Source organism: Hydrogenophaga sp. YM1 (assembly GCF_016903055.1).
In the GTDB taxonomy this organism is placed as follows: domain Bacteria; phylum Pseudomonadota; class Gammaproteobacteria; order Burkholderiales; family Burkholderiaceae_C; genus Hydrogenophaga; species Hydrogenophaga borbori.
On record NZ_CP070223.1, the window covers coordinates 4293037 to 4349336 of the forward strand.

Annotated in this window: 50 protein-coding genes (2 of these 50 only partly in view); 15 read left to right on the top strand and 35 right to left on the bottom strand. The window is 69.4% G+C overall.

Annotated elements, in window-relative coordinates; translation table 11 throughout:
- The 8 genes from JNX00_RS20190 to JNX00_RS20225 form a co-directional block, all read right to left on the bottom strand.
- A protein-coding gene (locus JNX00_RS20190) for a PDR/VanB family oxidoreductase (RefSeq protein WP_083293173.1) crosses the window boundary here: on the bottom strand, positions 1-752 show its 5' portion. 211 nt of this gene lie to the left of the window's left edge; the window shows 752 of its 963 coding nt (coding positions 1-752); it begins with the start codon at positions 750-752; its stop codon lies beyond the left edge, outside the window.
- A 20-nt stretch (positions 753-772) separates the two neighbouring features.
- The gene (locus JNX00_RS20195) at positions 773-2194 is read right to left on the bottom strand and encodes a Rieske 2Fe-2S domain-containing protein (protein WP_204743478.1); all 1422 of its coding nucleotides are present in this window, start codon (positions 2192-2194) and stop codon (positions 773-775) included.
- 27 nt (positions 2195-2221) lie between these two features.
- A complete protein-coding gene (locus JNX00_RS20200) occupies positions 2222-3676 on the bottom strand; it encodes an NAD-dependent succinate-semialdehyde dehydrogenase (protein ID WP_204743480.1) in 1455 nt (484 codons plus the stop codon).
- A gap of 33 nt (positions 3677-3709) precedes the next feature.
- Entirely contained in the window at positions 3710-4996 is a 1287-nt protein-coding gene (locus JNX00_RS20205) for a TRAP transporter large permease (RefSeq protein ID WP_070399314.1), read from the bottom strand.
- A 66-nt stretch (positions 4997-5062) separates the two neighbouring features.
- Positions 5063-5548, bottom strand: a complete 486-nt coding sequence (locus tag JNX00_RS20210) for a TRAP transporter small permease (RefSeq protein WP_070399313.1) — start codon at positions 5546-5548, stop codon at positions 5063-5065.
- 52 nt (positions 5549-5600) lie between these two features.
- Positions 5601-6647 carry a TRAP transporter substrate-binding protein gene (locus JNX00_RS20215; protein ID WP_204743482.1) on the bottom strand — a complete coding sequence of 349 codons (1047 nt, stop codon included), beginning with the start codon at positions 6645-6647 and terminating at the stop codon, positions 5601-5603.
- Positions 6648-6854: 207 nt separating this feature from the next.
- Positions 6855-7412 carry a MarR family transcriptional regulator gene (locus tag JNX00_RS20220; RefSeq protein WP_204743484.1) on the bottom strand — a complete coding sequence of 186 codons (558 nt, stop codon included), beginning with the start codon at positions 7410-7412 and terminating at the stop codon, positions 6855-6857.
- Positions 7413-7480: 68 nt separating this feature from the next.
- Positions 7481-8614, bottom strand: coding sequence for an epoxide hydrolase family protein (locus JNX00_RS20225; protein WP_204743486.1), 1134 nt, complete (start codon positions 8612-8614; stop codon positions 7481-7483).
- 147 nt (positions 8615-8761) lie between these two features.
- On the opposite strand from JNX00_RS20225, the gene gloA reads away from it, so the two are divergent.
- A complete protein-coding gene (gloA, locus tag JNX00_RS20230) occupies positions 8762-9199 on the top strand; it encodes a lactoylglutathione lyase (protein WP_204743487.1) in 438 nt (145 codons plus the stop codon).
- 9 nt (positions 9200-9208) lie between these two features.
- The gene (locus JNX00_RS20235; protein ID WP_204743488.1) at positions 9209-9820 is read left to right on the top strand and encodes a glutathione S-transferase N-terminal domain-containing protein; all 612 of its coding nucleotides are present in this window, start codon (positions 9209-9211) and stop codon (positions 9818-9820) included.
- Between the two features lie 29 nt (positions 9821-9849).
- Here the strand turns inward: JNX00_RS20235 and JNX00_RS20240 are convergent, their stop codons facing one another.
- From JNX00_RS20240 to JNX00_RS20260, 5 genes are all read right to left on the bottom strand, one after another.
- The gene (locus tag JNX00_RS20240) at positions 9850-10575 is read right to left on the bottom strand and encodes a dienelactone hydrolase family protein (protein ID WP_204743489.1); all 726 of its coding nucleotides are present in this window, start codon (positions 10573-10575) and stop codon (positions 9850-9852) included.
- Between the two features lie 10 nt (positions 10576-10585).
- Positions 10586-11542 carry a PDR/VanB family oxidoreductase gene (locus tag JNX00_RS20245; RefSeq protein WP_204745107.1) on the bottom strand — a complete coding sequence of 319 codons (957 nt, stop codon included), beginning with the start codon at positions 11540-11542 and terminating at the stop codon, positions 10586-10588.
- Positions 11543-11564: 22 nt separating this feature from the next.
- Positions 11565-12650: an aromatic ring-hydroxylating dioxygenase subunit alpha gene (locus JNX00_RS20250; protein ID WP_204743490.1), complete on the bottom strand. Its 1086-nt coding sequence runs from the start codon at positions 12648-12650 to the stop codon at positions 11565-11567.
- 41 nt (positions 12651-12691) lie between these two features.
- Positions 12692-13732 (bottom strand): TRAP transporter substrate-binding protein, encoded by a 1041-nt coding sequence (locus JNX00_RS20255; protein WP_204743491.1) that lies wholly within the window; start codon positions 13730-13732, stop codon positions 12692-12694.
- Positions 13733-13893: 161 nt separating this feature from the next.
- Positions 13894-15117 (bottom strand): FAD-dependent monooxygenase, encoded by a 1224-nt coding sequence (locus JNX00_RS20260; RefSeq protein ID WP_204743492.1) that lies wholly within the window; start codon positions 15115-15117, stop codon positions 13894-13896.
- Positions 15118-15217: 100 nt separating this feature from the next.
- On the opposite strand from JNX00_RS20260, the gene JNX00_RS20265 reads away from it, so the two are divergent.
- The gene (locus JNX00_RS20265) at positions 15218-16120 is read left to right on the top strand and encodes a LysR substrate-binding domain-containing protein (RefSeq protein ID WP_204743493.1); all 903 of its coding nucleotides are present in this window, start codon (positions 15218-15220) and stop codon (positions 16118-16120) included.
- A gap of 21 nt (positions 16121-16141) precedes the next feature.
- On the opposite strand, the gene JNX00_RS20270 is transcribed toward JNX00_RS20265, so the two are convergent.
- On the bottom strand, positions 16142-16756 hold the full coding sequence (locus JNX00_RS20270; RefSeq protein ID WP_070399533.1) for an NAD(P)H-dependent oxidoreductase: 615 nt from the start codon (positions 16754-16756) through the stop codon (positions 16142-16144).
- A gap of 101 nt (positions 16757-16857) precedes the next feature.
- Between JNX00_RS20270 and JNX00_RS20275 the strand changes: the two genes are divergently transcribed.
- Positions 16858-17748 carry a LysR family transcriptional regulator gene (locus JNX00_RS20275; protein WP_070399310.1) on the top strand — a complete coding sequence of 297 codons (891 nt, stop codon included), beginning with the start codon at positions 16858-16860 and terminating at the stop codon, positions 17746-17748.
- 15 nt (positions 17749-17763) lie between these two features.
- Here the strand turns inward: JNX00_RS20275 and JNX00_RS20280 are convergent, their stop codons facing one another.
- Positions 17764-18222: a carboxymuconolactone decarboxylase family protein gene (locus JNX00_RS20280; protein ID WP_070399532.1), complete on the bottom strand. Its 459-nt coding sequence runs from the start codon at positions 18220-18222 to the stop codon at positions 17764-17766.
- 48 nt (positions 18223-18270) lie between these two features.
- Complete coding sequence (locus JNX00_RS20285; protein WP_070399309.1) at positions 18271-19215, bottom strand: RNA polymerase sigma-70 factor; 945 nt, start codon at positions 19213-19215, stop codon at positions 18271-18273.
- 186 nt (positions 19216-19401) lie between these two features.
- Between JNX00_RS20285 and JNX00_RS20290 the strand changes: the two genes are divergently transcribed.
- Positions 19402-20325, top strand: coding sequence for an AraC family transcriptional regulator (locus tag JNX00_RS20290; protein WP_070399308.1), 924 nt, complete (start codon positions 19402-19404; stop codon positions 20323-20325).
- Between the two features lie 90 nt (positions 20326-20415).
- Here the strand turns inward: JNX00_RS20290 and JNX00_RS20295 are convergent, their stop codons facing one another.
- Both JNX00_RS20295 and JNX00_RS20300 read right to left on the bottom strand, forming a co-directional pair.
- A complete protein-coding gene (locus tag JNX00_RS20295) occupies positions 20416-22662 on the bottom strand; it encodes a xanthine dehydrogenase family protein molybdopterin-binding subunit (protein WP_204743494.1) in 2247 nt (748 codons plus the stop codon).
- Positions 22663-22675: 13 nt separating this feature from the next.
- A complete protein-coding gene (locus tag JNX00_RS20300) occupies positions 22676-23149 on the bottom strand; it encodes a (2Fe-2S)-binding protein (protein ID WP_070399306.1) in 474 nt (157 codons plus the stop codon).
- 271 nt (positions 23150-23420) lie between these two features.
- Here JNX00_RS20300 and dctP point away from each other — a divergent pair, with 271 nt between their 5' ends.
- From dctP to JNX00_RS20315, 3 genes are all read left to right on the top strand, one after another.
- Complete coding sequence (gene dctP, locus JNX00_RS20305; RefSeq protein WP_070399305.1) at positions 23421-24503, top strand: TRAP transporter substrate-binding protein DctP; 1083 nt, start codon at positions 23421-23423, stop codon at positions 24501-24503.
- Between the two features lie 83 nt (positions 24504-24586).
- Positions 24587-25510: a delta(1)-pyrroline-2-carboxylate reductase family protein gene (locus tag JNX00_RS20310; RefSeq protein ID WP_204743495.1), complete on the top strand. Its 924-nt coding sequence runs from the start codon at positions 24587-24589 to the stop codon at positions 25508-25510.
- Entirely contained in the window at positions 25507-26229 is a 723-nt protein-coding gene (locus tag JNX00_RS20315; protein WP_204743496.1) for an aldolase, read from the top strand. The genes JNX00_RS20310 and JNX00_RS20315 overlap by 4 nt, the downstream gene beginning before the upstream one ends.
- Positions 26230-26239: 10 nt before the next feature.
- On the opposite strand, the gene JNX00_RS20320 is transcribed toward JNX00_RS20315, so the two are convergent.
- The 6 genes from JNX00_RS20320 to JNX00_RS20345 are packed head-to-tail and all read right to left on the bottom strand — an operon-like array spanning position 26240 to position 32186.
- Complete coding sequence (locus JNX00_RS20320) at positions 26240-27034, bottom strand: enoyl-CoA hydratase/isomerase family protein (protein ID WP_204743497.1); 795 nt, start codon at positions 27032-27034, stop codon at positions 26240-26242.
- Positions 27035-27048: 14 nt separating this feature from the next.
- Positions 27049-28278, bottom strand: a complete 1230-nt coding sequence (locus JNX00_RS20325; protein WP_204743498.1) for a CaiB/BaiF CoA-transferase family protein — start codon at positions 28276-28278, stop codon at positions 27049-27051.
- Positions 28279-28302: 24 nt separating this feature from the next.
- On the bottom strand, positions 28303-29202 hold the full coding sequence (locus JNX00_RS20330; protein ID WP_204743499.1) for an acyl-CoA dehydrogenase family protein: 900 nt from the start codon (positions 29200-29202) through the stop codon (positions 28303-28305).
- Positions 29199-30350 (bottom strand): acyl-CoA dehydrogenase family protein, encoded by a 1152-nt coding sequence (locus tag JNX00_RS20335; RefSeq protein ID WP_204743500.1) that lies wholly within the window; start codon positions 30348-30350, stop codon positions 29199-29201. The genes JNX00_RS20330 and JNX00_RS20335 overlap by 4 nt, the downstream gene beginning before the upstream one ends.
- Positions 30351-30369: 19 nt before the next feature.
- Positions 30370-31191, bottom strand: coding sequence for an SDR family NAD(P)-dependent oxidoreductase (locus tag JNX00_RS20340; RefSeq protein WP_204743501.1), 822 nt, complete (start codon positions 31189-31191; stop codon positions 30370-30372).
- A complete protein-coding gene (locus JNX00_RS20345; protein WP_204743502.1) occupies positions 31188-32186 on the bottom strand; it encodes a tripartite tricarboxylate transporter substrate binding protein in 999 nt (332 codons plus the stop codon). Before JNX00_RS20345 ends, JNX00_RS20340 begins: the two co-directional genes overlap by 4 nt.
- Positions 32187-32374: 188 nt before the next feature.
- Between JNX00_RS20345 and JNX00_RS20350 the strand changes: the two genes are divergently transcribed.
- Positions 32375-33163: a helix-turn-helix domain-containing protein gene (locus tag JNX00_RS20350; RefSeq protein ID WP_204743503.1), complete on the top strand. Its 789-nt coding sequence runs from the start codon at positions 32375-32377 to the stop codon at positions 33161-33163.
- A gap of 31 nt (positions 33164-33194) precedes the next feature.
- Here JNX00_RS20350 and JNX00_RS20355 read toward each other — a convergent pair whose 3' ends face one another.
- Positions 33195-35648, bottom strand: coding sequence for an autotransporter domain-containing protein (locus tag JNX00_RS20355; protein ID WP_204743504.1), 2454 nt, complete (start codon positions 35646-35648; stop codon positions 33195-33197).
- A 221-nt stretch (positions 35649-35869) separates the two neighbouring features.
- On the opposite strand from JNX00_RS20355, the gene JNX00_RS20360 reads away from it, so the two are divergent.
- Positions 35870-36286 (top strand): hypothetical protein, encoded by a 417-nt coding sequence (locus JNX00_RS20360; RefSeq protein ID WP_204743505.1) that lies wholly within the window; start codon positions 35870-35872, stop codon positions 36284-36286.
- Positions 36287-36310: 24 nt separating this feature from the next.
- On the opposite strand, the gene JNX00_RS20365 is transcribed toward JNX00_RS20360, so the two are convergent.
- The 3 genes from JNX00_RS20365 to JNX00_RS20375 form a co-directional block, all read right to left on the bottom strand.
- Positions 36311-36730, bottom strand: coding sequence for a zinc ribbon domain-containing protein (locus tag JNX00_RS20365; protein ID WP_204743506.1), 420 nt, complete (start codon positions 36728-36730; stop codon positions 36311-36313).
- A 1-nt stretch (position 36731) separates the two neighbouring features.
- Positions 36732-38003, bottom strand: coding sequence for a thiolase family protein (locus JNX00_RS20370; protein ID WP_239478194.1), 1272 nt, complete (start codon positions 38001-38003; stop codon positions 36732-36734).
- A gap of 155 nt (positions 38004-38158) precedes the next feature.
- Positions 38159-38587 carry a helix-turn-helix domain-containing protein gene (locus tag JNX00_RS20375; protein WP_204743507.1) on the bottom strand — a complete coding sequence of 143 codons (429 nt, stop codon included), beginning with the start codon at positions 38585-38587 and terminating at the stop codon, positions 38159-38161.
- A gap of 84 nt (positions 38588-38671) precedes the next feature.
- On the opposite strand from JNX00_RS20375, the gene JNX00_RS20380 reads away from it, so the two are divergent.
- The 3 genes from JNX00_RS20380 to JNX00_RS20390 all read left to right on the top strand — a co-directional run bounded on the left by JNX00_RS20380 (position 38672) and on the right by JNX00_RS20390 (position 40069).
- The gene (locus tag JNX00_RS20380) at positions 38672-39163 is read left to right on the top strand and encodes a DUF2938 family protein (protein ID WP_204743508.1); all 492 of its coding nucleotides are present in this window, start codon (positions 38672-38674) and stop codon (positions 39161-39163) included.
- A gap of 79 nt (positions 39164-39242) precedes the next feature.
- Positions 39243-39812, top strand: a complete 570-nt coding sequence (locus JNX00_RS20385; protein WP_204743509.1) for a flavodoxin family protein — start codon at positions 39243-39245, stop codon at positions 39810-39812.
- 26 nt (positions 39813-39838) lie between these two features.
- The gene (locus tag JNX00_RS20390; RefSeq protein ID WP_204743510.1) at positions 39839-40069 is read left to right on the top strand and encodes a DUF2798 domain-containing protein; all 231 of its coding nucleotides are present in this window, start codon (positions 39839-39841) and stop codon (positions 40067-40069) included.
- A 51-nt stretch (positions 40070-40120) separates the two neighbouring features.
- Here the strand turns inward: JNX00_RS20390 and tcuB are convergent, their stop codons facing one another.
- From tcuB to JNX00_RS20415, 5 genes are all read right to left on the bottom strand, one after another.
- Positions 40121-41296, bottom strand: coding sequence for a tricarballylate utilization 4Fe-4S protein TcuB (tcuB, locus tag JNX00_RS20395; protein ID WP_204743511.1), 1176 nt, complete (start codon positions 41294-41296; stop codon positions 40121-40123).
- The gene (tcuA, locus tag JNX00_RS20400; RefSeq protein WP_204743512.1) at positions 41283-42698 is read right to left on the bottom strand and encodes an FAD-dependent tricarballylate dehydrogenase TcuA; all 1416 of its coding nucleotides are present in this window, start codon (positions 42696-42698) and stop codon (positions 41283-41285) included. Before tcuA ends, tcuB begins: the two co-directional genes overlap by 14 nt.
- A gap of 100 nt (positions 42699-42798) precedes the next feature.
- Positions 42799-43764, bottom strand: coding sequence for a LysR substrate-binding domain-containing protein (locus JNX00_RS20405; protein ID WP_204743513.1), 966 nt, complete (start codon positions 43762-43764; stop codon positions 42799-42801).
- A gap of 85 nt (positions 43765-43849) precedes the next feature.
- A complete protein-coding gene (locus JNX00_RS20410) occupies positions 43850-44590 on the bottom strand; it encodes an SDR family oxidoreductase (RefSeq protein ID WP_204743514.1) in 741 nt (246 codons plus the stop codon).
- Between the two features lie 53 nt (positions 44591-44643).
- Positions 44644-45945, bottom strand: a complete 1302-nt coding sequence (locus JNX00_RS20415; protein WP_204743515.1) for an FAD-binding oxidoreductase — start codon at positions 45943-45945, stop codon at positions 44644-44646.
- A gap of 303 nt (positions 45946-46248) precedes the next feature.
- On the opposite strand from JNX00_RS20415, the gene JNX00_RS20420 reads away from it, so the two are divergent.
- Positions 46249-48135: a hypothetical protein gene (locus JNX00_RS20420; RefSeq protein WP_204743516.1), complete on the top strand. Its 1887-nt coding sequence runs from the start codon at positions 46249-46251 to the stop codon at positions 48133-48135.
- A 39-nt stretch (positions 48136-48174) separates the two neighbouring features.
- Here JNX00_RS20420 and JNX00_RS20425 read toward each other — a convergent pair whose 3' ends face one another.
- Together JNX00_RS20425 and JNX00_RS20430 are read right to left on the bottom strand one after the other, a co-directional pair.
- Positions 48175-49611 (bottom strand): efflux transporter outer membrane subunit, encoded by a 1437-nt coding sequence (locus JNX00_RS20425; RefSeq protein WP_204743517.1) that lies wholly within the window; start codon positions 49609-49611, stop codon positions 48175-48177.
- A 4-nt stretch (positions 49612-49615) separates the two neighbouring features.
- Positions 49616-51772, bottom strand: a complete 2157-nt coding sequence (locus JNX00_RS20430) for an efflux RND transporter permease subunit (RefSeq protein ID WP_345774092.1) — start codon at positions 51770-51772, stop codon at positions 49616-49618.
- A 556-nt stretch (positions 51773-52328) separates the two neighbouring features.
- On the opposite strand from JNX00_RS20430, the gene JNX00_RS20435 reads away from it, so the two are divergent.
- Positions 52329-56300: the 5' portion of a DEAD/DEAH box helicase gene (locus tag JNX00_RS20435; RefSeq protein WP_204743518.1), read on the top strand. It continues 663 nt past the right edge of the window; only the first 3972 of its 4635 coding nucleotides appear in the window; the start codon lies at positions 52329-52331; its stop codon lies beyond the right edge, outside the window.

Here is a 56300-nt window from a genome sequence, read left to right on the forward strand (position 1 = left end):
ACCTGCAGGGTCCGACCGGAGCGCAACAGCCGCACCGGCACACCGTCGCCATCCCCTTCGCCGGGCGCCGCCGAGGGCGCGGGCGCCGCCGGCTCGGCGCCGAAGTACTCGCAGTGCACGCTGCCCTCGGGCCAGTGGGCGCTGGCCCGCTGCACCGCCTGCATGAAGCCGCCCGGCCCGCAGTAGTAGAGGTGCGTGCCATCGGGTACCGGCCGCAGCAGGGCCTCGATGTCGAGCCCGGTCCGCGGGTCGCCGTTGTCGTGGTGGAAGTGGACCAGGCCTTCGTCCACCAGCGGCTCAAGCAGTTCGCGAAACGCCGTACGCTCGGGGCTCTGCGAGCAGTAGTGCAGCACCACCGGCCGGCCCTGCGCGCGCAGGCGGTGCAGCATGGCCAGCAGCGGCGTGACACCGATGCCGCCGGCCAGCAGCAGGCTGCGCTCGGCCTGCTCCCACAGCGGAAAGAAGTTGTGCGGCCCGGACACCTCCAGCAGATCGCCGGGGCGTACGCGCTCGTGCATGGCGCGCGAGCCGCCGCGGCTGTGGGTCACCCGCAGCACGGCGATGCGCCAGTGCCGCGTGTCCCCGGTGGGGCCGCACAGCGAATAGCGCCGCGACATGCTGGCGCCAGGCACCCGCACGTCCAGGTGCGCGCCGGCCTCGAAGGCTGGCAGCGGCGCGCCGGCCGGGTCGACCAGTTCGAAGGACAGGATGCCCTCGGCCTCGTGCGTGATGGATCGGACTCGCAGCTTCACGGAACGGCTCCTGCTTGAGGTCAGCCCGCCTGGGTCTCGGCCTGGCCCAGCGCCTGCAGGCCGCCGTCGATGCGGTCGAGCTGCTCGCGCACGAAGGCGTCGCGCTGGGCAGGCGTCGGCAGATCGTCGGCCGATCGCATGATGTCGAGCACGCGCTTGCCGAGCGAGAGCACGAGCTTGCGGTCCTCGGCGCGCGGCAGCTCCGCGGCGTGCAGCACGCTGTCCTGCGCGTACAGCGGCAGGCTGCGGCCCTCGGCGGTCAGGCGCTCGTACAAGGGGTCGGGCGAGGCCTTGCCGCGCACAGCTTCGCGCAGCAGCTTGCGGCACAGGTACACGCCCACGTCGGAGCTGCCGGGGTGCTCCAGGGCGTGGATCGCGATGGGGCGCTGGCTCACCAGGGCCTCCCAGTCGCCCGGGGCGCGCTGGCCTTCTTCGTAGCTGCGGTTGCCGGTCTGGCCTTCCAGGAAGTCGATCTTGTCGACGCCGCAGTCGGCTTCCACCCCGAGCCCGTCCGGGTCCACGGTGCTGTTGAAGTGGCGGTAGCCGAAGATGATCATGTGCTCGTCGTCCACCGGCACGTTCCAGCGGGTACAGCCCGAGGTGCCGTGGCGCTCGCGCGCGGCGGTCGGCAGCAGGGAGCCGATCTGCAGGTAGTTCGGGAAGACCATCTCGGTGATGCGCACCCAGACCTTGTCGTCGGGCAAGCGCCGGCCAGCCACGAAGACGCAGCCATTGCCCGTTCGGGTGGGCTCCCACTGCATGACGGGCATGTCGCCGAAGCCTTCGAGCGAGACGCCGTCGGCCACCGCCGCGTCCACACCGTCCACCACCATCTTGTTGTGCAGCACGGCGGTGTGCATGTGGTCCATGATGTTCTCGTACACCTGCAGCCAGTTGCAGGGGTAGATGTTGGAGAACGGCACCAGCTTGGTATCGGCGGGAAAGCCGTAGCTGTCGAACTCGGGGAACGGCGGCTGCGACTCCGGCGGGCCCATGTAGGCGAAGACCAGGCCGTAGCGCTCGAAGGCGGGATAGGCCCCCTGGCAAACGGTCTCCTTCAGGCGCGTGGGATCGGCCTCGCACGGCGCGTCGAGCAGTCGGCCGTCGATGCCGTAGTGCCAGCCGTGGTAGCAGCAGCGGATGCCGTGCTCGGCGATGATCCCGTACTCGAGCGAAGCGCCGCGGTGCGAGCAGTGGCGGTGCATCACGCCGATGTCACCACTCTTGTCGCGGAACACCACCAGGTCCTCGCTCATGATGCGGATGGCCTTGGGCACGTCCTTCAGTTCCTCGGACAGGCACACCGGCTGCCAGTAGCGGCGCATGTACTCGCCCATGGGCGTGCCGGGTTCGGTGCTGGTGAGCTCCAGGTCAGGGCCAGGCTTGTTGCGTTGCTGGTAGCCCGTGAATCGCAGGGGTTGGGCCTTGGCGGTGTTGGTCATGTGTGTTCTCCTGATGAAGTCGATCGATCAGGCCAGCGCGTTGGCCTGGCTGATGAAACGGATGTGCAGGTAGGCGTCCAGGCCCTCAGGGCCGCCCTCGTAGCCGAGGCCGCTGTCCTTCATGCCGCCGATGGGCGCGTCCGACAGCGAGGGCGTGAAGCTGTTGACCCCGATCCAGCCTGCCTCGATGCGCTCGGTGAACTCGGCGGCGCGGTCCAGGCGCTGGGTGAAGGCGTAGGCCGCCAGCCCGAATTCGGTGGCGTTGGCTTGGGCGATGGCCTCGTCGAAGGTATCGAAGCCCACGATGGGCGCGACCGGGCAAAACGGCTCCTCGGCCAAGATGCGCGCGCTGGCGGGCACCTGGCTCAGCACGGTGGGCGCGAAGAAGAAGCCTTGGCGGCCCAGACGGCCGCCGCCGGTTTCGACGCGCGCGCCTTCGCCGTGCGCCTGTTCGACGAGGCGGCTGGCGGCCTCCAGGCGGCGCGCGTTCTGCAGCGGCCCCATCTGCGTGTCGGGCAGCAGGCCGTCGCCCACGCGAATGGCCTTGGCCAGTTCGGTGAAGCGGCGCGTGAAGGCCTCCTGCACGCCCGACTGCACATAGAAGCGGCTGGGCGACAGGCAGACCTGGCCGGCGTTGCGGAACTTGAAGGCCACGCAGGCGCGCGCGGCCTTGTCCACGTCCACGTCGTCGAACACGATCACCGGCGCGTGCCCACCCAGCTCCATGGTGCAGGGCTTGAGGTGCTGCGCGGCCTGCGTGGCCAGCAGCCGGCCCACCGGCACCGAGCCGGTGAAGGAGATTTTTCGGATCACGGGCGAGGCGATCAGCCGCTGCGAAATCTGCGCCGGCACCCCATAGAGCAGGTTCAGCGCGCCCGTGGGCACGCCGGCGTCGACGAAGGCGCGCACGAGCTCGACGCAAGCGGCGGGGGTCTCTTCCGCGGGCTTGAGCACCACCGTGCAGCCCGCGGCCAGCGCCGCCGCCACTTTGCGCGCCGCCAGGAAGACCGGGAAGTTCCACGGCACCAGCGCGGCCACCGGCCCGATGGCGCGCTTGACCGTGGACTGCACCAGCAGCGGCGCGCGCGGCGGCAGGATGCGGCCGTAGGCGCGCTTGGCCTCTTCGGCGCAGTACTGCAGCGCCTCCAGCACGCGGTCGATCTCGCCCTGCGCGTCGGCCAGCGGCTTGCCGTTCTCCAGCGTCAGCAGGGTGGCGATGCGATCGCGCCGCGCATCGATGAGCCGGGCGGCCTGTTGCAGCACGGCGGCGCGCTGCCAGGCGCTGGTGCGCGACCAGGATTCGAAGGCCGATTGCGCGGCAGCCAGTGCGTCGTCGATGTCCGCATCGGTGGCAACGGGCAGGCGGCCGATTTCCTGCTGTGTGGCGGGGTTGACCACCGGCAGGCTGTCGCGGCCCGCCAGGCCGCGCCATTGACCAGCCACCAGCAGCTCGAGGCTTGAGGGATAGGCGTTGTCGTTCATGTTGAATCGGGCAAGGGCGTGAAGGAAGGCCGCTCAGGCGTAGCCCATCAGCCGGGGCAGCCACAGGTAGCTCTGCGGCAGGTAAGTGACAATGGCCAGCACCGCCAGCAGCCAGAACAGGAACGGCAGGCTCTCCCTTACCACGCGCTCGATCGGCGTCTTGGCGATGCCTGACACCACGAACAGGCAGATGCCCACCGGAGGCGTGACCATTCCGATGATCAGGTTGATGCAGACGATCACCCCGAAGTGCAGCGGGTCGATGCCGAAGGCTTCGGCCATGGGGATCAGGATGGGGCCGAACATCACCATCGCGGCCACGGTGTCGAACAGGCAGCCAACGATCAGCAGGATGAGGTTGACCAGCAGCAGGAAGACCAGCGGGTCGTCGGTGAACGCGCGGATCGCCTCGGCCGCGGCCTGCGGCACCTGCTCGGTGGTCATGATCCAGGCGGCGACGTTGGCCACGCCCATCATCAGGAACACCACCGAGGAGATCACCCCGGTTTTGCGCAGCGCGGCGTAGAGGCCTTTCAGGTCCAGGGTTCGCGTGACGAAGAAGCCCACCAGCATCGCGTAGAGCACGGCGATGGCGCCCGACTCCACCGGTGTGAAGGCCCCGGAGACGATGCCACCCACCATGATCAGCGGCAGCAGCAGGGCCACCAGGAACTGGCGCGAGATCACGAAGCGCTGGCCCAGTGTGTAGCGGCCACCGTCGGCCGGGTAGTTGCGGCGGCGCGCGATGAAGTACACGATGGCCATCATCCCCAGGCCGATCAGCAGGCCCGGTACCACGCCCGCGGCGAACAGCGCGCCCACCGAGACGTTCTGCGCCACCAGGGCGTAGATGATCATCGGCACGGACGGCGGAATGATGGGCCCCACCGTCGAGGCGCAGGCGGTGACAGCGCAGGCGAAGCCCGCGTTGCCGTACTGCTTGGTCGCCGTGGGGATCATCATCGAGCCCACGGCGCTGGCGCCCGCCACGCCCGAGCCATTGATCCAGCCGAAGATCATGCTCACCAGGATGGTGACCTGCGCCACGCTGCCGCGGATGCCGCCGGCCACCATGCGCGAGAAGGCCATGATGCGGTCGAGGATGCCCGAGCCACCCATGAGCTCGCCGGCGAGGATGAAGAAGGGCACGGCCACCAGCGCGAACAGGTCCATGCCGGTGAAGATGCGCTGCGGCACCAGGGCCAGAAGCGAAGGGTTGATCACCGTGAAGATGACCATGGCGGCGATGCCCAGGGCGAAGGCGACGGGCACGCCGATGGCGAGCACGCCCAGGAACGTCAGCATCAGGGTGGCACCCATGAGCAACCTCGTGTCAGACAGGAATGAAGGGAAGTAGGGGCACCGGGCCGAGGGGGCGCGCCGGGCTCATGTCATGCTGGCGGTAGACGACATCTTCTGGCCGCCGTCGCCCTTGAAGAACACGAAGGCCAACTGCACCAGCATGAGCAGGCAGCCGGCCGGAATGGCGGCATAGGCCCAGGCCATGCTCATCTCCCACACCAGCGGATCCGAGTGCGGCCGCACCTTGTTCGTGAACAGCACACCCTGGTACAGCGCCACCGACAGGAAGGCCGCGGTGAGCGCGTACCCCAGGTAGGAGCAGATGCGCTGCAGCGAAGGCGGCAACACGTCGACCAGCACCGTCACCGCGATGTGCGCGCCCTCCTTGATGCCGATGCTGGCGCCCAGGAAGGCGGCCCAGATCATCAGGTACTTGGCCACCTGCTCGGCCCAGCTCAGCGGGTCGTTGAGCACGTAGCGCGTGAAGACCGAGGCGAGGATGACGGCGACCATCGTCGCAACGAGCAGGGCCACCAGCGCGGCGGTGGCGCGATCGAGCAGCTTTTCCATGGGGCGTATCCCTAGGGTGACACCCCGCCCGAACACCAGGCGGGGCGCGACTTCACTTGGCGGCGGTGGTGGCGCTGGCGGCCGGCGCGGTGGCGGTGGCCTCGGCGCGGACCAGGTCGATGAGCGACTTGTCGATGCCGGACGACCCCCACATGCCTTGGCCCGCCTTCACCCAGAGGGCCCGCTGGGCCGGCGTGGGCACGGTGATCTGGCCGCCCGCCTTGAGGTAGGCCGCCTTCGCCTTCTCGTCTTCCTCGGCCCAGATGCGGCGGTGGTATTGCTCCGCTTCGGTCGCGGCCTCTTCGATGACCTTGCGCGCCCACTGCGGATAGGCATTCCACTGCTTGGTGCTGATCATTCCCACGAAGCCGTAGTACTGCCAGTCGAGCTCGAGGTGCTCCTTGATGATCTCGTGGTGCTTGGCGCTGACCATGGTGCCGAAGGGCTGGGCTTCGCCATCGACCACCTTGAAGCGCAGCGCGTTGTAGACCTCGGGCCAGTCGACGGTGACCGGCGTGCCGCCGAAGGCCTTCACGCCACCCACCTCCGTGGGCGAGCGTGAGACGCGGATCTTCAGGCCGCCCAGGTCGCCGGGCTCCAGTACCTTCTTGCTGGTGGTGTTGATGTCGCGGAAGCCGAATTCGAAGGTCATCAACCAGCGCAGGCCGACCTGGTCGAGTTCCTTGTTGATGGCCTCACGCACCTTGGCCGAGTCGAGCGCGCGGTGCGCCTCGCTACGGCTGTCGAAGATGTAGGGCAGGTGCAGCACCTCGAAGGCGCGGGTGATGGTGACGAGGTTGGCGTACGAACCGCCGGCGATCTGCAGCAGGCCCTGCTGCGCAGCCTCGTAGGTTTCCTTGTCGCTGCCCAGCTGGCCGCCCGGAAAGTGCTGCACCTTGATCCGGCCGTTGGACTTCTTCGCCACCAGTTCGGCGAACTTGTCCACGCCCTTGCTGGTGTCGTGCGCCGGCGCCATGACGTTGGCGTACTTGATGGTGATTTCCTGGGCCGAGGCCGCGGTGGCGAACAGGCCGCCGACCAGCGCCCCGGCGGTGGCGAGGGCGGCCAAGGCCGCCCTTCGAGCGAATGTGCTGGACATCTTGTCTCCTGGATCTGGTGGTGGATGGGTGCGTTGGTCTGCGCCAACTGCAATGAACTATATAGGACCATAGCTCTGAAGAAGATCGGGAAAACCCTAGCACCAGGTCATGCCAGGAAGCTGGCACTTACATCGATAAGAGGCCTAAAAAAAGGCCGATCGCCAAGGGGGCGACCGGCCTGGACCGAGCCAGCGGCGGGGGCTGGCTCAGCGCATCATGGTGTTCTTGCGGTGCCGCGGCTTGGTGGTGGCCGCCGCCGTTGAGCCCGGGTCGAACTCGTTGACGTGGGGGATCTTGGCGGTGGTGCGCTGCAGCAGGTCCACCAGGGTTTCCACCTCATCGGGGCTCAAGTCCGACAACAGTCGGCGTTCGCGCTCCAGCGCCACCTGAATGATGCGGTCGTGCAGTTCGTAGCCCAGGGGCGTGAGGCTCAACAGCTTGCGGCGCTGGTTGCTCGGGTCTTCGGCCACGGCCAGGTAACCCTTCTCTTCCAGCCGGCGCGATTCCCGGCTCACCGAGGCCTTGTCCAGGCCGATGATCTGCGTGATGCGGGCCGGCGCGATGTCGGGCTCGATCGCGACCATGGCCATCACCCGCCACTCGATGATCCCGATGCCGAAGCGCTTGAGGTAAAGCCGCGAGGCGCCGCTCGACAGCTTGTTCGCGAGGACCGTGAAGAAGTAGGTGACGTAGTAGGCAAGATTGAGCACCTCGCGCTTCTTCTTGCTCTGGTCCGTGGCGGCCTTTTTCACCGACGTTGCCATTCAGTAGTCCCTAGCGTGGATTCAACAGGGACGTACTGTACAAGCTGACCCAGCGGCGCCCGGAGCCCTCACAGGCCGAGGGCGAATGCGCGGATGTCTTCGCTGAGCGCGTCGGGGACTTCATAGCCCGGAAAGTGCCCGCCACCGGCCAGCTCGGTCCAGCGCGTGACGCGATAGGCCTTTTCCACCAGGCTGCGCGGCGGCAACTGGAACATGGGATCGCGCGTGGCGGCGATCGCCACCGGCACCTCCACGCGCTGACCGCCGGGGTAGCCGGGCGGGCCTTCGCTGGCCAGGCCACGGTAGATCCAGGTGGACGTGGCCGCGCTGCCGGTGACCAGATAGAGCATCACGTTGCGCAGCAAGCGGTCGGCGCGCTCGGGTGTCTGGAAAGCCACCGGCTGGCCCGCCTCGGCCGGGTCGCCCCAGGCGGCGAATTTTTCCAGCATCCAGGCCAGCAGACCGACCGGGTTGTCGTTGAGCAGATAGCCCGCGGTGAGCGGGCGCGAGGTCTGCAGGCGGAAGTAGGCGCCGTCGTCCTCGAAGCGCTCGCGAAAGGCCGCCAGCCATTGCTGTTCCTGAGGCGCGGTTGCCGCGCCGGCAACGAAGCGCGGGCTCACCATGGTCATGTGCGCGCCCGCGCACGCCTGCGGATGCTCGAAGCCCAGCCAGCCCGCGATGAGGGAGCCCCAGTCGGCGCCATGCGCGAGGTAGCGCGGGTAGCCCAGCACCTCGGTCATCAGGCGGTGCATCAGGCCCGCCATGGCGCGCGGGCCCATGGCTTGCTCGGGCGCGTCCGAATGCCCCGCGCCGGGCAACGACACCACCACCGCGTCGTGGCCGGCGGCCACGAGCCGGTCCGCGACATCGAGGTACTCGAGGTAGCAGCCCGGCCACCCGTGCATCAGCAGCACCGGCAGGCGCCCCGCCTGCGCCGCGGCCTGCTGGTGCACGAAATGCAAGCGCAGATCGGCCACGCTCGCCTGGAATTGCGGCCGATCGTTGAGTCTGGCCTCTTGCGCGCGCCAATCGAAGCCTTCGAGCCAGCGCTGAACGATGTACCGCATGGTCGCCGGATCGGCGCCTTGAGGCCAGCTGGCGCCCGCGGGCGTGCGCGGCCAGCGGTAGTCGGCCACCTGCCGCGCGATGCGATCCAGCGTGGCTTCCTCGGTGACGTGCTTGAACGGGACGGCCATGGCCATGCGTGTCTCCTCGAAAAGGTGGTTGGCGATCGTTGGAATTCTTCGCATAATGTTGCCACCTCAACGTTGCAATTGCAACATCAAGAGGTGATTACCACCCACGGGAAGGCTGTCCATCCGGCCTTCCTCCATTGAATGGAGACAGACATGAGCCAGACGGGAACGACGCCGGGCCACCAGCCCCGGCACCGCGTGATGCACACCATGATCCGCGTGAAGGACATGGAGCGGTCGCTGGACTTCTACACGCGCCTGCTGGGCATGAAGCTGCTGCGTCGCAAGGACTACCCCGAAGGCCGCTTCTCCCTGGCCTTCGTGGGCTATGGCGCCGAGATCGACCACGCGGTCATCGAGCTGACCCACAACTGGGACCAGGACAAGCCCTACGAGCTCGGCAGCGGCTATGGCCACATCGCCATCGCGGTAGACGACATCTACGCCACCTGCGCGGACCTCAAGGCCAAGGGCGCTCACATCGTTCGCGAGGCCGGGCCGATGAAGAACGACACGCTGCACCTGGCGTTTGTTCAAGACCCAGACGGCTACAAGATCGAGCTGATCGATTCCAAAACCGTGGCCGGCTGAGGAGTGGGCGTGATCACCTTCTACACCTACCCCGGCCCGAACAGCCGCAAGGCGCAGATCATGCTGGAGGAGTCCGGCGAGCACTACGACACGCGCAAGATCGACATCACCAAGGGCGAGCAGTTCGACCCCGCCTTCCTCGCGATCTCGCCGAACAACAAGATCCCCGCCATCGTGGACCACACGCCGCATGGCGAGGTGCCTGTGTTCGAGACGGCGGCCATCCTCACTTACCTGGCGGAAAAAAGCGGAAGGCTGCTGCCTGCGGCGGGTGCGAAACGCTACGACGTTCTGGCCTGGCTGGTCTGGGGCACGGGCTCGGTGGGCGGCACGCTGCCGCAGCTGCACCACTACGCGGACCTGCCCGACAAAGTGCCTGGAACGGTGGAGCGCTTCACCACCGAGGCGGTGCGCCTGTTCAAGGTGCTGGAGCGGCGTCTGCAGGCGAACGAGTACATCTGTGGCGAGTACTCGATCGCGGACATCCCTACCTTCTGTTCGGCGGCGGGCTGGCTGCAGCGCGTGAAGCAGCTCTCGGACGGCCAACTCGGCGACACGCCGGCCATCGATCGCTGGCTTCAGGCCGTGGCGGGGCGGCCTGCGCTGCGACGCGTGGGCTGAAGGACTGGGGCGCGGCGCGCCCCAGCCGTTCAGAGCCGGCGCCCGAAGAGATCGAACAGGCGCTGCCAATGGCGTTCGGCGCTCTCGCGCTCATAGGCGCCGCTGCGCGAAGGGAACACGAAGCCGTGCTGCGCGCCCGGGTACCACTCCAGCCGGTACGGCGCGCCACTGGCCCGCAGCTGACTGTCCAGCACCGCCATGTCGGCGGCCGATGCCCATCTGTCGACTTCGGCACAGGCCACATAGGCTTCGCAACGCAAGCGCTCGGCCATGCGGTGCGGCGAGTCGGTACGCTCGGTCACCATGTTCGCGCCGTGGATGGACGCAATGGCGGCGATCCGGTCCGGGTACTCGGTGGCCGCCGCGAACACGAAGGGCCCACTCATGCAGTAACCCACCGCGCCCACGCGGTGCGCATCGGCAGCGGGCAGGGTCTCGAGGGCGTTCAGCAAGGCCTGGGTGTCGCGGTTGACGGCACCGATGTCCAGCCGCCCCATCATGGCGCGCATCTCGCTCATGCCCTCTTCGCCGGGCTTCATGACGAAGCGGCGCGTCTCGCGGTAATAGAGGTTGGGCAAGAGCACCAAGTAGCCCTCGGCGGTGAGGCGGCGCGCCATCTCGTGCAGCTCCTCGCGCACGCCAAAGGCGTCCATATAGAACAGCACCACCGGATGCGGACCGGCGCCGGCGGGCGACACCACGCGGGTGTTCATCGCGCCGTCGGCGGTGGGAATGTCGATGTCGGCTTCGGTCATGGAACGTAGATCAAAGATCGAGCAGCAGCTCCGGCGATTTCGCGCGTGAGCAGCACACGGTCATGCAGTCGTTGCGCACCCGCTCGCTGGCGTCCAGGAAGCTGTCGCGATGGTCCGGCACGCCGGACAGCACCCGCGTCAGGCAGGTGCCGCAGACCCCTTGCTCACAGGACAGCGGCACGTCCACGCCTTCGCTGAGCAACACCTCGTGAATGGCCTGACCCGGCGCGATGGTGAAGCGCCGCCCGCTGCGCGCCAGCACGACGTCAAAGGCCGGATCGCCCTCGCTGCTGGCGGTGGCGGCGCCAAACCGCTCGACGCACACCTGGTCCGCGCGCCAGCCGTGCGCGGCGGCAAAGTCGGTGATGTCTCCGATGTAGCCAGGGGGGCCGCAAACATAGAGCCGCGCCTGCGGATCGGGCGTGGCCAGCAGCGGTGGCAGTTCGAGCCGGTTGGCACCAGGGCCCGCGCTGAAGTGAAAGCGCACGCGATCGGCGTAGGCTGCGGTGGCCAGCCGCTCGCGAAACGCCGCCTGCTCGGGCGAGCGCGCGCTGTAGTGCAGTTCGAAGGTCTGCCCGCTCGCGTGCAGGACTTCGGCCATGGACAGCAAGGGGGTGATGCCAATGCCCGCGCCAAACAGCAGCGATCGCTTCGCCGGCGCCATCGCAAACAGGTTGCGCGGCAGGCCGATGCCCACGATGGCCCCCTCATGCACCTCGTCGTGCATGGCGACGGAGCCGCCGCGCGAGTCGGCCTTTCGCTGTACGCCCAGCACATAGCGATCGCGCTCCCAGGGCGCATTGCACAGCGAGTACTGGCGAACCAGGCCGTCGCGCAACAGCACATCCACGTGCGCGCCAGCCGTGAACGGCGGCAGCGCCGAACCATCGATCGAGCGCAATTCGAAGGCGGCCACGCCGACCGCCTCCCGGGACTTGCGCGCCACGCGCAACCGCAAAGCCTGCATCTCCACGAACGCCTTCTTTCGCTCAGGCCTGCGGCACGGCCGCGCGAGGCGCTGCCTCCTGCGCGTGCGCGGCGTTCTGACGCGCCTCGGCCTCGGCCATGCGCTGGATGATGCGGCGAAGCTGCACGCGCGTGGCGTCGGAGACGATGTCCACCAGACCACCATCACCCAGCTCGTCGAGCCGCGCCTGCTGGCCTTCACAGATCAGCTTGTCTTCCATGAAGGCTTCCGAGATGTGGTCCATCAGGGCGGCCGTCGCGGCCTCATCTTCAGGCCGGTAGCCATTGGCGGGCGCGTAGAAGTAGAAGCAGGTGTTGTCGGTCTCGGGCGTGAGGCCGTGGAAGATACGCAGCGAGAAACCGCCTGACCGGTTGCCGTTCTCACGCGCGCCGGTGCCGGCGTCCACCGCGCCGCTCCACTGCAGCACGTTGCTCGGCGGCGAGAACTCGAACTCCTGCCAGCGGTCCACCCGACCCTTGAAGGGCACGGCGGCCAGGTAGGTCGGCGGCGGCACCGAGTTGAGCATCCAGCGCACGTACTTCAGGCTGTCCTCGGTCTTGGTCACATCCATCAAGGCCTCCACGTGGGTCTGCGGATTGCCGCCGATGGTGGAGCCGTGCACGTACCCCAGATGGGTCAGGTCCATCAGGTTGTCCACCATGAGCATGTAGCCGGCCTTGATGTGATAGAAGCCGCGGTGGTGGGGCCAGTTCCGGTGGTCGTCGTTGAAGGGGTAGTCGACGATCGCCGAAGCGTCAGCCAGTTCGGGGTCGCCCATCCAGATCCAGATGAACTCGTTCTTCTCCAACACGGGGTAGGCCCGCACCTTGGCGCGTGCGGGAATCTTGTCCTGCCCCGGAATGTGCACGCAACGCCCGGCGCAGTCGTGCACAACGCCGTGGTAGCCGCATTGCAGGCCGCTCTCCACCACCACACCCATGGACAGCGGTGCCGCGCGGTGGCAGCACTTGTCCTCCAGCGCCGCGACCTGCTTTGTCTTCAGGTCACGGAACAGCACGACGGGTTGATCGCAGATGCGTCGCGCGAGCGGTTTGTCGGCGATCTCGTGGCCCCAAGCCGCGATGTACCAGGTGTTCAGGATGAACATGGGAAGGTCCTTTCTCTCATTCCTCCGCCTCGAGGGCGGTGTCAGGTCTTGGCGTACTTGGCGATCAGCGACTTGGCCGAGGCCAGCAGCTTCTGCCCGTCGTAACCACGCTTGTTCATGTCGGCCACCCACTCATCCTTCAGCGGCCCGGCGAGGCGGATGAACTCGGCCGCCTCGGCCTTGGAGATCGTGTAGATCGGATTGCCCCGGTCCATCACCGCCTTGCGACCGATCGCGTCGCTCGACTGCGTGATGGTCCCGAACTGCGCCGAGGTGTCGATGCCCGAGTTGGCATCGATCACCTGCTTCAGGTCTGGCGGCAGCGACTCGTACTTGGCGCGGTTCATGGCCATGACGAAGGTGCCGGTGTAGAAGGCCGGCACCTCATCGGCAAATTCGGTCGAGAACTTGGTGAGTTCGTGCACCTTCACCGACGGCACCACGTCCCAGGCCGTCGCCACGCCCTGGATGGTTCCCTTGGACAGCGCGTCCGGAATGCCCGGCAGCGGCATGCCCACGGGCACCGCGCCGTACATGGCCAGCAGGCGCGTGATGAGGCGCGTGGGCGCGCGCAGCTTCATGCCCTTGAGGTCGGCGACGGTCTTGATCTGCTGCGTCGAATGAAAGGACCCGCGGCCATGCACATGCAGGGCGAGTACCTTTGTGTCCTTGAACTCGTCGGGCGCCTGCGTCTGGATGAACTCCCAGTAGGCACGCGAGGTGGCGCCGGCCTCGTTCATCATGAACGGTAGCTCGAACACCTCGCCGCGCACGAAGCGCCCCGGCGTGTAACCCGGCAGCGTCCACACGATGTCGGCCACCCCGTCGCGCGCCTGGTCGTAGAGCTGGGGCGGCGTGCCACCCAGCTGCATGGCGGGGTAGCCCTCGAACCGGATGCGCCCTCCCGATTCCTTCTCCACCTTGTCCATCCAGGGCTTGAGCATGATCGTCCAGACGTTGGACGTGGGCGCCATGAACGTGTGCATGCGCAGGCTCACCGCCTGCTGGGAAAAGCTTTGGAAGATGGGCCCGGCCACCGCGGCGGCGGCACCGGTCTTGAGAAGGCTGCGTCTGCGGATCATGTCTGTCTCCTGGGGTTTGAACAGGCTTTGGTGGTTGCGGCGAATGCCGCGCCTTCCCTGCCGGATCTTGTTGTTGTGGAAATTATGTTGCTACCTCAACGTTGACGTCGCAACATGTAGATTACCCTCTTGACAGATCAAGCCGGTAGGCGCACACGCGATCAGGTGCGAACTGCCGCGTCCACCCCTTCTGCGGCGCGCGCGGCGTCGTAGGCGAAGAGCCAGTCGTAGCGGCGACTCACCTGTTCGGGCGACCATTCCCGGTCGACGTAAGCGGCAGCCCCTTCGGCATGGGCGAGCTCGGGGTTGTGGAAGCGCCGCGCGTTGTCGGCGGAGCCGCGCACGATGCGCGCCGTTCGCTCGTGGCGCAGTGACTCGTAGCGTCGCCAGGCGGACGCCGGATCCCGCGGCGACGCCGCCAGACATCTCGCGAGCACCACGCCGTCTTCGATGGCCATCATCGCGCCCTGCGCCAGGAAGGGCAGCGTCGGGTGGCAGGCGTCGCCCAGAAGGGTCGCGCGGCCCTTGCTCCAGCGGAGCATGGGGTCGCGGCCCAGCAGCGCCCACTGATAAGGCGTGTCGATGGCGCGGAACAAGCGCTGCACGTCCTCGTGCCAGCCCCGGAAGTCTCTCAAGCAGTCCTCCACGCGACCGGGGCTGTTCCAGGATTCGTGCGTCCAGTCGCTTCGCTCGACCACGCCAACGACGTTGATCAGTTCGCCGCGCCGCACCGGGTAGGTGATGACGTGCGCCCCCGGGCCGACCCAGTTGGTGCCCACCGGCGCCGACAGGTGGTCCGGCAGTTCTTTCGCCGACGCCAGGCCGCGCCAGGCCATGCACCCGGTGAACCAGGGCGTGGCGGCGCCGAACAGGCGCGCGCGGCAATGGGAGTGAATGCCGTCGGCGCCGATCAACGCATCGAAACCGGCGATCGGTGCGCCCGCGGCCTTCACCCAGACCCGGTCCTCGCGCTCGTGATGCTCCTGAACCTGGGCGCCCAGGCGGATGGCCTCGGGCTTGAGCGCACGCACCGCCTGCACCAACACCGCGTGCAGGTCGGCGCGGTGCAGCATCAGGTAAGGAAAGCCGTAGCGCTCCACCGAGCGCTCCCCCAGGTCGAACAGGGTCCAGCGCTGCCCCGTGCTCCAGAGGCGGATCTGCTTGCCCGCCGGTACGCTCGCCACGGCGCGCAACGGCTCTTCCAGACCCAGGCCGAACAGGCAGCGCGTGCCGTTGGCGCTCATCTGGATGCCTGCGCCCACGTCGCCGAAGCGCGTGGCTTGTTCAAACACCTCGACGTCGATGCCCGCTCGCAGCAGCGCCAGCGCCGCCGTCAGCCCCCCAATGCCCGCGCCGACCACCGCGACGCTGATGTCCTTCGCCATGCGCACCTCTCGTTGAAGAGGCGCCATTGGAACCAGGCGAATTCAACATGGGAAGTTTTGTTATCTGATCAATTAATATTCCTTGCTTATGAATTTGAGCTTGCGCCAGCTTGAGGCTTTCGCCGCCATCGCGCGCTGCCGCAACCTCACGCGCGCGGCGGAACAGATCCACATCACCCAGGCTGGACTGAGCCTGATGCTGCGCGACATGGAGGCCCAGCTCGACTGCCGCCTGTTCGAACGCACCACGCGTTCGGTGTCGCTCACCCAGGGAGGCGAGCGCCTCCTGCCGCTGGCCGAGCGCACGCTGCGCGACTTCCGCGAGGTCGCCAGCCAACTGGGCCAGCTGTCGGCCGACGCCGCGCGCACCGTGCACCTGGCGGCCACCCCCCTGGTGGCAGCCGACGTTCTTCCGCAGGCCTGTCGCGAGCTCGCGCGCACGCACCCCGACATCCGCGTGGTGGTGAAGGACGTTGACCGCCGACAGATCCAGTCAATGGTGGAACGTGGCGAAGTGGATGTGGGCGTGGGTGTGCTGCTGCGCGAGTCGCCGGCCACCACGCGCGAGCTGCTGCTGCGCTTGCCGCTGGTGGCCGTGGGCGCGCGCGGCACGCTGACCGCCGCCCTCAATGGCCGCGGCACATTGAGCTGGGCCGCTTTGCGGGCGCGGCCGCTGTTGGCGCTGCCTGCGGACAACGCGATCCAGCAGCTCGTGGACGCCCGCCTCGCGCCCGCGCTGCCGCGCGAGGACCGGCCGGTGTTCGCTCACCTGCACACGCTGATCGCGATGGCCGAAGCCGGCCAGGGCGTGGCGGTGCTTCCCGCCTTCGCGGCCAGCACCTGCCGGCGCTATGCGGTCGACGTGCACCGCATGGGCCAGCCCATGGTGACCATGGAGTTTTTCTCGATCGCACGCCGCGGCGTGCCGCCAACGCCCGCGGCGGCGCCGCTGCTGCGCGCGCTGGCGCAGCACCTGGGCCGTTCGGCCACGGGAGCCGCCTAAGGGGCTGCGGCGCCACCGCGCTCAGGCGGCCACGGGCTCCAGCAGGGCGTCGATGTCCGCCTCGGCGGCGCGCAGGCCTTCGCGGCGCGGTTCCTCGCCCATGGCCAGGCCCTCGGCGAAGACGAAGCGCACGTCGGTCATGCCCAGGAAGCCCAGGAAGTTGCGCACATAGGGCGTCTGCGTGTCGTGCGGCTGACCTTGGTAGAGGCCGCCGCGCGCGGCGAACACCAGCACCTGCTTGCCCTTGACCAGGCCCTCGGCGCCGGCCGCGGTGTAGCGGAAGGTGACGCCGGCGCGGGCAATGTGGTCGAAGTAGGCCTTGAGCGTGGACGGGATGCCGAAGTTGTAGAGCGGCAGGCCCAGCGCCACCACGTCGGCGCTTTGCAGCTCGGCGATGAGCGCGTCGGACTCGGCCACCAGGGCCTGCTGTTCGGGCGTGCGCTGCTCGGCCGGCGTGGAGAAGGCGCCCACGCGCGCCAGGTCCAGGTGCGGCACGGGCTGGGTCGCGAGGTCGCGCACGACGACGCGGCCCTCGGGGTGGGCGGCCTGCCAGGCGGCGACGTAGCGGTCGGCCAGGCGGTTGGACTGGCCGTTGCCGAGCAGGAGACTGGAGCGGATCAGGAGCAGGGTTTTCATGGCGGGTTCCTTGTTGGGATGCGCCATTGAAACATCGACTGATCGAATGAAAAAGCGCAAAATTCCGCTCAAAACCATCTACTCAATCGATCATAAAAGCCATGGCCCACCCCCGCGTCACGCTCGATCAATGGAACGCCCTGGTGGCCGTGGTGGAGGCCGGCGGCTACGCGCGCGCGGCCGAGCAGCTCAGCCGCAGCCAGTCCTCCGTCACCTACGCGGTGCAGCAGATCCAGGCGCAGCTGGGCGTGCAGGTGTTCGAGCTGGAGGGCCGCAAGGCCCGGCTCACGCCCACCGGCGAGCAGCTCTACCAGCGCGCGCGCTACCTGGTGGCCGAGGCCGCCGCGCTGGAATCGGCCTCGGCCTGCCTGTCGCTGGGCTGGGAAGCCGAGCTGCGGCTGGCGGTGGAGGTGATCTACCCCAACCGGCGCCTGTTCGATTGCCTGGAGCGCTTCGGCCAGAGCGCCGAGCACACGCGCGTCGAGGTGGTGGAGGCCGTGCTCGGCCACCGCAGCTCGCTGCTGGAAGAAGGCGGCATCGACATCGCCATCTACGGCACCGTGCCCACGGGCTACGAGGGCCAGCACCTGATGCGCGTGCGCTTCCTGCTGGTGGCCCACCCGGACCACCCCCTGCACCGCTTGGACCGCGCCGTCACGCTGCGCGACCTGCGGCAGCACCGCCACCTGGTGGTGCGCGAGACCAGCCCGCAGCGCGGCCACGAGCCGGCGGTGCAGACGCCGCGCCGCTGGACGGTGAGCCACATCTCCACCTCCATCGAGGCCGCGCGCGGCGGCCACGGCTTCGCCTGGCTGCCGGAGGAACTGATCCGCCAGGACCTCGACGCGGGCCGGCTCAAGCCCCTGCCCATGCGGCGCGGCGGCGAGCGCTTCGCCGACCTGTACCTGGTGTTCGGCGACCGCGAGGGCGCCGGCCCGGCCGCGCAGCGCCTGGCCGAGATCCTGCTGGCCAACGCGCGCGGGGCCGGTTAAGCGCAGCGGCTACCGTTATTCGATCGGTTTGTCGGGCAGCGGCGCGTGCATGCCCACGGCCATGCGGTTCCAGGTGTTGATCTGGGCGATGGTCCAGCTGAGTTCAACGATCTCCTGGTCGTTGAAGTGGTCGCGCAGCGCGTCGAAGGCGGCGTCGTGGCCCGCGTGCCCGTCCGGCAGGCGCGTCAATGCCTCGGCCCAGGCCAGCGCCGCGCGTTCGCGCGGGCTGTACAGCACCGTCTCGCGCCAGGTGCACAGGCTGTTGATGCGCTGCCAGGCCTCGCCGTGCTGGCGCAGCTCGCGCGTGTGCATGTCGACGCAGAAGGCGCAGCCATTGATCTGCGACACGCGCAGGTCCATCAGCGACATCAGGCCCTTGCCCAGCGTGGAGCGCATGGTGCTGGCCTTGACGGCGGCCATGGCCTGGTAGGTCTTGGGCGCGATCTCGGTCCAGGGGAGACGGGGAGCGTTCACGGGGATCACCTTTCGTTGTGAGAAGAAATGAAGAAAGCCTTCACCCCTTCAAGACGAAGCGGCGCCGTCTCCTGTGACGTAGTTCGTGACCGATGGGTCCAGCTGCGCGTGACCCAGTGCCTGCGCGATGTGCCGCAGCTTGTCGGGGTTGCGCTGCACCTGGATGCCCACGACGCGGCCGTCCTCGATCCGCAGCGCCTGCGCCGACTCCAGCGCGCCGTCGATGAAGCGCAGCAGGCCCCATTCGCCGTTGAGCGGGGCCAGTTCGTAGTGCACGCGGCCCGCGAAGCGCAGGCTGGTGGCCAGGTAGAGCTGCGCGATGCGCTGGCCGCCCAGCAGGGGCACGCCAAAGCTGGGCACCTTGCCACCGCCGTCGCTGACGAGCCGCGCGTCCTCGGCCAGCACGGCCTTCAGGCCGCTGATGTCGCCGCGCGACGCCGCCTCGGCGAAGGCGCTCAGCAGGCGCCGCTGGTCCTCGGGCGGCACGGTCTGGCGCGCGCGCCCGTCCTTGAGCAGGGTTCGCGCGCGGTGCACCAGCTGGCGACAGGCCGCCTCGCTCTTGCCCAGCGCCGCCGCCACCTCGCCGTACTCGGCCTCGAAGATGTCGCGCAGCAGGAAGGCCGCGCGCGCCTCGGGCGCCAGGCGCTCGAGCACCGCGAGGAAGGCGAGCGAGAGCTGGTCGGCCCGCTCCAGCATCTGCTCGGGCGTGTGCGGCGCCTCGGCCTCGGTGAGGATGGGCTCGGGCAGCCAGGTGCCCACGTACTGCTCGCGCCGCGACTGGGCCGCGCGCAGCCGGTCGATGGCCAGGCGGGTGGTGACGGAGACCAGCCAGGCCTCGGCGTTGTCCACCGACGCGTGCTCGGTGCCGTGCCAGCGCAGCCAGGCGTCCTGCACCACCTCGTCGGCGTCGGCGGCCGAGCCCAGCATGCGGTAGGCGATGCCCCGCAGCCGGGGCCGCAGGCGCAGGAAGCTGTCCAGGGTGTGATCGTTCATGACGCGCCAGACGGATGGGAGGGAGCGATTGTGACCAGGGCCGCGCGACAGCCCGACGGGCGGCTGCCACGATCCTCCGCCGGGCTTGCCCGATCCTGCGGACCCGCGCCCGTTTGACCCCACGGGCGTGGAGGATCGGGCCATTTGCGGGATCATCCCGGCGCCGCCCCTACGTCTGAACGCCCCATGCTCAAGCCCGACGACTACCTGAGCGAGATCAACGGCATCATTGCCCGATCCACCGACCGCGACGGCCTCACGCCCACCGCGGTGGACCACCTGTTCTTCGCCCGCCAGAGCTCGCCCTCGCTGCCCATGCACACGGCGCAGTGGCCCTGCTTCGCGCTGGTCACGCAGGGCGCCAAGCGCCTCACCCTGGGCGAGGAGGTTTACCACTACGGCGTCGGCGATTGCCTGGTGGTGACGCTGGACCTGCCCGTCATCTCGTGCATCGTGCAGGCCACGCCCGAGCGGCCCAAGCTGAGCCTGGGCATGGCCATCGACGGCGCGCGCCTGCAGGAGGTGCTGTCGCGCGTGAGCCTGCCGCCCGAGGCGCTGCGCGGCGACAGCCTGCGCGGCGTGGCCGTGCACAAGGCGCCGCTGGAGCTGCTGGACGCCATGCTGCGCCTGGTGCGCCTGCTCGAGCGCCCGCAGGACATCGCGGCCATGGCGCCGCTGATCGAACAGGAGATCCTCTACCGCCTGCTCACCGGTCCGCACGGCCCCGCCCTGTTGCGCATCGCCTCGGCCAACAGCCCCAGCAACAAGATCGCCAAGGCCATCGCCTGGCTGCGCCAGAACTACAGGCAGCCGCTGCGCATCGAGGCCCTGGCCAGCCAGGTGGGCATGAGCGCCTCGTCCCTGCACCACCACTTCAGCCTGGTCACCGCCATGACGCCGCTGCAGTACCAGAAGCGCCTGCGCCTGCAGGAGGCGCGCCGGCTGATGCTGGTGGAGCGGCTGGACGTGGGCAGCGCCGGCTACCGCGTGGGCTACCAGAGCGCCTCCCAGTTCAGCCGCGAGTACAGCCGCCAGTTCGGCCTGTCGCCGCTGCGCGACCTGGAGAGCGCGCTGGGCACCGGCGAGGGATACACACCGGTGCCCGCCTGAAGCAGCGCCCCCAGAGGCACCGCGGAACCGGCTGTGCCAGGCCGCAGGCGCCGCCCCCTCGAGGGGGTCGCGCGAAGCGCGGCGGGGGTGCTACCCCAGTTTGAAGGGCAGGTCGCGCAAGGGCTTGCCGGTGATCCTCGCCAGCGCGTTCGCCCACGCCGGCGCCAGCGGCGGCAGGCCGGGCTCGCCCATGCCGGTGGGCGGGTCGGCGCTGGGCACGGTGTGCACGGCCACCGTCGGCATCTCGGTGATGCGCGCGACGCGGTAGTCGCCGAAGTTGCCCTGCTCGACCACGCCGTCCTTGAGCGTGATGGCCGCGCCGGGCAGGCACATGCCCAGGCCCATCAGCGCCGCGCCCTGCACCTGCGCCTCCACCGTGCGCGGGTTGACCACGAGGTTGCAGTGCACGCCCGCCGTCACCCGGTGCAGCACGGGTGCGCCGTCCTTCACCGAGGCCTCGACCACGTAGGCCACCACCGAGTCGAAGCTCTCGTGCACCGCCACGCCCCAGGCGCGGCCCTCGGCCAGCTTGCGCTTGCCGTAGCCGCTCCTGTCCACCGCGAGCTTCAGCGCGTCGCGGTGGCGCGGGTGCTGATCGCCGAACATCGCCAGCCGGTAGGCCACCGGGTCCTGGTTCGTCTCGCGCGCGATCTGGTCGATCAGCGTCTCCATCACGAAAGCGGTGTGCGTGGAGCCCACGCTGCGCCACCACAGCACGGGCACGTTCAGCTGGGGGTGGTGCACGGTGAGGCGCATGGGCAGCGGATAGGGCGCGCGCATGCCTTCCACGGCGGTCTGGTCCACGCCGTTCTTCACCATGAAGGGTTCGAAGGGGCTGCCGGCGATGATGGACTGGCCCACGATCACGTGGTCCCAGGCCAGCACGCGGCCGCGCTCATCGAAGCCGATGCGCGCGCGGTGCAGGTGCATGGGGCGGTAGTAGCCGCCCTTGATGTCGTCCTCGCGGCTCCAGACGGTGCGCACCGGCGCGCGCACCCCCGCCTCGCGCGCGGCGCGGGCGATCTGGCAGGCCTCGACCACGTACTCGCTGCTGGGCACGCCGCGCCGGCCGAAGCCGCCGCCGGCCGCCTGCACGTTCACGCGCACCTGCTCGGGCTTGAGGCCCAGGGCGCGCGCCGCGGCCAGGCCGTCCAGGCCCGGCATCTGCGTGCCCACCCACAGCGTGGCGCCGCCCTCGGCGAGCTCCACCGTGCAGTTGAGCGGCTCCATGGGCGCGTGCGCGAGGTAGGGAAAGACGAACTCGGCCTCGATGCGTTTCGGCGCCGTGGCCAGCGGCGCCATGTCGGCGTCGAAATGCACCGCGCCGGGCCGACCGGCGAGCTCGCGGTACTGGGCGAGCTGGCGTTCGCTGTCGACCTTGTCCACCGCGTCGCTGGCCCAGTCGAGCTTGAGCGCGTCGCGCCCGAGCTTGGCGGGCCAGTAGCCCTCGGCCACCACGGCCACGCCCTCGGCGCCGCGGTCCAGTGGCACGCGCAGCACGGCCTTCACGCCTTTCACGGCGCGCGCGGCGCCGTCGTCCACCGAGCGCAGCTTGGCGCCGAACACCGGCGGGCGCGCGATCACGGCCGTGAGCTGGCCCGGGCGGCGCACGTCGATGCCGAAGTCCTGCCGGCCGCTGCTCTTGGCGCGCGCGTCCAGCCGCGTGGTGGGCTGGCCGATGAGCTTGAAGCGCTTCGGGTCCTTCAGCGCCACGCGCTCGGGCACGGGCTGCTGCATCGCGGCCTCGGCCAGTTCGCCGTAGCTGGCGCGGCGGCCGCCGGGACCGATGACGTGGCCGGCCTCGGTGCGCAGCGTGGCCGGGTCGGCCTGCCAGCGCGCGGCGGCCGCGCCCACCAGCATGGCGCGCGTGCGGGCACCGAGTTCGCGGTACTGCGTGAAGCTGTTCTTGACGGCCGTGGAGCCGCCCGTGAGGTGCATGCCCGCCAGCGGGTCGGCATAGGCCGGGTCATTGGTGCCGAGCTGGCTGCGCACCTGGCTCCAGTCGGCGTCCAGCTCCTCGGCCAGCACCATGGGCAGCGCGGTCTGCACGCCCTGGCCGAATTCGAGCCGGTTCACGGTGACGGTGACGGTCCCGTCGGTGGCGATGGCGACGAAGGCGCCGGGCCGCTGCGTGGGCTTGAGCGCCGCGTCGGGCGCGCCCGCGCCCTGGGCCTGGGCGGCCAGGGGCGCGAGGCCCAGCGCGAAGCCGCTGGCCACGGCGAGCTTGAGGAAGCCGCGACGCGGCAGCTCGGCCGCGCCCTCGGCGGGCGCGCCGCCGCGCGCCAGCATCAGCTGCAGCGCGCGGGGCAGTTCGGGGGTGAAGGTGGAAGGCAGCATGTCCGTTCCTCCGTCAGGCGATGGCGCGCGCGGCCTCGGCCACGGCGGCGCGGATGCGCTCGTAGGTGCCGCAGCGGCACACGTTGCCGGCCATGGCCGCGTCGATGTCGGCGGCGCTCGGCCGCTGGCCCTTGGGCAGCGATTTGAGGAAGGCCGTGGCGCTCATGATCTGGCCGCTCTGGCAGTAGCCGCACTGCGCCACGTCGTGCTTCACCCAGGCCTCGTGCACGGCGCGGCCCACGCGGTCCTCGCCTTGCGCCACGGCCTCGATGGTGGTGATCGCCCGGCCCTCCACGCTGCCCACGGGCGTGATGCAGGAGCGGATGGCCTGGCCATCGAGGTGCACGGTGCAGGCGCCGCACAGCGCCGCGCCGCAGCCGAACTTGGTGCCGGTCATGCCCAGGTTGTCGCGCAGGGCCCAGAGCACGGGGGTGCCGGGGTCCACATCGAGCGTGTGGTTCCGGCCATTGACTTGAAGGGTGGTCATGGGGTCTCCCAAGGGGAAAAGGAAGCGGATCGGCCATGCCGGGGCCCAGGCCACCGGCATGGCCGGGAGTGTTGGCCAGCGTCCCCCGGGGGTGTTAGCACAGGGCTGCGAGATGCTTGCCTGATCCTCCAGGCCCAGGCGCGCGCGGCCCAGGCCTTGGGGTGGGGCGCCATCTAGTGGAAACCCTAGGAATGGGGGGTGGCATACTGCCCCTCCCTATAGGTGGTTGCGTCCGCAACCCCACCCCCCGTTTCCCGAGGAGTCAATTTCCATGGATCGCCGTTCCCTCATCAAGAACGCCGGCATCGCCGGCGTGCTCGCCACCGGCATCGCACCCGCGGTGCATGCCCAGGCCGCCGTGCGCTGGCGCCTGGCGTCGAGCTTCCCGAAATCGCTGCCCACCATCTTCGGTTCGGCCGAGAAGTTCTCCGAGACCGTGAAGGCGCTGTCCGGCGGCAAGTTCGAGGTCTCCATCCACGCCGCCGGCGAGATCGTGCCCGCTTTCGGCGTGGTCGACGCGATCCAGGACAGCACCATCGAGATGGCGCAGACCGCGTCCTACTACTTCACCGGCAAGGACTCCATCTTCGCCTTCGGCTGCGCCGTGCCCTTCGGCCTGACCGCGCGCCACATGGACGCCTGGATGGAGCACGGCAACGGCCGCAAGCTCATGGACGAGTTCTACGCCAAGTACAACATCCTCTCCATGAGTTCCGGCAACACCGGCACCCAGATGGGCGGCTGGTACCGCAAGGAAATCAAGACCGTGGCCGACCTCAAGGGCCTGAAGATGCGCATGGGCGGCGGCCTGTTCGGCGAGTCCATGGCCAAGCTGGGCGTGGTGGCGCAGAACATGCCCGCCGGTGAGGTGTACCAGGCCCTGGAGAAGGGCACGCTGGACGCCACCGAGTTCGTCGGCCCCTTCGACGACGAGCGCCTGGGCTTCAACAAGGTCGCGCCCTTCTACCACTACCCCGGCTGGTGGGAAGGCGGCGCCGAGCTGGAGTTCTTCATCAACAAGAAGGCCTTCGACGCCCTGTCCGCCGAGAACAAGGCCATCGTGCGCGCCGCCGGTGCCGTGGCCGCGCGCGACATGACCGCCAAGTACGACGCGCAGAACCCCATCGCCCTCAAGCGCCTGGTGGCCTCGGGCACCAAGCTGGTCGCCTTCCCCAAGGCCGTGATGGACGCCGGCTTCAAGACCGCGATGGAGGTCTTCGCCGAGCACGAGGCCAAGTCGCCCGAGTTCAAGAAGATCCACCAGGACATGCGCGCCTTCCAGCGCGACCAGATCCTGTGGAGCCGCTTCTCCGAGTGGCGCTACGACAGTTACATCACCTCGGCCAAGATCTGAACGGTCCGGCCCCGAGACAAAGCCCGCCGCCCGGCGGGCTTTTTTTTGTCCGCGGGTCCGGCGCCATGCCGCATCATCGGTCCATGAGCCCACCCCGCCTGTACGCCGCCGAGGCCACCGCCGCCGCCCTGCCCTACCCCGCGCTCGCCGACGCCATCGCCGCGCTGCTGCGCGACCCCACGGTGAAGGTGCCGGCGCGCACCGTGCTGCCCCTGCCCGCGGGCGGCACCTTCTTCGCCATGCCCGCCACCGACGCGCGCGTGGCCATCACCAAGCTGATCAGCTTCGTCGCCGACAACGCCACGCGCGGCCTGCCCGCGATCCAGGGCGACGTGGTGGTGTTCGACGCGCGCGACGGCCGCCGCCTGGCCCTGCTCGACGGCCCCACAGTGACGGCGCGCCGCACCGCCGCCGTCTCGCTGCTGGCCGCGCGCACGCTCGCGCCGCACACCGACGGCCCGCTGCTCATCGTGGGCGCCGGCGTGCAGGGGCGCGCCCACCTGGAGGCCTTCGCCAGTGGTCTGGGCGTGCGGCAGGTGCGCGTGGCCTCGCGCGGTGCGGCCAGCGCCGATGCCCTGGTCGCGCACGCGCGCGACCTCGGCCTGGACGCCCGGCGCGTGGACGACGCCAACGCCGCGCTCGCCGACTGCCCGCTGGTGGTGAGCGCCACCCCGGCGCAGGCCGCGTCGCTGCGCGCCCTGCCGCGCGACGACGCCTTCATCGCCGCCGTGGGCGCCTTCACGCCCACCATGCTCGAATGGGCGCCCGAGGTCTGCCGCCACGTCGCCGCGCGCGGCGCGCTGGCGGTGGACACGCGCGACGCCGACCACGAGGCCGGCGACCTGCTGCAGGCCGGCCTCGACGTGCCCGCCGTGCCCACGCTGGCCGACTGGCTGGCGCGCCCGCGCCCGGCGGGCCCGGTGTTCTTCAAGAACTGCGGCTGGGCGGGCTGGGACCTCGCGGCCGCCCGGCTGGTGGCGGCCGATCTCACCGACATCAACGCATGAACCACGAACAAGACTTCCACACCGAACCCGTGCGCCGCCTGCGCGCCGACCTCGCGCTCGCGCTGCGCGCCGCCGCGCACTTCGGCCTGTCCGAAGGCGTGTGCAACCACTTCAGCGTGGAGCTGCCCGACGGCTCGGGCCGCTTCCTGCTCAACCCGCGCGGCCTGCTCTGGCAGGAGGTGCAGGCCGAGGACATCGTCATGGTGGACACGCAGGGCCGTGCGCTCGCGGGCCGCCACCCGGTGGAGAGCACGGCCATGCACATCCACGCCGGCGTGCACCGCGTGGCGCGCCAGGCCGTGGTGCTGCACACCCACATGCCCTACGCCACCGCGCTCACGCTCACGCGCGAGCGCGCGCTGGACAGCACACTGTCGCAGAACGCCATGCGCTTCCATGGTCGCGTGGCCAGCGACCCGGTCTACAACGGCCTCGCGCTCGACCACGCCGAGGGTGAGCGCATTGCGCGCGCCATGGGCGGCGCCGAGGTGGCCTTCCTCGCCAACCACGGCGTCATCGTCTGCGGCGCGCGCATCGACCACGCCTTCGACGACCTCTACTACCTGGAGCGCGCCTGCATGGCGCAGGTGCTCGCCGCCTCCAGTGGCCTGCCGCTGGCGCCCAGCACGCCCGAGATGGCCGCGCGCGTGGCCGAACAGACCCTGGGCGAACGCCTGCAGTCCGAGTTGTTCTTCGAGGCGCTGCGGCGCCGCCTCTGAGCGCGCCCGATCAGTCCGGCCAGGCGAAGCGTGCGGGTGCCTTGTGCACGAAGCGCCGAACCGCCTCGGCGTGCGCTTCGCTGCACAAGGCCAGCGCCTGCGCATCGGCCTCCGCGTCGAGCAGGCCGGCGAGGTCCTGGTCGAAGGACCGGTTCAAGGCGCGCTTGGCGAGCGACAAAGCCAGCGGCGAGGCCTCGCGCAGCGCCGCCGCCAGCGCCAGGGCGCGGTCGAGCAGGGTCTGCGCGGGCAGCACCTCCATCGCCAGCCCCAGCGCCAGCGCCTCGGGCGCGCGGACCTCGCGCGCGGAGAACACCAGCTCCTTGGCGCGCTGCAGGCCCACCACGCGCGGCAGCGTGTGCAGCGCGCCGCAATCGGGCACCAGGCCCACGCGCCCGAACACCATGCACAGGCGCGCGCGCTCGCTCAGCAGCACCAGGTCGGCCAGCAGCAGCAGGCTGAAGCCGGCGCCGTAGGCCACGCCGTCCACGGCGGCGATGACTGGCCTGTCGAAACCGTGCAGGGCCTCGGTCATGTGGCGGTAGCGCGCCATGCCGGCCCGGGCTTCGGGCGCGCCGCGCGGACCGGCCTCGCCCATGCCCTTGACGTCGCCGCCGGCGCAGAAGTGCTCGCCCGCGCCGTGCAGCACCAGGACGCGCACGTCCTCGCGCGCGCGCAGCGCGCGCAGCGCCTCGGTCAGCTCATCGGCCATGCGGCGGCTGATGGCGTTGCGCGCCTCGGGGCGGTTGAGCGTCAGGCGGGCCACGCCGCCGTCGACGCCGAGCAACAGGGTGTCGTACGCGTGCATCGCGGCCCCCGGGCTCAGAGCACGGCCTTCCCGCGCAAGGCCGCGATGGCGGCCTCATCGAGCCCCAGCACCTCGCGCAGCAGCTCGTCGGTGTGCTGGCCCAGCACCGGCGGCGCCATGGGCGCGCGGTCGGCCACGCCGGTGAAGCGGATCGGGCTGCCACAGAAGCGCGTGGGGCCGGCCTGCGCGTGCTCGGCCACGAGCGCCACGCCACGGTGCTGCACCTGCGGGTCGGCGAACACCTCGGGGTAGCTGTTGACCGGGCCGCTGGGAATGCCGGCGTTCTTGAGCGCGGCGAGCAGCTCGGCCGAGGTCCAGCGCGCGGTGATGGCGCCGAAGGTCGAGGCCAGTTCCGTGCGGTGGCGCAGGCGATCGCTGTTGGTGGCGAAGCGGGGGTCGCTCGCCAACTCGGGATGGCCCAGCACCTCGCAGAACTGGCGGTATTGCTCCTCGCTGCCGCAGATGACGATGACGCTGCGGTCGGCGCAGGCAAAGGCCTGCGAAGGCAAGCCGCCGTTGCCCTCGGTGCCGCGGCGCGGCGGCACCTGGCCGGTGGCCAGGTAGGTCGCCACCGAATGCGTTTGCGCCACGATGGTGCTGTCGAGCAAGGCGATGTCGATGTGCGCGCCCTCGCCCGAGTGGGTGTCGCGCTCGTACAGCGCGGCCAGGACACCGGCGGTCGCGAACTGGCCGGCCATGAAATCGGCCAGGCTGGGCCCGGTCTTCATGGGGCCGCCGCCGGGCACGCCGTCGGGCAGGCCAGTCACGGACATGAGGCCGCTCATGGCCTGGAACACCGTGTCGTAGCCGGGCTGCGCGGCGTAGGGGCCGGTCTGGCCGAAACCCGTGACGGAGCAATAGACCAGGCGCGGGTTCACGCGCTGGAGCGAGTCGTAGTCCAGGCCGTAGCGCTGAAGGTCGCCGACCTTGTAGTTCTCGATCAGCACGTCGCTGCGTTCGACGAGTCGGCGCACCAGGTCCTGGCCCTCGGGGCGGGCGAGGTCGATGGTGATGGAGCGCTTGTTGCGGTTGGCCGAGAGGTACATGGGCGACTCGCGCGTGTCGCGGCCGTCGCGGTCTTTCAGGAAGGGTGGTCCCCAGCGGCGCGCCTCGTCGCCGCGCCCCGGGCGCTCGATCTTGATGACCTCGGCGCCGAGGTCGCCCAGGGACTGCGCGGCCAGCGGCGCGGCGAGGATGCGGCTGAGGTCCAGGACCCGGATGCCGGTGAGGGGCAGGCGTTTCATGTGCGGGTCTTTCCTGAACTCATGTCATGCGGGCCAGGCCTGACCGGCCGCGAGCTGGAACTGGCGATCCGCCGCGCCGAGTTCCGATTGCAGGCGCCGCGCGCGGTAGGTCCAGCGGTGCAGCGGGTGTTCCAGCGTGAGGCCCATGGCGCCCATGAACTGGTGCAGGTCGTAGGCCACCGGGCGCACGGCCTGCTGCGCCTGGCCCAGGGCCAGCGCGGCCGGCACACTGCCCGCCGCCGCCGCCAGCGCCAGCCAGCGCACCCCCTCCACGGCCACGGCGCTGTGCGCCAGCCGGTGCTGCACGGCCTGCAGGCTGCCCAGCGGGCGGCCGAACTGGCGCCGGTCGCTCACGTGCTGCACCACGCTGGCCAGCGCGGCCGACAGGCAGCCGGCGATCTCGGCGGCGATGGCCACGCGCCAGAGGTCCAGGCAGGCCTTGGGGTCGGTGTCGAGCCGCCGCCAGGACAGGGCCTCGGGCGCGACCAGTTCGCCCATGGGGTAGGCCCACAGGCTCTCGACCTCGCGCGCGTCGCCCGGCGCCAGCGCCGCGGCGAACACCCCATCGGCCTCGATGGCCACCGCGCAGGCCGCCTGCGCGAGAAAGCGCGCCGGCGCGTGCCGGTCCTCGCCCAGCACCGCGCACACGCGCGGCAGGCCCAGCCGCGGCGCCAGCAGCGCCGACGCGCCGAGCTCGGTGCAGAACGGCAGGCGCGCCAGGGCGATCACCATCGCGGCGGCGGCCACCGGGCCCAGGCCTTCGGTGGTCATGGCCTCGAAGTAGCCGCCCTGCTCCAGGTCGCGGTCCAGTTCGGACAGGCACTCCACGCGCGCCGGCGCGGGCGTTCGCGCGAGGTGGTGCTGCACCACCTGCTCCACCGCGTCGAGCAGGGCGCGCTGGTCGTCGTTGAGTTCAAAGTTCATGCGCGGGCCTCGCGCGGCAGCTTCAGGAAGTCCTGCGCCACCAGGTTGAGCTGGACCTCGGCCGCGCCCGCCGCGATGCCGGCGGCGATGGCGCGTTCGTGGTGCGAGAGGTGCAGCGGGAAGGCGTCGCCGCAGTAGCTGTCGGGCAGGAACTGCATGCCGAAATCGGACACCTGGTGGTCGGCCGCGATCACGGCCGTGCGGGCCACGTTGGCGTCGGCCGTGGGCGGCAGGCCGCGCGCGCGCTGGTGAATCACGCGGTAGACCAGCAGGCGCGCGGCCTCGATGGCGGCCAGCGCCTGGCCCGCGCGCGCCCGGATCAGCGGATCGTCGAAGCGGCCTTGCGACTGCAGTTGGCGCACCAAGCCGTCGAGCACGCGGCGCGAGAAGGCGTAGCGCGCGATGCCCACGCGCTCGTGCGACAGCGCCCAGCCGATGATGGGCCAGGCCTGACCCTCCTCGCCGAGCAGCGCATCGGCCGGTACCACCACGTCGTCGAAGAAGACCTCGTGGATGTCGCCCTCGCCGATCAGCGAAGGAATGCCGCGCACGGTGATGCCCGGCGTGTCCATGGGCACGAGGAAGATGCAGATGCCCTGGCGGCCCGCGCCGCCGGTGCGCGCGAGCAGGAAGCAGGTCTGCGCCAGGCCGGCGTACGAGGTCCAGATCTTGGAGCCGTTGATCACATAGTCCTGGCCCCGCCGCTCGGCGCGCGTGCGCAAGGCCGCGAGGTCCGAGCCCGCCGACGGCTCGGAGAAGCCCTGGCACCAGATCGCCTGACCCGCCGCCATCGGCGGCAGGTAGCGCCGCTGCTGCGGCACCGAGCCGAAACGCATGATGGTCTGGCCGATGAAGTTGACGTTCATGTACTGCGCGCCGCGCGGTTCGCCAGCGGCCCAGAGCTCTTCACCGATGATGAAGTGGTGCCAGGGCGGCGCGCCGCGGCCACCGTGCTCCACCGGCCAGTGCGGCACCAGCAGGCCGGCCTCGGCCAGCTTCGGGCAGAAATTCAGCGAGAAGGCCGTCTGCTCCGGGCTGCCCGGGCCGTGGCGGCTCAGGCGCGCCCAATCGGGCGGCAGTTCGCGCGCGAGCAGGTCGCGCACGCGTTCGCGCAAGGCCGTCTGCTCCTCGGTCCACGAGAAATCCATGTGAGTCCCTGTCGTTCTTTCAGGCGGGTGCGGCGTCGCGGTTGACCTGGTGCAGGTAACTCAGGTAGCCCATGGGCACGAAGCTGCCGCCGTTGACGCCGATCACCGTTCCACTGGTCCACGCGGACGCGTCGCTCACCAGGTAGGCGCACAGCGGCCCCACGTCCTCGGGGCGGCCCAGGCGCTGCAGCGGCACGGTCTGCACCTGGCGGCGGATGCGTTCGGGCGTGTCGAAGGTCTTCGCCAGCTCATCCGTCATCACCACGCCGGGCGCCACCGCGTTCACGCGGATGCCGCGGTGGCCCCATTCGGCGGCCATGGTGCGCGTGAGGTTCTCCAGCGCCGCCTTGGCCGCGCCGTAGTGCCCCGTGCCCGGGTTGGGATACGAGGCGCTGCGCGAGCTGATGTTGACGATCGATCCCCCGCGCACCATGGCGCGCGCGGCGGCCTGCGCGGCGAAGAACGCGGCCTTGAGGTTGAGGTCGACCACGCGGTCCCACTGCGCCTCGCCGATGGTGTCGAGCGGCCCGACGTCGGCGGGGCTGGCGCTGCCGGCGTTGTTGACCCAGCCGTCGATGGCGCCGAAGCGCTCGAGCGTGGCGGCGATCAGGCGGTCGCGGTCGTCGCTGCGCGTGATGTCGCCCACCACCGCGAGGGCTTGCGCGCCCAGGGCCTGCACGCCGCGCACCGTCTCGTCCAGCGCCAGGGCGCCGCGCCCCGACACCACCACGTTCGCACCGCACCGCGCCATCGCGTCCGAGATGCCACGCCCGATGCCCTTGCCGCCGCCGGTGACGACGACCGTCTTGCCCACCAGAGAGAACAAACCCGGCACGCTCATTGCGGGTGGTACCCGATCTGCTTGGCCGCCGCCGCCCACATGTCCTGCTCGGCCTTCGTGTTCTGCGCGTGCACCTCGGTGCCACCGCCCACGGGCACCACGCCGGCCTGCGCCAGGCGCTCGCGGATGGATGGGTCTTTCAGGACCTCGTTGAAGGCCGCGTTGAGTTTCTCGACCACCGCGTCGGGCGTGCCAGCCGGCACCCAGATGCCATAGGAGAAGGCGAACTGCAGATCGCGCACGCCGACCTCGGCCAGCGTGGGCACGTCGGGCAGCGAGGGGGAGCGCTCCTGCGCCCCGTGCGCGATCGCCTTGATGCGCCCCTCCTTGATCATGCCCAGGTAGAACACCGGCACGTCGATCCCCATCTGGATTTCGTTCGTCATCAGCGCCGTGGCCACCTGCGTGGAGCCCTTGTACGGAATGGCCACCGCCTCGAAGCCGGCCTTGGACTTCAGCATCTCGGTGGCCAGCAGGATGCTGCCGGCCGTGTGCGAGTAGTTCAGCTTGCCCGGGTTCGCCTTGGCGTAGGCCATGAACTCGCTGAAGTTGTTCACCGGCATCGCGCCGGGAACCATCAGCGTCATGCCACCGCGGGCGATGCTCACCACCGACCGCAGCGACTTGAGGATGTCGAACTTCAGGTCCTTGATGAGCACGGGCGTGAGGCTGCCGCCGCCCAGCCACAGCATGGTGTAGCCGTCGGCCGGCGACTGCGCCACATGCTGCGAGCCGATGATGGCCGCGCCACCGGGCTTGTTCTCCACCACCACCGGCTGCCGGAGCACGGCACCCAGCTTCTCGGCGAAGGCGCGCGCCATGGTGTCGGAGCCGCCGGCCGCAAAGGGCACGACCAGCTTCACCGGCCGGTTCGGGAAATCGGCCTGCGCCCAGGCGCCGCCGGCAGCGGCGGCCAGCGCCAGCGCGCTGGCGGCGGCGCGCGCGAGCCAGCGGCGGCGCGGCGAAGAAGGGCGGTGGATCGGCGTGCGGGGCATGGGTCTGTCTCCTGTTTCAATTGATGGAACATCTGACCTGCATGCCTGGAAGCGGCCAGTGGGGCGCGATTCTAGGAACGGCCTTCTCTCTCTGAAACCTGGCGGCCTCCGCTTTAGGGGAAAACACATTCCCAGTGTTCCACGATGTGGACAGAATGCTTGGATCGAAAACTCGGACCACCAAGACCATGCCCCGCACCGCCGCGCCGCCACCCCCCAGTTCCGACGGCACGCAGGCCGTGCACCGCGCGGCCAGCATCCTGCGCGCCATCGCCCAGGCCGGCGCCGAAGGCGATTCGCTCGCCGGCATCGCGCAGCGCCTGGCGCTGCCGCGCTCCACGGTGCACCGCATCCTGGGCTGCCTGCTCGACGAGCGCCTGGTCGAGCGCGCCGATGGCCGCCGCTACCGCATGGGCCCGTTGATCCACGAGTTCGGTCTCACGCCCGCCGCGGGCTCGCAGGACGTGAGGCGCTGGCGCCACGCGGTGGAGGCGGTGGCGGCGCGCACGGGCGTCACCGCCTACCTGATGCGGCGCAGCGGCACCGAGGCCGTGTGCCTGCTCAAGGTGGACGGCAACGCGGTGGTGCGTTTCGTGCCGGTGGACGTGGGCCAACGCCGCCTGCTCGGCGTGGGCGCGGGCGCCACCGCCCTGCTGGCCGCGCTCGAGCCCGCGCGCGCCGACGACATGATCCGCGCCGTGGCGCCGGGGCTGGACCGCTACCCGCGCCTGAACGCCAACAGCCTGCGCGCCGCCGTGGCCCTGGTGCGCCGCAGCGGCTTCGCCATCAGCCAGGGCACGGTGGTGGACGACGGCTTCGGCATGGGCCGCGCCCTGCCCGCGAGCGAGGGCACGCCGCACCTGGCCATCAGCATCGCCGCGCACGCCACCATGGTCACGGAGTCGCGCATCGCGGCGTGGAAGAAGGTGATCGTGGAAGAAGTGCAGGCCGCGGGGCCTGGCCGGGCGCGCGACTAGGCGCCGTGCGCCGCTCCGCCCCCGACCCGGATCACCACAGCACCCGCACGCCCACGCCACCGCTCAGGCCGCTGCCGGTGCGCGCGTCGCCGCCCAGGTCCCACAGCCGGCTCACCTCGCCGTACAGGCTGACGGTGGGGCCGAGTCGCCAGTCCAGGCCCGCGCTCAGCTCACTGCTGCTGCCGCCGGTGCGACTGCTGATGTCGGTGCCACCGGCGCCGCCGACGAAGCGCGTGATGTCCGTGCTGTTGCTGCGCTTGTAGAGGTTCAGGCTGGCGTAGGGGCGCAGCGCGCCGGGGCCTGCGTTGAAAAGCCCTTTCACGCGCACCCCCATGCGAGCGATCCAGCTGCCACCGGTGTCCTGCTGCACGGAGGCTCCGCTCAGGCCGGTCTCGTCCAGGCTCAGGCGCTGGTAGGCCAGTTGCACCGAGGGCTCGATCAGCCAGCGCGGCGAGAGTGCGAAACCCTGGCCGGCTTCCAACGACGCCATCAGGCTGTCGCCCGTGCCGGCGCTCGATTCGCCCTGCGCCGGCGTGGCGCTGTAGCGGTGGTGGCCCAGCTGCAGCACGGCGTCCAGGCTCAGGCTGTCGCGCTGCCAGGTGGCGTAGCCGCCCAGGTACTGGCTGCGCAGGTCGTTGCGGCCGGACAGGTAGTTCGCGGCGCCGCTGGCCTGACCACGCACATCCATGTCGCCCTCGAGCTGGCCCAGGTAGAGGCCCGCGCGCCAATCCCCTTCGTTCCACAGGTCGGTGCCGGTCTGGAAGCCGTTCAGGCGGCCGTTGCTCATGGGGCTGACCGTGCCCTGCTGCGCGATGTCGCGGTCCACGCTGAACACGCGGCCCCAGGCCTGGCGCTCGCGCCCGCTGTTGTCGGTGCCTGCGCGCGATTCGCCCATGCGCTGCTGGCGGTTGCCGAGCATGGCGATGTCGAGCGCGCGGAACTGCTCGGGCACCACCGCGTACAGCGCCACTTCGCTGCGAAGGCCGTCGGAGCGCAGGTACCAGTTCTCGCCGACGCCGTTGGCGTCGGCCGCGTACAGGCGGTACTGGTAGGCGCCACCGCCCACGACACCGTTGGCCAGGCGGAACGCGTCCTTGGTGGTCTGCGCGGTGGTGGTGGCGCCGCCGGTGGCGGTGATGACCTCGATGCCATCGCCCGTGGTAGGCGCGCCCAGGCCGCCGAAGTGGGCGATGCCCAGCAGCGTGGTGCCGGTGGCGCTGGCCCCCGCGCCATTGAGCACCAGCCGGCCACTGGCCAGGCCGCCCGCGCCCGGGGCCGTGCCCACGCGCAAGGTGCCGCCCTGGCCCACGTAGGCGCCCGTCATGGTGAGCGTGCCGCCGGGCAGCGAGACCGTGCCGGCGTTGTTCAGCGTGCTGAGGGTCTGGTCGAAATCGCCGGCGTCGAGCGCGCCCGAGGCGCCGACCGTGTGCGCCGAAGCGGCGCTGAAGGCGTTGGCCACGCCCGCGCGCAGCGTGCCGCCGGTGATGTGGGTGGCCCCGCTGTAGGTGCTGGCGCGGGTGAGCGTGGTCGTGCCACTGCCCACGTGGTTGAGGCTGATGCTGCCGGTGATGGCCGGCGCGAAGCTGTACGCGGCGGCGTTGTGGTTGAAGTTCAGCACCGCCGTGCCGGCGCCGCCGTTCACGACGGAGGCGATCACCGCGCCTGGCGCGACCGCGGCCTGGCCCACGGCGCCGCCAATGTTCAGGACGGCGGAGCCGGCGGCGTTGGCGGCCAGGTTGATGGCAGAGGCCCCGCTGTTGGCGGAGACCACCGCACCGTCGGCCACGGTCAGCGTGGCCGAGCCCGACGCGCCCAAGTTGATGGTGGCGGTGGTCGACGCGAGCCTGGAGCCGGCCCCCGTGACCAGACCTGTGAAACCGCCGGGCATGGAGCCCAGATGCAGCACCGCCCCCTCCAACGCGCCGCCGTCGGACACCTCCAGCGTGCCGCGCTGATGGATATACAGGACCGAGGAGCGCAGTCTCGAGCCGGCACCGCTGACGAGCACATCGGCGATGCCGCCGCTGGACACCGTGGCCGAGGTGCCCCCGAAGCGCATGCCGGAGGGTCCGGTCGAGGCAAGGAAGCCCCCGTCCAGCACACGGATGCGGGCCTGCCCGGACACTCCCTGCAGCACGGTCGACGTCACCGAGGTGCCCGCGCCCTGAACGGTCAATGCGCCCGCGGTGCCCGCCGTTTGCCCCACCTGCAATCCGCCGAGGGTGCCATAGCTCGCACCGGCTTCGAACGTCAGCCCGGCCCCGGCAGCAGACTCCACCGTCAAGGTGCCGCCGCTGGGCGAGAGGGCCACGTTCCCTCGGATCGGTGGCAGCGTCGCCGTGACAGTGAAGGAGCCGATCAGGCCGATCGTGGAACTCGGGTCGGCGCTCGCGTTGGCCGCATGGATCGCCGCGATCAGTTCCGCTTCGTTGGACGCCGTGAAGCTGGCCGCCTGCGACAGGCCACTGGTGGCCAAACCGGCCAAGACCAGTGCTGCGTTCCCTACCGTTCCCTGATGTCGGTTCACTGAATCGCCCCCTATGAAAACAATAGCACTACATTGAGCATGCACAAGGCACACCCCGCGAAGCGCGGCAGTCTAGATGTTGTGGGAGCAAGGACTCTGAACCGCATGGTCAACGGATGAACCAGCAACGCGAGCGGCTTTGGCTTCTCATCCGGCGGACACCACGGCACACTGTTCCCATGAACACGTCAACGCCATGGCATCTGACAGCGGCCCTTGCGCTGGCCCTGTCGCTCGCGGCCTGCGGGGACCGCGACACCGCCGCTCCGACGGCCCCCGCATCACCGGCGCCAAGCCCGGCGCCGGCCCCGCCCCCCGCCCCCAGCACCGACCAGTGGATCGGTCAGTGGAACGGTCCGGAAGGGACCTTCGTCCGCATCACGGGCGGCAACGGCCACTACGACGTCACCGTGCAGAACCTGGATGGGCCGCGAACCTTCGTCGGCATGGCGGTGGGTGATGCGATCGAGTTCGAACGCGATGGAAAGCAGGAAGTCCTGCGCGCCAGCAACGGCGAGCAGACAGGCATGAAGTGGCTGGCCGGCAAGAAGGACTGCCTGAAGGTCCGGACCGGCGAGGGCTACTGCCGGGACTGAGCGCCCGGCGCAGCCGTGCCCGCGTCAGCCGGCGAGCCGAAACGCCAGCACCGGCAGGTCCTGCATCGTCAGCGTCTCGGCCTTCACCGGCACCGGGCCACGCTTGAACAGCGCGTGCAACTGGTCCGGCACCGCCTCCACGCCCAGCACGATCGCCTGGACGATGTTGCCTTCCTTCAGCCGGATATGGCCGTAGACATACGGTGCGATCGCCTCGAAGCGCGGGTGGCAGGCCGGCGCGATGTTGTGCGTCGCGAAGAGCAGCGTGCCCTCGCCGCTGATCTCGGCGCCCTCGACCGACCAACTGCCGCAGTGCTCGCAGCATCCCGTGGGCGGGAACGTCAACTGGCCGCAGGTGCTGCACCGCATGGCGCGAAACACACCTTCCTTCAGCCCCTCGTAGTACCAGCGGATCGCGCTGGGGCGGGTCTCTTCGTTGCTCATGTCAAATGGCTCCCAGAACAACCGCGGTGCTGATCATCGCGTAGCCATGCGTGTGGATCATGGCGACCTCGGGCCGCTTCGGCATCTGGCGCCGGCCCGCCTGGCCGCGCATCTGCAGCGCGGCCTCGTAGATGTCGGAGCCCGCACTCGCGCCCCAGGCGTGCCCGAAGGCGTGCCGCCCCCCGTGCGTGGACATCGGCCGATCGCCGTCGAACCGGAGGCGACCCTCGCGCGCCGCCGTCAAGCCTTCGCCGGCCTTCAGGTAGCCGATCATCTCCGCCGTGCAAAGCCCGGAGATGTGCGAGCAGTCGTGCGTGTGCAGGTAGCCGAGGTCGCCGGCCTTGATGCCCGCCATGTCCATCGCCGCCTGGCAGGCGCGCCGATCGAACTCCCACTGCGTGGGGTCCTCGCCATACCAGGGCAGGTCGCTGTAGCAGATGCCGAAGCCCTTGAAGCCGATCGGCGCCGCCTTGGCACCGCGCAAGGCCCCGGGCCGCGCGATCACCAGCGCCGACGCGCCGTCGGCGGTCGTGACCAGACTCATCAGCCGCGACGGCCAGGCGACGAAGGGGTTGTGCTGGTCGGACCGCCAGAGATCGTAGGGATCGGAGAAGCCTTCGGACGCGGCCTTCGCTTCCAGGGTCTCCTGCACGTTCGCCTTCGGGTTCATCGAACCGTGCAGCCGCCGCGTGCGGCAGAGCTCGAACATGCCGCGGTCGTAGTCCTCGATCGAGATGCCGTACTTGCGGCAGTAGCCGAGCGCGACCAGGCCGTTGTAGGTGGAGAAGATGTCGTAGCCCTGCGGCACGCCATAGGCCTGATTCACCGCCATGTCGGTCCAGAGCCAGGTCTGCTGGTGGCTGATCGGCTCGCGCTCGTAGGGGCTGTAGCCCTTCACCTTGGTGCGCGTGGTCTCGAGGCCATAGACCAGGCAGACGTCATAGACCCCGGCCGCCACCGCCATCGCCGCCATCGCCGCGCCAACGCTGGTGGTCGAACACTGCGCCTCGAAATGCACGCCAGCCTTGAACTGCGTTCCGGTCCATTTCGCGAGCTGGGTATAGGTGCCCGGCACCTGCGAGCTGTGCACCATGGCATTGCCGGCGAACACCGCATCGACGTCCTGGCCGCTCAGCCCGGCGTCGTCGAGGGCCTCCTTCACCGCTGTGGCGGTCAGCTCCTGCAGGCTCAGTCCCTTGAGACCGGGCGTGCTGAGCAGGTCACCGAATCGCGAACACCCGACGCCGGCAATCGCCACCGGTTCGCGCAACATGTTCCGCATACGCACCCCTTTCCAGGGCCCGTGGACCGCCTCGACCGTGGGCGACTGCCTTGACCCAGGAAGCGCAATCTAGTCCGGTGCCACCCGCCGATGTTGATGCGCATCAAGCTTGCGCACGCGCCGCCGTCCCCGTCGGCTGATGCGGCTCATTCGCCGTGGCGCAGCGGCCGGTACCGCTGACGGTTCTCCAGCGCGCCGGCCGACGCGGCCTTGAGCAGGCGCTGGAACGAAGGGCACTGCGCGTGGCTCGGCGCGGGGCAGGCCGCGGCGTGCCGCAGGCCCTCGGCCATGGCCTTCAGGCGCTTGACCATGCGCTCGAGTTCGTCGGCCTTGGACGACAGCATGGCCCGGTCGATGCGGGGCGCGCCACCGGGCGTGAACATCTCCCGGATCTCGTCCAGCGAGAACCCCGCCGCCTGACCCAGGGCGATGAGCGCCAGCTGGTCCAGCACCGCCGGCGAGAAGCGGCGCCGCGCCCCGGCGGACGCCAGGGAACGGATGAGCCCCTTGCGCTCGTAGTAGCGCAGCGCCGAGGCGGCCACGCCGGATTGCTTGGCGACTTCCGAGATGTCCATAAAAACCGCTTGACTTGAAGTTGACTTCAACTTCTATGCTTTCTCCATCGCATCAAAAAGTCAATCGATTCCTGGAGATCCCCCATGCCTTCCCTGCCCCTCATCGCACACACCGTTCTCATCGGCATTGGCGCCACGGCCCTGATGGACGTCTGGCTGCTGGTCCTGGCGCGCCTGGGCGTGCCCACCGCGGGCTTCGCCATGGTCGGTCGCTGGGTGGGGCACATCGCCCGGGGGCGGTTCGCCCACGCGGCCATCGCCAAGGCCCCGCCCCTGCCCTTTGAGCGCGGCCTGGGCTGGCTCACCCACTACCTCGTCGGCATCGCCTACGCCGCGCTGCTCATCGCCGCGCTGGGCCTGGACTGGCTGGCGCAGCCAACGGTCCTGCCGGCCCTGGTGTTCGGGCTCGCCACCGTGGCCGCTCCCTGGCTCGTGATGCAGCCCGCCATGGGCGCCGGCTTCCTGGCCCTGAAGACGCCCACGCCGCTGAAGAACTGCCTGCGCAACCTGGCCAACCACGCCGTGTTCGGTGCCGGCCTGTACCTGGCGGCCGCGGCCCTGGCCGCGTCTCACTGATCCGCGCCTTCATCGATCGGGATTTCTCGACGAAGGCCCTCCACCACCCGAAGTCCCTCCACGTCCTGGAGCCTCACCCATGAGCACACTCGCCATCATTTACCACAGCGCCCACGGCCACACCGAACACATCGCCCGCCTGGTGCGCATCGGCGCGCAGGAGGTCGGCGGCGTCGACGCCCGCCTCGTCAAGGCCGACGACATCGCGCGCACGCCCGACGATCTGATCGGCTACGACGGTTTCATCTTCGGTTCGCCGACCTACCTGGGCGGCGTATCCGCCCCGTTCAAGGATTTCATGGATTCGACCGGCCGCCTCTGGCGCACGCAGCAACTCAGGGGAAAGCTCGCCGCGGGCTTCACCGTGTCCTCGCTGCCGTCGGGGGACAAGCAGTCGACCCTGCTGTCGATGTTCGTCTTCAGCATGCAGCACGGCATGCTGTGGATGGGCAACCCGATCCTGCCCGAGCAGCACAGCGGCGTGCCCTACGACGAGGCCGCCAACCGGCTGGGCTCCTGGTCGGGGCTGATGGCCCAGGCCGGCCACTCGGCCCCGGCAGACGCCTTCGTGCCCGGCGACATCAAGACCGCGCGACTGTTTGGCCGACACTTCGCCCAGAGCCTGAACCGCGTGGCGGTGCCGGCCTGAGCGCTGTCCCCCATGGAGACCCCTCGATGCTTCCCGCGAAATACGCCCCGCTTCTCTTCGGCTTCATCCTGTCGGGCCTCATGTCCCTGCTGGTGTCCGGCATCTCCACCTACCGGGCCGTCGGCTTCGTTCAGGGCTTCGCTGGCCTATGGACCAGCGCCTGGCTGACCGCCTGGGTGGTGGCGTTTCCCGTGGTGCTGGTCATGGCGCCGCTCGCGCGCCGCGCCGTGGCCTGGCTCGTCGACAGCCGACCGTGAGGCGCCGCGCCATACTGGCGCCAGCCGCACCCGCAGGCAGCGGCCCGGCCCTCAGTCCGCCCCCAGCCCCACCGGATTCGGCAAGCGCTTCTCCACCGCAAACCGCAGCAGCGCCGCCGTGCGGAACACACCGTGCGCGAACTTGCCATACGGCAGCGTGGCGAACAGCGCCATCACCGCGCCCAGGTGCGCGCACAGCAACACGGTCATCGCGGGCGTGCCGCGCCCCCACCAGAGCAGCAGGCCCGTCAGCGCGGTGAGGAACAGCAGCGCGATGAAGCCCAAATCCATGGGCTTGTGCGCCCGGTCGCCATGCGCGGGATCGCGCCGGCGGTTCAGGCGCCACAGGCCCGCCGTGCCCAGCATCAGCATCGCACCGCCCGCGCCACCCAGCAGCTTGGGCAGGCTGGGCAGGTCGTAGGGCGCGACCCAGCCGAACAGGTAGTGGTACAGCGTACCCACACTGGTGGCTGCGAAGCACAACAGGAAGCCGTAGAAGCTGAGGTGGTGGAAACGCCGCCGCGACAGGGTGTAGGCGTCGTCCTCGTTGGGGCAGCCCTCGCCGTGGCCGCCGTCCAGGTACTTCAGGCGCAGCACGTCGTGCGTGGCCTCGGCGGCGGCGGGGGCCGCCACATCCACCCCCCCGGTCACCGGTTTGATGTCGCGCCAGAAGCGGCGCACGCCCATGCCGAGCGCGAAGACCACGAAGGCGAACACCGGCAGGAAGATGCCCACGAGCAGTTGGTGCGGGAAGACGCGGTAGAAGTCGCCGCGTGGCGCGCCGGCCCACAGCGAGCCCTGCAAGGCCGCGGCCAGCAGCAGGAACAGCGCCAGGCCCAGCGCCAGTGCCACCGACAGCACGAGGCCATTGCGCTGGTAGAGCCGGCCCAGCGCGGGCGGCCAGGCGTAGTCGGCGTAGGTCTGGCCGCGCACCTGGGCCATGGCCTTGGGGACGTTGATCGCGAAGTCGTGCGGCGGCGCGTACTGGCAGGCGTGCAGGCAGGCGCCGCAGTTGTGGCAGAGGTTGGCCAGGAAGTGCACGTCGGCCTTGGGGAATTCGAGCCGGCGCGTCATGGCCGGGAAGACCGCGCAGAAGCCCTCGCAGTAGCGGCAGGCGTTGCAGATCTGGAGCTGGCGCGCGACCTCGGCCTCCGGGCCCGTGGCCGGCACGGCCTCACCCTGAGCCAGGGCGCGCGCGTCGCGCGTGAGGGCTTCAAGCGACTGCATGTCGCGCTCCCTTTTTCATGGCGGCGGCGGCCGCGTTCGTGCCCGCGATGCGCCCGAAGGCGGTGCCGATGGACATGCCCACGCCGGCCGTGTAGCCCTTGCCCAGCACGTTGCCGGCCATCATCTCGCCGGCCACGAAGAGGTTCTCGCTGGCCCGGTCATGGAAGCGCACGGCGGCGGTGTCGTCGGTCTTGAGGCCCAGGTAGGTGAAGGTGACGCCGGGGCGCAGTGCGTAGCCATAGAACGGGGCCGTGTCGATGGGCCGGGCCCAGTGCGTCTTGGCGGGCGACACGCCCTCGGTGTGGCAATCGTCGAGGGCGGCGTGGTCGAAATGGCCGACACGGCAGGCGGCGTTGTACTGGCTCAGGGTCTGCATGAAGGTGGTCTCGTCCAGGCCGAGCCGGCGCGCGAGTTCGGGCAGGCTGTCGGCCTTTGCGCCGGGGAACACGGGCGGCATGAAGCGGCCGATGGCCTGGCTGTCGATGATGGAATAGGCGATCTGCCCCGGCTGCTGGGCCACCAGCCGGCCCCAGATGGCGTAGCGCTTGGGCCAGAAGTCCTCGCCCTCGTCGTAGAAGCGGTGCGCCTCGCGGTTGACGACCACGCCCAGCGAGACGCAATCGATGCGCGTGCAGATGCCGCCGTCGTACAGCGGGGCCCGCGCGTCGATGGCAACCATGTGGGCCTGCGTCGGGTCACCGACACGGTCGGCGCGGTGGTCGTCGAGCATGTGCCTGAGCAGAACGCCCTGGTTGAAGGCGGTGCCGCGGATGAGGAAGTTGTCGGCCGGCCATTCACCGCGCCCGTTCTGGCCCCAGGCCTCGCGCAGCCAGTCGCGATTGGACTCGAAGCCACCGGCCGCCAGCACGCAGGCACGCGCGGCGATGCGTTCGCCACCGCGCAGGTGGGCGGCGACGAAGCGGCCGTCCTCGAGCTCGAGGCGCTCGACGGGCGCTTCGTATCGCACCGTCACGCCCAGGCGCTCGGCGCTGCGGTAGTAGGCGTTGACCAGCGCCTTGCCGCCGCCCATGAAGAAGGCGTTGGTGCGCGCCACGTGCAGCGCGCCCGAGAGCGGCGGCTGGAAGTGCACGCCGTGGCGGCGCATCCAGTCGCGGCAAGTCGACGACGCGCGGATGGTCAGGCGCGCGAGGTGTTCGTTGGTGATGCCGCCGGTGACCTTGAGCAGGTCCTGCCAGAACTCCTCTTCGGGGTAGGCGTCGACCAGCACGTCCTGCGGCGCGTCGTGCATGCAGCGCAGGTTGCGCGTGTGGGCGGAATTGCCGCCGCGCCAGGCGCGCGGCGCGGCTTCGAGCAGCAGCACGCTGGCGCCCGCTTCGCGCGCCATGAGCGCGGCACACAGGGCGGCGTTGCCACCGCCGATGACCAGGACATCGGGTTCCAAACCAGCCTCGCGGGAAAGCCGCCAGCGGCCTTCCGCCGGCGATGGCCGCACTCTAGGCTGGTGCCGCTTCGCCGGGAAGCGGGCGCCTGGCATGGGGGTATCAGTCTTTGTGAAGCCTGTCTGGCGACCAGAGGCGCGTGCCGGGCCAGGCACCGCACCCGATGAGGCGCTTGACGCAGTCCACCACCACCACGCGCGTGGCCAGGGCGGCGGGCGAGAGCTCGTCCTCGCTCAAGCTGCACAGCAGGTTGGTGCGGCGCACCTGGGCGTCGTCGATGAGCGAGAGGCGCAGGCGCTGCTGCGCATCGGGGACGCCGTGCACGGCGGCGTAGGGCTGCAGGCTGCTGCCCAGGCCGGCGTCCACGGCGGCCATCACCATGGACAAGGAGTCCACCTCCATCACCACCTGGGGGCGGATGCCGGCACGCGCGAAGGCGGCGTCGAGCGTCAGGCGAAGGCCGTGCGGGTGCGTGGGCAGGATCAGGGGCTCGTCGCCGAGGTCGGCGAGCGCCAGGCGCTTGCGTCGCCGCCGCCTGGCCTGCGTGACAAGGAAGATGTCCTCGGTGAACAGGGGCTGGCGGTCCATCAAGCGGTCCCCCGGCACGGGGCCACCTTGTCCCGCGCGCGGATCGAACAGCACGGCGAGGTCGAGCTCGCGCGCTTTGAGCTGGGCCGCGAGATGGCCGGACATGCCCTCCACCAGGTGCAGGCGCACGTCGGGGTAGCGCTCGCGCATGGCCTGCATCAGCGGCAGGCCCAGCACGGCCGCCGTGGTGGGCGCCAGGCCCACGCTGACGGAGCCCGACAGGCGCGCGGCCTGCGCGGCGCGCACGGCCTGCTCGGCGTGGCGCAGGGTGAGCTTGGCCTCGCGGAAGAAGGCCATGCCGGCCTCGGTGGGCAACACGCCGCGCGGCGTGCGCTGCAGCAGGCGCGTGCTGAGCTCGCTTTCCAGCCGGCTGATCTGCTGGCTCAGCGCGGACTGGACCATGTCGAGTTCCGCCGCCGCGCGGCTCATGGCGCCGAGCTCGACGATGCGGACGAAGTAGCGCAGTTGCCTCAGTTCCATGGGTGCCTCTCGTGGGCGCCGCTGGCCAGGCCACAGGCAGCGGTCACCACGCCGCGCATTGTCGGGGAGGCACCGGCTGGACGGCTCAGAGCGACAGTCTTTTGAAGAGGCGCTCGGGAATCGACCGGATGACCAACATCACGCCCCACCAGTACCACGGCGCGTAAACGACATCGCGTCGCCTGGCCACCCCGCGGAGAATGGCACGGGCGATGGCGTCCGGGGGACTCCAAAGCGGCCCCTTCTTGTCAAAGGCGGCCGTCATCGGCGTGTCCACGAACCCAGGCTTGATCGTCAGCACCTGGACGCCGGACGGGTGCAAGCGGTTGCGCACGCCTTGCAGGAACGTCGACACCGCGCTTTTCGCGGTGCCGTACACGTAGTTGGACTGCCGGCCACGTTCGCCGGCCACCGAACCGAGAACGACCATCGAGCCGTGCCGTTGCGCTTCGAACCGGTTGGCCAGGTGCGTGAGCAGTGAGATGACGCTGATGGCGTTGGTGTTCAGTTCCTGGAGCGCGATCCGGACGTCTTGCTCACAGGCCTTTTGATCCCCCAGCGTGCCGTGGGCGATGAGGGCCACGTCAAGCCCCCCCAGCGCGCCGGCGGCGGCGTCGATCACCTCGGCATGCCGTGCCAGGTCGTTCACGTCCAGGGCAGCACAGGCGACCGATCGAGCGCCACGGACCCTCAGATCGTCCGCGACCTCGTGCAGATGGTCCACGTCGCGCCCGACCAGGTAGAGCGCATGGCCTTCGCACGCCCACAGGCGCGCGGTCGCCTTCGCTATGGCCGATGTCGCACCGATGATCAAGATCCTGCTCATGTTTCGAGGACTGGGGATGAACGTGCAGGGCGTTGCGGGGCCGGGCGCATCGCTCAGGCCAGACCCAGCCGACGGGACTGGGCCGACATGAATTTGCCATGGGCGTGCCAGCGTGCGCGCACCTCCTCGAACGCCTGCCACCGTGGGTACCCCGCCTTGAATGTGGCTTCGCTCATCCGAGCGTCCTTGGCGAGATAGAGTCGCCCGCCGAGCGCGGTGACGATGCCGTCCAAGCCGTCGAGCAGTTCGAAGACGGGCCCTTCCGCCTTGAAATCCACCGCCAGCGAGTACCCCTTCATGGGAAAGCTCAACGGATTGGCGTTCGCGTCGCCAAACAGTTTCAGGACGGCGAGGAAGGCGCCCCGTTCGGACTGGCCAATGCGTTGGAGTATGTCCCGCAATCCGGTCGCGCCCGCCGCCTTGGGCAGCACCAACTGGTACTGCAGGAATCCCGGTCGGCCATACCAGCCGCTCCACCCGGCCATCGCATCCAATGGCGCAAAGAATGACTCGAACGGCTTTCGTTTCGTTTGCGCCCGCGCGCGTGCCCGCCGGTAATACGTGGCATTGAACGCCCTGGCCACCGAGCGATTGAGCAGGCCCGAAGGCATTTCAACGGGAACGCCAGGGGCCTTGACCTGCCGGGCCACCAGCGGGCCATCAGCGCACGGCTCAGCCGTCACCAGAATGGAGCGCCCCAGGCTGGCGCCGCGCGCCATGCAGTCGATCCAGGCGACCGAGTAGGCGCTTGCGGCATGCGCATCAAATGCCTCGAGCACGGCGTCGAGGCTGGGTGCCTTGATCCGTGTCTCCAGGACATCGCTGGCGGCGATTCGCTTGAGCCGCAACACGGCGGACACGATGACGCCGGTCAGCCCCATCCCGCCACAGGTGGCATGGAACAGCTCGGCCTTGTCCGATGGGGAAGCACCGACACACTCCCCATTCCCCAAAAGAATCTGAAGGGACGCCACATGCGCGCTGAACGTGCCATCGCGGTGGTGGTTCTTTCCATGAACGTCACTGGCAATGGCACCGCCCACGGTGATGAAGCGTGTGCCGGGCATGACCGGCAGGAACCAGCCACGGGGGACAAAGGTTCGCAGAATGTCGTCCAGCGAAGTGCCCGCGGCGCAGGACAGCAAACCCGTCGCCGGATCAAAGGCATGAAGCTGATCCAGGTAGCGTGTTGAAAGAACCCGTGGTCCCAGCGCGCTGTCGCCGTAGCTGCGGCCTCGTCCGCGCGCAATGAGTGGCAGGGCGTCGGGCACCGCACGCAGGCACTGCTGTCTCGACAAGGGCTCGACCACCCGGGCTTCCTGCCTCGGATAGCGACCCCAGCCGTGCAACTCCATCAGGCTGCCCCGGCCACAACGCATTCGTGGTTCAGCCAGGCGGCGCGCCTCTCCGACCCGACAGCCATGGCGCGGCCGAAGGCCCGGATGAGGCCATCACCAACACATTGCATGAATGGACTCGAACAGATGTCAGGGGAAATGCATTGACGCCAGATGTCTCGAAATAGCATTGCAATTGAGAGGTGGCGTAGACGCATTCTGTCGATGCTACCATGCGCGCCGCCTAGCCCAATCGCTGGCACAGAGAACTCACGCGGGCTTTCCAAACATTAGTCAACGATCGATCGACACCACGATGAAATGAAAGCCCGAATATTCTCTTTCGCCGTGCCGGTGTTTGGAACGCTGTTCGTTTTGGCTTATTTGCTCGATGTGATCTATGCACCGTCCATGCGCGGGCTCGATCTGTCCTGGCATGCGATGCTGGTGTACGCCCACGAGAACCGGCTTCAACACGGCAGCCAGATCCTATTCAACTACGGACCTTTGTCCTTTATTGAATCGGCCATTTACTCCGTATCATCCCATCAGGAGAAGCTGCTCTACCGGGCCGTCTACCTGCTGATCCTGGGCATTGCTTGTTTCTCGGTACTGCGCATCCGGAGTGCCTGGGCCCTTCTGGCCTGGTGTGGCCTGACCCTGCACCTGCTGATGTGGCGGGATGTGTACCTGCTCCTGCCGGCCCTGCTGCTGTGTCACCATGAGTGCCGCAGGCAGCCAGGTCATTCGGCGCAACTCGCGCTGTCCGTTCTGCTCGCATTCGGCGCGGCGTTTGCCTGCCTGGTGAAGGCGAATGCCCTGTTCTTCACCGTGCCCGCCATTGCCCTGGCGAGCCTCTACCGCTTCAGCGTGCGGGACTACAGGCCCGTCGTCCCCGTGTGTTTCGGCTTGTCTCTGGTCTTGCTGTTCTGGCTGTCCGGCCAGCAGGTCTCAGGCTTCGCCGACTTTGTGCGCGGCTATGTGGATGTCTCGCTGGCCTACAACGCGGATATGGGACTGCCCGCGCCGTTTGCACTGCACGGTGCCTTCATCGTTGGCGCGGCGGTCCTGGTCGCGACGACCCTGCGCATGACCCATGCCGCCAGCACAGTGCTGGGCCTCCTCACGCTGGGGTATCTGCTGGTCGCCTACAAGATGGGCTTTGTTCGGCATGGCGCCCACCCCGGCAACGCGTTTCTCGCGCTGGCCTTCGTATGCCTGGTCCAACTCTGGAGTCCCAGCGTCGACCGCATGACCCGCAACCAGCGGCGCGTGATCGGGGCAGTGGCCGTTGCAGCGGCCTCGCTGGTCACCTACATCACGGCATCGCTGTACCAGGGAGGGTTCATCAATGGGTATGTCCACACCGTGGAGGACCGCATCCGCCGCGTGGTGGACCCCGGCTACGAGACCCTACTGAACGCCGAACTGGGCCGCCGCCAGGCGATGGCGGTCGCGCAGGCGCGCTCGGCCATTCCGTTTGCCGATGTCGAAGGTCCCATCGATGTCTTCCCCTTCGAGTTCAGTCTGGCGTACGCGTCCGGGTTGCCGATCGCCACACGGCCCGCCTTTCAGTCCTATTTCGCGACCAGCCGCCATATGTCCGAGCGCAACGCGGACTTCCTCGCCAGCCCGCAGGCGCCGCGGTCGGTGGTGTTCAGCGTCGAGCCCATCGATGGCCGCTACGCCGCGCTGGAAGATCCGCTCACCCTGGGTGCCTACCGCCGGCACTACCGGCTGGACCGGCAGGCACCGAACGCCCTGCTGTTGACGCGCCGTGCGTCGCCGCTGGCCCAGTCCGAGGTGTGCCGCACGTCCGACGTGGAATTCGATCAGCCCGTGCTGGTTCCCTGGGTGGGTCCGGATCAAGCGGTCTGGGCCGAGATCGAGGTCGCCAGCACCTGGCTCGGGCGGATCCTGGGCGTGCTGACCGGCCCCCCCGCTCTTCGCATGACGATGGCCACCCCGACGGGAAGTGCCGACTTCCGGTACCTGCGCGAGGCGGGCCAGACCGGCTTCCTGTTGTCACCCGCCCTGGTCTCCACCGAAGCAGCGGCGCGCTTCTTCAATGCCGAGAGCCGCCCGGAAGACCGGGTCCTCGGCCTGTCGATCCAGGCGCCCAGCGGTCCCATCCCTTGGTTTGACCCGGAGCTGTCGGTCAAGCTGTGCGTGCGGTCCTGGGATTCGGCACCCCCGACGGGCCCATGACAGCTGGCCTGACGCGGCCCTGCCGCACGGCATGGGCACTCACGGCGGCGGCTGCCAGCCGCCCCCCAGCGCCGCCACCAAGGCCATGCTCGCCGCCAGCCGCTGGGCCCGCACGTCCAGTGCGGCACGGCGCGCCGACAGCGCCAGGTTCTGCGCGGTGGCCACCTCCAGGAAGCTGATCTCGCCGGCCTCGTAGCGGTAGCCGACCACGCGCTCGTTCTCGTTGGCCAGTTCCACCAGACGCGCCTGCTGGCGCTCCTGCTCGGCCAGGGTGGCGAGCTGCGCGAGCGCGTCCTCGGTCTCGCGCACGGCGGCGAGCACGCCCGCGCGCCAGGCCGCGGCCTGCTCGTCGTAGGCGGCGGTGAACAGGGCCTCATTGGCGCGGCGCGCACCGCCGTCGAACAGCGTGGCCGCGAGGCGCGGGCCCAGCGACCACACGCGCGAGGGCGTGTCGAGCCAGCGGGCGAAGCTCGACGCCTGCCAGCCGGCGCTGGCCGACAGCGTGAGGTCCGGCAGCCAGGCCGTCTGCGCGATGCCGAGGCGCGCGTGCGCGGCGGCGAGTTGGCGCTCGGCGGCGGCCAGGTCGGGGCGGCGGCGCAGCAGTTCGGCGGGCAGCGCGGCGGGCACCGGCGGCACGGCGGGCAAGGCGCCTTCCCGCGCCGCCACGGGAAAGTCCGTGGGCGTGGCACCGGCCAGCAGCGCGAGCGCATTGGCCTCGAGCGCGCGCTGGCGCTGGAGGGTGAAGGCCTGCGTGCGCAGGGATTGCAGCTGCGTGTCGGCCTGGATGACGTCGGCGCGCGCGACCAGGCCGGCCTCGTACTGCAGGCGCGTGATCTGCAGCGAGCGCGTGTAGGCGACATCGGCCTCGGCCTGCAGCGCCAACTGGGCGTCGAGCGCGCGCAGGCGAACGTAGCCTTGCGCGGCGGCCAGTTGCAAGGCCAGGCGCCCGGCGTCCAGCAGCGCGGCCTGGGCGTCGGCGCCGGCCGCAGCGGCCTCGCGCTCGCGCGCGACGCGGCCCCAGAGGTCGGGCGTCCACGACAGATCCAGGCCGGCGTCGTAGAGGCGGCGCGTGCCGGCGCTGGCGCCGCTGCTGGTGGCACCGCCGCCGCTGCGCGTGACCGACGCGCCCGCACCGAGCTGCGGCAGCGCCAGCGCGCGCGCCGCGTCCACCTGCGACAGGGCCTGGCGCCAGCGCGCCTCGGCCTGCGCGAGCTCTGGATTGGCCTCGGCCACGCGGCGCAACAGGGCGTCGAGTTCGGGGTCGCCGTAAGCGCGCCACCACTCGGGGGCGATGGGCTCGCGCGGCCCGGCCGGCGCGGCCTCGGCGTTGGCGTTGGTGTGGCGGAAGCTGGCGGGCAGCTCGATGCGAGGCGCGGGCGCCTCGCGGCCGCCGCTGGCGCAGGCCGCCAGGAACAGCGGCAGCGCCGCGAGCGCGAGACGGCGGGGCAAGGAAGCGGACAGGGGCAACAAGGGCATGGCGTCAGGCGGTGGTGGCGGCGGGCGCGGTGGGTGGGCCCCGGCGCGCGCGCAGCCGTTCCAGCATCAGGTAGACCACGGGCGTGGTGTAGAGCGTGAGCAGCTGGCTCATGGCCAGGCCGCCGATGATGGCAATGCCCAGCGGGCGGCGCAGTTCCGAGCCTTCGCCCAGGCCCAGCACCAGCGGCACCGCACCCAACAGCGCCGCCAGGTTGGTCATGAGGATGGGGCGCAGGCGGCGCAGCGCGGCCTCGTGGATGGCGTCGCGCGGCGCCAGGCCGCGCTGGCGCTGCGCGGCGAGGGCGAAGTCGATCATCAATATGGCGTTCTTCATCACCACGCCGATCAGCAGGAACAGGCCCAGCAGCGCGATCAGGCTGAACTCGGTGTCCGAGATCCGCAGCGCCAGCAGCGCGCCCACGCCAGCCGAGGGCAGGGTGGACAGGATGGTCAGCGGGTGCAGCAGGCTTTCGTAGAGCATGCCCAGCACCAGGTAGACGGTGACCAGCACGGCCAGGATCAGCCAGGGCTGGCGCTTGAGCGTGGCCTGCAGGCTGTTCGGGTCGCCCGCGCGCTCGCCGGTGGAGATGCTGGTGGGCAGCAGCAGGCCGTTGACGGCGCGCTCGATGGCCGCCTGCGCCTGCTGCAGGCTCACGCCCGGCGCCAGGCCGTAGCTGATGCCGGCGGAGGCGAACTGCGCGTCGTGCTGCACGCGGTCGCGCGTGAGGCCATAGCGCCAGGTGGCGATGGCGCTGAGCGGCACGCGCTGGCCCGCGCCGTTGAGCAGTTGCACCTCTTCCAGCGCGCTCGGCTCGCTGTTGCCGCGCGGGTCGGCCTCCATGACCACGCGGTACTGGTTCAGGGCGTCGTACAGCGTGGCCACCTGGCGCTGCGAGAAGGCGTTGTTGAGCGCGGTGGTCACCGTGTCCATGCCCACGCCCAGGCGGCGCGCGGCCTCGCGGTCCACCTGCAGCACCACCTGCTGCGCGTCCTCGCCAGCGCCGAAGTCCACGCCGGCCAGCTCGGGCAACGCGCGCAGCGCCTCGCCCACCGGGCGCGTCCACTGGCGCAGGTCGGCCAGCGAATCGGAGCGCATGACGAACAGGTACTCGCCGTCGCCGCCGCCGCTGGCCAGCCGGATGTCCTGATCGACCGACACGAACAGGATGCCGCCGGCGATGGGCGGCGCGGCGGCGCGCAGGCGCGCGACCACGGCCGAGGCCGGCTCGCCGCGCTCGGCCAGGGGCTTGAGGCGGATGCGGAACCAGGAATTGCTGGTGCCGGTGCGCCCGCCGCTGACACCGGTGACGTCGGCCACGGCCGGGTCGGCCACCAGCAGGCGGCGGTAGGCCTCCACCTTGGGCTGCATGCCCTGGAAGGAGAAACCGTCGTCGCCGCGCACGAAGCCGCTGAGCTGGCCGGTGTCCTGTTGCGGCAGCATGCCCTTGGGGATGGCCACGTAGAGCCAGACGTTGAGCGCCACCGTGCCCACGAGCAGCAGCAGGGTGAGCCAGTGGTGGCGCAGCGCGAAGGCCAGGCTGCGCGCGTAGCCGGCCTGCACGTCGGCCAGCGCGGTGGCGATGAGGCGCGCCAGCGGGCCCGGCGCGCGCGTGCGCGGGCCGGCCGGCAGGCCATGCGCACACAGCGCCGGCGTGAGCGTGACCGACACGGCCAGCGAGATCAGCATGGCCGCCACCAGGGTGAGGGAGAACTCGCGGAACAGGCGCTCCACCACGCCGCCCATGAACAGGGTGGAGACGAAGACCACGATCAGCGCGCCGTTCATGGCGAGCAGGGTGAAGCCGACTTCGCCCGCGCCGGTGAAGGCGGCGCGCCAGACGGTGCGCCGGCCGATCTCGCGCCGGCCGGTGGCGGCCAGAGCGGCGCGCGCGCGCTCGAGGTGGCGCTGGATGTTCTCCAGCACCACGATGGCGTCGTCCACCACCAGGCCGGCGGCCACGATCAAGGCCATCACCGACAGGTTGTTGAGCGAGAAGCCCAGCCACCACATGGCCGCCAGCGCGCCGACCAGCGACACCGGCAGGGCCAGCGCGGGAATCGGCTTCGGAGCCCAGGCAATCGCTGCGTAGATACAGCGATTTCGAGATGCGTTAATCAGGATTCGCAGGCGTTGTTCAATCAGATCAACGACTTGGCGCATCTCTGTTGTGACATCAATTAGTGCCTGTCAGTGACCACAGCACTTCAGATGTCACAAACTCGCTGCAAAAACCTCAAAGGCTTACCCAGCGGTACACCTACAGGGTATGACCATAGCCCATCCTGAATGGCAGCGATCACCACATCAGAATAACCATGCGATGCAAATGGTTATCTGCAAGAACGCAAATGCCGTTCGTCGCCCGCCCGGGTACTAGTTTTTGAAAGCACAGGATTCTGCACATTTTCCTTCGGAAATAATAAGAACAGTTCACACGCCCTACTCAATTCCGGCAGAAAACTAAACTCACGCGCAAGTCGTTGATTGTAAAAGAGATATCGTAATTACAATTTTGACAGCATCTGGCCCAAGGGCGGTTTGGCGGGAGCCCCATCCCTCGCATATCTTGTAGGGAGCTGACGCGCGAACCTCCTCATCAGGACGACCAGATTGGACTGTGATGGATTTCACGCGACAGCCATTGAATGGTCGCGAGTCGAATCCTCTGATGGGCAGGGATAAGGCGAGCGACAAACAACAGTCGCGAGCTCCCTGAGTGTCACACCCTGGATTCCTGAAAGCCGTTCCCAGTCCACAAGACGAATTCTTTCTAAGCCTGCCACCCGAACTCGATGGGCTTGCCAAACGGCTGCTCGGTTGCATTGATGTACCGCCTGATCAGCCCAATTTCAGCCAGGCAATGTATGCCATGGCTGGCGCACTAGTGGCCTACGCTCAAGAACACGAATTTTATCGGGACGCGGAGGTCCGCCAATTCGAACTGACGAACCAATTGGCCGCATACGCCAAGCGCCAGATCCCACTGGATGGAACGCCGCTCGCGCACATGACCGGGCGCTTGGGCACTCACGGGAGTTGGGCCCTGTGCACAGAGCTGGATCCTCGCTGCCTTGAGATCCCTGTCGCGCTCGGCGCGGAGCTCGCGCTGGCACTGGCACAGGGCCGACGCCTGCAGGTGGACTACCTGAAGCTGCTGCGACGCGACCTGAAGAAGATTCCCGCGCCTGGTCACGAGGGACCAGAGACGGCAGCCGATCTTCGCGCCCTGGGCGTCGGCAAATACTGGCGCAAGGCCTTCGCAGGTAAGGTCAAGCGACTGCAAGCCATCGTGGCCCAGCGCCTCGGTAGGCGAGCGCCCACCCACTTCAAATTGTCAGAGGTTGGGGAGGAGCACAAGACCCATATCCGTGCCACCGCGCTAAGCGCCAACGTCAAGGATCGCGCAGGTGTACGCAACCACCGCCAGTTGACGCCGGCTCAAATGGCCATTTACCAAGCCGACTTGCGCGCGCGCTTGGCGGTGCAGTCCCCCGGCACCATCGTCGAGGCCATCTCTCTGCTCACCGGATTGAGCGCGCGTGGCGCCATGACGCTGGCGATCGGTGAAGAGGCGCTGCACGGCGAGTTGCTCACGCTGGATCTGAAGCGCGGCGGCCTGCACGTCGCGATCAACCACCTCGTGGACCGTGAGCATTGGGACGTAGACCCGGGCCAGATCTATCTGGCGGTTCAGGCGAGCTACTTCGTGCCTTGGCCCGTCGAGCTCCTGTCACCCCTGCGTGACCGTGCCAGGTCAACTCGCATGGAGGCCGATGCCTGGCAGCCAGTGATTCGCGTCGTCGACCTCCTTCCCCAGGTCGACCGTGATCACCAAGTCACGGCAGGTGCGTCGGCCATTTCTGTCGAGGAGCCAGATGCCCGTGGGTTCACGCCGACCGCCGCTCGCGCCCGAAACACCTTTCCGACGCAGGCAAGGGAATCAGGGATGAAGGCCATGCACAGGGCCAACTCGATGCTGCGACTGGACCAGGTGGGACACGCTCGGCCTTGGTACGTGCGGGTTGACAACGACGATCTCGTCGCTGACTGGTGCAGGTTTCTTACGGGCGAAGGTTGGTCCACCGAGCCTCAACAGCCCGCGCCTGGGCGGGCTTCCGGCACGCCATTCCTTCTTCGGGACCATTCGCTGCAGGCCATCTGGGGCTACTACGTTCAGCGCGTGGACGGCTGCCCGAAAGGCAGGCGCATGTCATTGTCAACCGTCATCGACGTTCACAACGCCTATCTCACGGGAATGCTGTTCCCACGCGGCGCGAGCGCCGGTGTAGCGATTGCCGACGAGGAGGAGCTCCAAGATGACGAGAGCGACGACGAGGACTCGCCCGAGATCGAGTCGCCCATGGATCTCTTGTTCCAGCGACTGCCTGCATCCGTCGGCCTGACATTTGCGCTGTCCGAGGACGAGAAGAAGCTGCGAGTGACAGTCTCCGGGGGCAGATACGAGCGAACCCCCGCAGAGGTTCTCGCCGACGGTGGCGCTGAGGAAGGCGCGCAGCGCAAGCGAGCCGGCCCGGGCTGGGCATGGAAGCGACGCCCACTGCCCGCGCAGGGTGGTGAGGAGTCGGTGGAATTCGCCACGACCATTGGCCGGCACAGGCAGCTGGTCTTCGACGGTCGCGCAAGCGTCCAACTGTTCATGCGGCGAGCCCGGGGGGTCCTGATTGCCACGGTTTCGCTGGTGAACGAGCGCCAGACCGAGGAAGACAGCCCAGTGGATGTCGAAGACATCCTTTTCCAGATCGCCATGCGATGCGCACCGGAGCGTGGCGTTCCGGCCTATCCCGATGCGCCCAGCATCAGCATGGACGCGGAGGCCGAGGAACTCGCGCTCCAGTACCGATCTCGGCCGACGCACGCCGTCGGCCATGGCTGCAGCGCAGCCTGGCCGACAGCTCGTAACGAGGCAGTGGACTGGGTGGCTATCGACCACGTTCCTTCGGTTGAGGTCCCTCCTGTGACCACGCGGATCGACGGGCTTCCCGGAGCGGCGGAGGCGGCCCTGTCGATGGTCAATCTGCAGAAAGAGGACTTCGACCCGGCCCCGGGGATCCGCAGCCTAATCGCTGCCTACAAGGCATGGCGCGACGCGCTCCATGTAACAAGGGTCGCGGAACGCTTTGACGCCCCCAAGCGAAGGGTCATCGCGCGGTTGGATGCGGTCATATCACGCTTGGAAGATGGCGCCGGTCTCCTGGCAGCTGACGCGCTTGCGCTCCGGGTTTTCCGTCAGGCCAACCGGGCGATGCTGCTGAACCTTGCCCGAGCGGCTGCCAACGAGAACCGCTTGCCGACACAGCCCTTTCTGGATGTCGACACGTCAGCCTTGGATGAGGGCGCCTTCACTTGGCGTCCTTTCCAGCTGACATTCTTCCTTATCTCGTTGAGAGGCCTGTGGAATCCCGAGCACGCGGATCGCTCGGTGGTCGACCTGATCTGGTTCCCGACCGGCGGCGGCAAGACGGAGGCGTACCTTGCCGTTGCTGCGTTCGAGATGATCCGTCGGCGTCTCGTGGAAGGCGATCGTGGCGCTGGAACAGCGGTGATCAAGCGCTACACCCTGCGGCTGCTCACGATCCAGCAGTTCGAGCGCGCTGGCGGCCTAATCTGCTCGCTGGAGACCTTGCGCAGGGCCGGCGCCATCGGGGGCGCACCGTTCAGCCTGGGACTATGGGTCGGGCAGGACTCCTCGCCGAACAGCGATCGCGAAGCCGTCGCGGACCTCGAGAAGATCCTGTCCACGGTGGGCCGGGTCGAAGGCACGAGGATGCCTCTAAAGCGCTGTCCAGTCTGCGCGACTCCTATCGTCCCGCCGAGCAAGGGCGAAGGATCCGATGGCGTTGGCCTCCGGCAGGAAGGAGGCCGCGTCAAGGTGTTCTGCCCAAACGCGGATTGCTCGTTCCATGGCGGACTTCCTATCGACTACGTCGACGATCGTCTGTACGAATCGCCCCCGACGATGTTGCTCGGGACGGTCGACAAGTTCGCGATGCTTGCCTGGCGAGATGACGCGCGAGCGTTCTTCGGCGTCGGGCGCGACTGCGCGCCGCCATCCCTGGTGATACAGGACGAGCTTCACCTGATCGCCGGCCCGCTCGGCACGATCGCGGGAATCTACGAGGCGGCGATAGACACGGTCATCACCAAACTGGGGCGGCCAGCCAAGTACATATGTGCCACCGCGACCATAAGGCGCGCCGACGACCAGATCAGAAAACTGTACGGGCGCGACGCGGCGCTGTTCCCGCCGCCGGGGCTCGATGCGGCGGACTCGTTCTTCTCCCGCTCGCAGACGGGCAAGGCGGGCCGGCTGTACGTCGGGGCCATGGGGCAGGGGCACACGCCCACCTTCTCGAACGTCATCGTCTCGACCGCGCTGCTGGCCGCCGGTGGAGCGGCAAGGGCGAAGTTCCAGGAAAAGGCGGACACCTACTGGACCCTCGTCGCGTACCACAACAGCAAGCGGGAGTTGGGCAAGACATTGTCACTGGCGCGGGACGACGTTCCGGCGCGGCTGCGCGCGCTGGGGGAGAACAGGCAGCTGAAGCCGAACGGCGTAAAGGAGCTATCGGCAAATCTCAGGGACTCCGAGATCCCCGAGGCGCTGCATCACTTGAGCGTTGGCCTGCCTGACCCAGCGACGCTGGACTTCGTCGCCTGCACGAACATG

Excerpts from the sequence above, each read along its gene's own strand:
- JNX00_RS20410 (WP_204743514.1), bottom strand. The coding sequence starts at position 44,590 with ATGAGCAGGATCTTGATCATCGGTGCGACATCGGCCATAGCGAAGGCG.
- JNX00_RS20285 (WP_070399309.1), bottom strand. The coding sequence starts at position 19,215 with ATGAACGATCACACCCTGGACAGCTTCCTGCGCCTGCGGCCCCGGCTG.
- JNX00_RS20255 (WP_204743491.1), bottom strand. The coding sequence starts at position 13,732 with ATGATCCGCAGACGCAGCCTTCTCAAGACCGGTGCCGCCGCCGCGGTG.
- JNX00_RS20385 (WP_204743509.1), top strand. The coding sequence starts at position 39,243 with ATGAGCACACTCGCCATCATTTACCACAGCGCCCACGGCCACACCGAA.
- JNX00_RS20195 (WP_204743478.1), bottom strand. The coding sequence starts at position 2,194 with ATGACCAACACCGCCAAGGCCCAACCCCTGCGATTCACGGGCTACCAG.
- JNX00_RS20320 (WP_204743497.1), bottom strand. The coding sequence starts at position 27,034 with ATGCACGCGTACGACACCCTGTTGCTCGGCGTCGACGGCGGCGTGGCC.
- JNX00_RS20365 (WP_204743506.1), bottom strand. The coding sequence starts at position 36,730 with ATGAGCAACGAAGAGACCCGCCCCAGCGCGATCCGCTGGTACTACGAG.
- JNX00_RS20330 (WP_204743499.1), bottom strand. The coding sequence starts at position 29,202 with ATGAACTTTGAACTCAACGACGACCAGCGCGCCCTGCTCGACGCGGTG.
- JNX00_RS20390 (WP_204743510.1), top strand. The coding sequence starts at position 39,839 with ATGCTTCCCGCGAAATACGCCCCGCTTCTCTTCGGCTTCATCCTGTCG.
- tcuB (WP_204743511.1), bottom strand. The coding sequence starts at position 41,296 with ATGCAGTCGCTTGAAGCCCTCACGCGCGACGCGCGCGCCCTGGCTCAG.
- JNX00_RS20420 (WP_204743516.1), top strand. The coding sequence starts at position 46,249 with ATGAAAGCCCGAATATTCTCTTTCGCCGTGCCGGTGTTTGGAACGCTG.
- JNX00_RS20275 (WP_070399310.1), top strand. The coding sequence starts at position 16,858 with ATGGCCCACCCCCGCGTCACGCTCGATCAATGGAACGCCCTGGTGGCC.
- JNX00_RS20360 (WP_204743505.1), top strand. The coding sequence starts at position 35,870 with ATGAACACGTCAACGCCATGGCATCTGACAGCGGCCCTTGCGCTGGCC.
- JNX00_RS20415 (WP_204743515.1), bottom strand. The coding sequence starts at position 45,945 with ATGGAGTTGCACGGCTGGGGTCGCTATCCGAGGCAGGAAGCCCGGGTG.
- JNX00_RS20315 (WP_204743496.1), top strand. The coding sequence starts at position 25,507 with ATGAACCACGAACAAGACTTCCACACCGAACCCGTGCGCCGCCTGCGC.
- JNX00_RS20270 (WP_070399533.1), bottom strand. The coding sequence starts at position 16,756 with ATGAAAACCCTGCTCCTGATCCGCTCCAGTCTCCTGCTCGGCAACGGC.
- JNX00_RS20300 (WP_070399306.1), bottom strand. The coding sequence starts at position 23,149 with ATGACCACCCTTCAAGTCAATGGCCGGAACCACACGCTCGATGTGGAC.
- JNX00_RS20215 (WP_204743482.1), bottom strand. The coding sequence starts at position 6,647 with ATGTCCAGCACATTCGCTCGAAGGGCGGCCTTGGCCGCCCTCGCCACC.
- JNX00_RS20245 (WP_204745107.1), bottom strand. The coding sequence starts at position 11,542 with ATGCAGGCTTTGCGGTTGCGCGTGGCGCGCAAGTCCCGGGAGGCGGTC.
- JNX00_RS20310 (WP_204743495.1), top strand. The coding sequence starts at position 24,587 with ATGAGCCCACCCCGCCTGTACGCCGCCGAGGCCACCGCCGCCGCCCTG.
- JNX00_RS20210 (WP_070399313.1), bottom strand. The coding sequence starts at position 5,548 with ATGGAAAAGCTGCTCGATCGCGCCACCGCCGCGCTGGTGGCCCTGCTC.
- JNX00_RS20225 (WP_204743486.1), bottom strand. The coding sequence starts at position 8,614 with ATGGCCATGGCCGTCCCGTTCAAGCACGTCACCGAGGAAGCCACGCTG.
- JNX00_RS20350 (WP_204743503.1), top strand. The coding sequence starts at position 32,375 with ATGCCCCGCACCGCCGCGCCGCCACCCCCCAGTTCCGACGGCACGCAG.
- JNX00_RS20240 (WP_204743489.1), bottom strand. The coding sequence starts at position 10,575 with ATGACCGAAGCCGACATCGACATTCCCACCGCCGACGGCGCGATGAAC.
- JNX00_RS20295 (WP_204743494.1), bottom strand. The coding sequence starts at position 22,662 with ATGCTGCCTTCCACCTTCACCCCCGAACTGCCCCGCGCGCTGCAGCTG.
- JNX00_RS20370 (WP_239478194.1), bottom strand. The coding sequence starts at position 38,003 with ATGTTGCGCGAACCGGTGGCGATTGCCGGCGTCGGGTGTTCGCGATTC.
- JNX00_RS20260 (WP_204743492.1), bottom strand. The coding sequence starts at position 15,117 with ATGGCGAAGGACATCAGCGTCGCGGTGGTCGGCGCGGGCATTGGGGGG.
- JNX00_RS20205 (WP_070399314.1), bottom strand. The coding sequence starts at position 4,996 with ATGGGTGCCACCCTGATGCTGACGTTCCTGGGCGTGCTCGCCATCGGC.
- JNX00_RS20405 (WP_204743513.1), bottom strand. The coding sequence starts at position 43,764 with ATGGAACTGAGGCAACTGCGCTACTTCGTCCGCATCGTCGAGCTCGGC.
- JNX00_RS20335 (WP_204743500.1), bottom strand. The coding sequence starts at position 30,350 with ATGGATTTCTCGTGGACCGAGGAGCAGACGGCCTTGCGCGAACGCGTG.
- JNX00_RS20250 (WP_204743490.1), bottom strand. The coding sequence starts at position 12,650 with ATGTTCATCCTGAACACCTGGTACATCGCGGCTTGGGGCCACGAGATC.
- JNX00_RS20380 (WP_204743508.1), top strand. The coding sequence starts at position 38,672 with ATGCCTTCCCTGCCCCTCATCGCACACACCGTTCTCATCGGCATTGGC.
- JNX00_RS20345 (WP_204743502.1), bottom strand. The coding sequence starts at position 32,186 with ATGCCCCGCACGCCGATCCACCGCCCTTCTTCGCCGCGCCGCCGCTGG.
- JNX00_RS20220 (WP_204743484.1), bottom strand. The coding sequence starts at position 7,412 with ATGGCAACGTCGGTGAAAAAGGCCGCCACGGACCAGAGCAAGAAGAAG.
- JNX00_RS20430 (WP_345774092.1), bottom strand. The coding sequence starts at position 51,772 with ATGCGCCAAGTCGTTGATCTGATTGAACAACGCCTGCGAATCCTGATT.
- JNX00_RS20375 (WP_204743507.1), bottom strand. The coding sequence starts at position 38,587 with ATGGACATCTCGGAAGTCGCCAAGCAATCCGGCGTGGCCGCCTCGGCG.
- JNX00_RS20340 (WP_204743501.1), bottom strand. The coding sequence starts at position 31,191 with ATGAGCGTGCCGGGTTTGTTCTCTCTGGTGGGCAAGACGGTCGTCGTC.
- dctP (WP_070399305.1), top strand. The coding sequence starts at position 23,421 with ATGGATCGCCGTTCCCTCATCAAGAACGCCGGCATCGCCGGCGTGCTC.
- JNX00_RS20325 (WP_204743498.1), bottom strand. The coding sequence starts at position 28,278 with ATGAAACGCCTGCCCCTCACCGGCATCCGGGTCCTGGACCTCAGCCGC.
- JNX00_RS20425 (WP_204743517.1), bottom strand. The coding sequence starts at position 49,611 with ATGCCCTTGTTGCCCCTGTCCGCTTCCTTGCCCCGCCGTCTCGCGCTC.
- gloA (WP_204743487.1), top strand. The coding sequence starts at position 8,762 with ATGAGCCAGACGGGAACGACGCCGGGCCACCAGCCCCGGCACCGCGTG.
- JNX00_RS20200 (WP_204743480.1), bottom strand. The coding sequence starts at position 3,676 with ATGAACGACAACGCCTATCCCTCAAGCCTCGAGCTGCTGGTGGCTGGT.
- JNX00_RS20290 (WP_070399308.1), top strand. The coding sequence starts at position 19,402 with ATGCTCAAGCCCGACGACTACCTGAGCGAGATCAACGGCATCATTGCC.